Below are 56,432 nucleotides of genomic sequence, written 5' to 3'. Positions count from 1 at the left end.
GCGGCAGTCTTGCGGGTGCGGGGCGCGCGGGTGGTGGTGGCGGCCGACGTGGCGGCACGGCGGCGCGTGGCCTTGGCCGGAGCCTCCACGGCCTCGGACCCGCCGGCTTCGGTGGAAACCGGTGCGGCGGCAGCGGCCTCCACGGCGGCGGCCAGCTCGGCGGCCACGACGGGCCCCTCCCCCACAACCTCGGGGACATCTCCCCCGGCGGCGGATTCGGCGGCTGCCGCCTCGGCGGCCTTCTGCGCGGCAGTCTTGCGGGTACGGGTCGCCGTCGTGCGGGTCCCGGACGCGGCGGCGCGGCGGCGCGTGGCCTTGGCGGGAGGCTCCGGAGCCTCTTCGGTGCCCACAGCCTCGGTGTTGACCGCCTCGGTGCCCACAGCCTCGGTGTTGACTGCCTCGGTGCCCACAGCCTCGGTGTTGACTGCCTCAGCGGCCGCCTCCGTGGCGGACTGGTCTTCGGTAAGGCCCTGTTCTTCGTTAATGGGGTCCATGGATAGCCATACTCCTACCCGGGAGGGACCCTCCACAGCGGGCCCTGCCGGTGCGTCAGTCGGGAAACGGGGCCTTGCGGCCTCCCGGTCCCCGGAAGTCGTTGTGCTATTCCCCAGGGGTGCACCGTCGTCGTGCGGTGCGGAACTCCCGAGGGAACCAGCGGCGCTCTTCCCGGCATGCCGCTTTCTGTTGCGGCGGCCGACGGCGGTTTTCGGCGGGGGCCGTTCTCGTCTGTCCCCGACCAATGCATCGCCGACGGGCCCGGAAGCCTGTCACTGGACCGGAAGCGGACTGTGGATCCACTAGCGGCCATGACCATTGTCTCACACGGCGGCAATTCGCCCCGGGCGGTCCCCGCGTGTCCCACCCCCAAAACGGCGGCATGATCCGGCGGACGCGCCCGGCGGCGAAGGCCGGCGCCGACGGCTCGCCCCGGTCCCGGCGCGCGCGGACCCGGTTCCGCGCCACCTAGACTCGAAGGCAAAGATCCGTCCCCGATCCTTCCAAGCCCGATCCTTCCAAGCCCGTTCCTTTCAAGGAGGTCCCGTGACCGTGACAGAGCACTCCCCCAGCACCTCGGGGCAGGGCATGGAGCAGCGGGACCGGGCTTTCGCCTGGCTGGTCGTGGTGACGGGCGTGGTGTCCTGGCTTGCCTCCGCCATCCTGGTCCTTGAGCGCCTGGCCCTTTACCGGGATGCCGGGCACACCACCAGCTGCGACATCAATCCCTGGGTCTCCTGCGGAACCGTCATGAAGTCCTGGCAGGCCTCGCTCTTCGGCTTCCCGAACCCGCTTATCGGGATCGTCGGCTTCGGGATCGTCGTCACCGTGGGGATGGCGCTGCTGGCCGGGGCGCGCTTCGCCCGCTGGTACTGGATCGGCTTCCAGGCCGGCATCACGCTGGCGTTCGCCTTTTGCGTCTGGCTCTGGTCCCAGGCGCTGTACCAGATCGGTGCGCTGTGCATCTACTGCATGGTGGTGTGGGCGATGGTCATTCCCCTCTTCGTCTACACGACGGTGCGGAACCTGCGCGCCGGGGTGATTCCGGCCGGTCCACGCGTGCGCGCCTTCGCCGCCGAATGGGCGTGGGTGGCGGCGGCCCTGCTGCTGGTGCTGGCCGCCGGTTCCGTATTCCTGCGGTTCATGAACGCCTTCCTGGGCTGACGCCGCCCGCCACCGGTTCGGCGCGGGCCCCGGCGCGGGCCCCCGCCGGGAGGCGTTCCTGTTGCTGCCCCGTATCCGCCGTGCCACACTGGCCGGGTGCGGCCGGCGCCGGCGGCGGCGGGCGAACTCTCAGGGAACGTCGAGCGCAGGAGTAAGGACATGGCAGACAAGCCGAACCCCATTGAACTGCAGAAGCATCTGGGCGGACTGGACTTCCCGGCCAGCAGGGAAGACATCGTCAAGAAGGCGGAAGAATCCGGAGCCGACGACGTCTCCCTTGAGGCCCTGCGCGGGCTGCCGGACCGGGAGTTCCAAAAGCCGACGGACATCACCGAGGCCGTCTTCAACGACTAGCGCCCTTCCAGAGGCGGCACCTTTCAACAGGCGGCACCTCTCACCAGTCCGCGCTGCCGGCACGCCGCTTCCGGGTGCACCCGGCCGGGCCCGGGCCCAAAATCCGCCCAAAAGAATCCGGGCAAGAGAATTTGGCCAAGAGAATTTGGCCAAAAAGGCCGGCGGCGCGGCGGCGCCTTCCTTCGAAGGTGCCACCGCGCCGCTGGCCTCAGGGCAGGCTAGGCGAACCAAATGCCGATCTCGCGTTCGGCGGACTCGGCCGAGTCGGAGCCGTGGACCAGGTTCTGCTGGACCTTCACTCCCCAGTCGCGGCCGAAGTCCCCGCGGATGGTGCCCGGGGCGGCGATGGTCGGGTCGGTGGTGCCGGCCAGGGAGCGGAAGCCCTCGATGACCCGGTGGCCCTCGAATACGGCGGCCACGACGGGGCCGGAGAGCATGAACTCGACCAGGGGCTCGTAGAACGGCTTGCCGACGTGCTCCTCATAGTGCTTCTCCAGCAGCTCGCGGCTGGCCTCCACCTGCTTCAACTCGGCCAGCCGGTAGCCCTTGGCCTCGATGCGGGACAGGATGGTGCCGGTGAGTCCGCGCTGCACGCCGTCCGGCTTGACCAGGACAAGGGTCCGTTCGATGGACACGGGGATGCCTCCTTCATGGGGGTCGTTTTCTGGTTCCGAGTCTAGCCGCCACGGTCCCCGCCGCGAACGAAGCGAGCGGCGGGGACCGGCGGGGGCTGGAGGGCCGGCGCGGCCGGGGGCGTCAGGCGCCCTGCTCCGGGTGGGCTACTTCCCATTCGGCCTGCAGCCGGTCGCGTTCGGCGTTCTCCCGGTCCATCGCGCGGCCCTTGGTGACCGCGTACCACCAGGTGGCGGTGAACAGGGCCGCGATGAGGAACATGGTCGGCTCGATGAAGCCGATCAGGAACAGTGCCCCCTGGATGCCCCAGCCGATCCAGTAGCCCAGCGGCTTGGTCAGCAGGGCGCAGGCCAGGATGCACACCACGGCGAGCCCAATCCCGACGCCCAGGGTCAGCGGCCCCGGGATGTCCTTGCGCAGCCCGTAGACGGTCAGCGCCGCGAAGAACACCAGGAATGCCTCCAGCGTCAGCACCGTCGAGGCGAACATGGTGCGGATCGAGCGCCGCTTCTTCTTCATGCCCGGGCGCCATTCGCGCTGGGCCCTGGTCAGTCGTGCCATCGGTGTCCCTACTTTCCGAGCAGCGTGCGGGCCTCGGCCACCAAGGTGATGGAGCCGGTGACGAGGATGCCCCCGCCGAAGTCGTCGGTCGCGTCGGCCCGGCCGGCGGCCCAGTCCAGGGCGTCGTCGAGCTTTTCCGTCACATACATGTCCGCCTCCGGGAAGCCGGCCTCCAGCGCCAGTTCCGCCAGCTCGCCGGCCGGGATCGCCCGCGGCGAGGTGGACTGGGTCAGGCAGATGTCCTCGACCAGGTCCCTGTATTGGGTGCGCAGTTCGGCGAGCATCGCCGGGGCGTCCTTCTCCCCCAGGATGCCCACCACCAGGACCAGCTTGCTGAAACCGAACGTCTCCTTCAGCGCCTCGGCGCTGACGCGGATCCCGTCCGGGTTGTGCCCGGCGTCGACGACCACGGTCGGCGAGGTGCGCACCACCTCGAGGCGGCCGGGGCTGGAGGCGCTGGCGAAGCCCTCGCGCACCACGTCGGCGTCCAGCTGCTTCTCCCCGCCGCCGATGAACGCCTCGACCGCAGCCAGCGCGACGGCGGCGTTCTGGGCCTGGTGGGCCCCGTGCAACGGCAGCGCGATGTCCGTGTAGCGGCCGGCGAGGCCGTTGAGGACCAGCTGCTGGCCTCCCACGGCCAGCGTGCGGGCCTCGACGCCGAACTCCACGCCCTGGAAACGGAACGGGACCCCGACCTCGCGGGCCCTCTCCAGCAGCACATCCGCCGCCCCGGCCGGCTGCGCGGCGCTGACCAGGAAGCCGCCGGGCTTGATGATCCCGGCCTTCTCCCAGGCGATGTCCTCGACCGTGTCGCCCAGCAGGTCGGTGTGGTCCAGCGAAATCGGGGTGACCACGCTGACGGTGCCGTCGCCGACGTTGGTGGCATCGGTGATCCCGCCCAAACCCACCTCCATGATGGCCACGTCCACCGGCTCGTCGGCGAAGACCGCGAAGGCGAGGACGGTGACGGCCTCGAAGTAGGTCAGCCGGTTCTCCCCGCGGGCCTCCAGCTCGCCGTCCACGATCTGCAGGTACGGGCGGATCTCGTCCCAGATCCGCACGAACGTCTCGTCCGGGCAGGGCTCGCCGTCGATGCTGATGCGCTCGGTGACCCTGGCCAGGTGCGGGCTGGTGTAGCGGCCGGTCCGCAGCCCGTGGGCGCCCAGCAGCGACTCGATCATCCGCGCCGTGGAGGTCTTCCCGTTGGTTCCGGTGATGTGGATGATCGGGTACGCCTTGTTCGGCTCTCCGAGCACCTCCATCGCCCGGCGCATCGGCTCCATGCGGGGCTCGATCTTGTTTTCGGGAGCGCGGCCCAGCAGCTCGGCGTAAACGCTCTCCACGGAGAACTCGTCGAAGCCGCTCATGCCTGGGCCTCCGTCACGGCCGCGGCGGCCACGGTAACCACCGGTTCGGCGGCGTCCGGAACCACCTCGAGCACCAGGTCCACGGTGAGGGTTTCGCCCTTGAGCAGTTCGGCGTTGGCCCGCAGGGCCTCCACGGTGGCTTCGTCGGCCGCGATCACGGTGCGGATGCGGTCCCCCACGGTGAGGTTGGCGTCCTTGCGGGCCTGCTGCACGGCGCGGACCATGTCCCGGGCGGTACCCTCGGCCTCGAGCTCGGCGGTGACCTCGGTGTCCAGCACGACGAACCCGCCGCCGGGCAGGACGGCCGCAGCCATGGAGGCGCCTTCGCCGTGCTCCTCGACGACGGTTTCCAGCGTGTACTCGTGCGGCTCCAGCGGCAGCCCTCCGGAGACGACGGTCCCGTCGGCCTCCACCGACCAGTCCCCGGACTTGGAGCCCTTGATGGCCTGCTGCACGCCCTTGCCCAGGCGCGGGCCGGCGGCGCGGGCGTTGACCACCAGCTTCTGGCTGATGCCGAACTCGCCGGCGTCCGCCTCGGAAGCATCCAGCAGGGTCACCCCGCGCAGGTTCAGCTCCTCGGCGATGATCGCCGCGTAGGTGCCTTCCAGGTCCCGGGCGCCCCCGGCCACCACGGTCAGCCCGTTCAGCGGCAGGCGCACGCGCAGGTTGGCGCCCTTGCGCAGGGAGGAGCCGACCGAGCAGATGCGGCGGGTGGCCTCCATGCGGGCCACCAGGTCCGCGTCGCGCGGGAAGAGCCCGGCGTCCGGCCAGTCGGCCAGGTGCACGGAGCGCCCGCCGGTCAGTCCGCGCCAGATCTCCTCGGTGGCCAGTGGCAGCAGCGGGGCGGCCACGCGGCACAGGGCTTCGAGGCAGGTGTAGAGGACGTCGAAGGCCTCGGTGTTCTCGTCGAAGAAACGCTGGCGGGAACGGCGGACGTACCAGTTGGTCAGCGTGTCCATGTACTGGCGCACGGCCTCGCAGGCGTCGGAGATCTCATACGCGTCGAACGCGGCGGTGGCCTCGCGGACCAGGTCGCCGGTGGCGGCGAGCATGTAGCGGTCCAGCGGGTCGGCGGCGTCGTGGCACAGCTTCGCGTCGTAGCCGGCGCCGCCGTTGGCCGCGTTGGTGTAGAGGCTGAAGAAGTGCCACACGTTCCACATGGGCAGCAGCACCTGCCGCACGCCCTCGCGGATGCCCTGCTCGGTAACCACCAGGTTGCCGCCGCGCAGGATCGGGGAGGCCATCAGGAACCAGCGCATGGCGTCGGAGCCGTCGCGGTCCAGGACCTCGTTGACGTCCGGGTAGTTGCGCAGCGACTTGGACATCTTCTGCCCGTCGGAGCCGAGCACGATGCCGTGGCTGATGACGTTGCGGAATGCCGGCCGGTCGAAGAGCGCGGTGGCCAGGATGTGCATGGTGTAGAACCAGCCGCGGGTCTGGCCGATGTACTCGACGATGAAGTCCGCCGGGTTGTGCCCGTCGAACCAGTCCTTGTTCTCCATCGGGTAGTGCACCTGGGCGTAGGGCATCGACCCGGAGTCGAACCAGACGTCCAGCACGTCCTCGACGCGGCGCATCATGGACTGTCCGGTGGGGTCGTCCGGGTTGGGACGGACCAGTTCGTCGATGAACGGACGGTGCAGGTCCACCTCGCCGGCGTGGTTGCGCGGCAGCGTGCCGAAGGCGGCCTCGATCTCCGCCAGGGAGCCGTAGACCTCCCGGCGCGGATACTCCGGGTTATCCGATTCCCAGACCGGGATCGGGGAGCCCCAGAAGCGGTTGCGGCTGATGGACCAGTCGCGCGCGTTCTCCAGCCACTTGCCGAACTGGCCGTCCTTGACGTTGCCCGGGATCCAGTTGATCTCCTGGTTCAGCTCCAGCATGCGGTCCTTGATCCGGGTGACCTCGACGTACCAGGAGGAGACGGCGCGGTAGATCAGCGGGGTGCGGCAGCGCCAGCAGTGCGGGTAGGAGTGCTCGTAGCTGGCCGTGCGGACCAGCCGGGCGTCGGCCTTGAGGAGGTTGGTGATGGTCCTGTTCGCCTCGAAGACCTGCACGCCGGCGATCTCCGCCAGCGGCCCGTCGGCGAACAGCGGCAGGAACCTGGCGCCCTCGTCGACGGAGAGGATCACGGGGATGCCGTTGGCCTCGCAGACCTTCTGGTCGTCCTCGCCGTAGGCCGGGGCCTGGTGGACGATGCCGGTGCCGTCGGTGGTGGTGACGTAATCGGCCACCACGATCCGCCAGGCGTTCTGCATGCCCCACTTCTCGGCGTCGGCGAACGTGTCCCAGAGCGGCTCGTAGGAGATGCCCTCCAGCTCGGAGCCCCGGAAGGTGGCCTCGACCGCTGCGGCCGCCGCGGCGGCGTCGTCGTACCCGAGGTCCTTCGCGTAGGGGGCCAGCAGGTCCGAGGCGAGCAGGAAGCGCCCGGAGGCCGCGGAGGCCTTGACCCCGTGGGGGCCGGCCGGGACGACGACGTAGGCCACCTCGGGCCCGACGGCGAGGGCGGCGTTGGTCGGCAGGGTCCAGGGGGTGGTGGTCCAGGCCAGCGCCTGCACGCCGGCGAGCGCCCGGGAGATTTCGGTTTCCCCGGCCAGCAGCGGGAAGGTGACCGTGACGGTCTGGTCCTGGCGGTTCTTGTAGACGTCGTCGTCCATGCGCAGCTCGTGGTTGGACAGCGGGGTCTCGTCCTTCCAGCAGTACGGAAGCACGCGGAAGCCCTGGTAGGTCAGGCCCTTCTCGTGCAGCTGCTTGAAGGCCCAGATGACCGATTCCATGTACTCGACGTTGAGCGTCTTGTAGTCGTTCTCGAAGTCCACCCAGCGGGCCTGGCGGGTGACGTAGGCCTGCCATTCGTGGGTGTACTTGAGCACGGACTCGCGGCAGGCGTCGTTGAACTTGTCGATGCCCATGGCCATGATCTGGTTCTTGTCCGTCATGCCCAGCTGCTTCATGGCCTCAAGCTCGGCGGGCAGGCCGTGGGTGTCCCAGCCGAAGCGGCGTTCCACCTTGTGGCCGCGCTGGGTCTGGTAGCGGGCGACGAGGTCCTTGACGTAGCCGGTGAGCAGGTGTCCGTAGTGCGGCAGGCCGTTGGCGAAGGGCGGGCCGTCGTAGAAGACGAACTCGTTGGCACCGCCCTCGGCGTCGCGGCCGTCGATGGAGGCCTGGAAGGTGCCGTCGGCGTCCCAGTACTTCAGGACGCGTTCCTCGATCTCGGGGAAGCGGGGGGAGGCGGGCGTGGCGCCCTGCGGGTCGGTGGAGGCCTTGGGGTAGGTGGTCATCGGCGGCACAGTCCTGGCGTGGTCGGCGTCCGCGGGGAACGCCTGGTCCTGGCACGGGGACGGAGATCCCGGCTCTCTGTCGCCGGGCACCGCGGTACCACCCCGTTTGCATGGGCCCGTCCGGACCGCTGCGCCGTGTCGTGGACCCGGGCTGCGCCGGCCCCGCCGGTGTCCCGGCAGGTCCGTGGTCGGGCGGCCATGCCGCTCGTTGTCTGCTGTGACGGGCATACCCGTCCGGTTCTACTGGGCCCGCGGGACGGCGGTCCGTGCGGCAGTGCCGCGCGGTGGCGCGGGGTTTCCGCGCGCCGCCCCATGGGCTTTTCTTCCGGAGGCTCGCCGGTGATGGCCGGGTCGACGCCGTTGCCCCCAAGTCTAACCGACCCGGACGGGCATCGGGTGTCCCGGCCAGGGGCGGTCAGGCGTTCCGGATGACCTTGTGGGCGGCGGCCTGCGCCACCGGGCGCATCACGATCTCGTCCAGGTTCACGTGGTGCGGCAGGGTCACCGCATAGGCAACGACGTCGGCCACGTCCCCTGCGGTGAGCGGCTTGGCGACGCCGGCGTATACCTTCTCCGCCGCGTCGGGGTCCCCGAGCCGGTTCAGGGCGAACTCCTCGGTCTGCACCAGTCCGGGCAGGACCTCAATGACGCGCAGGTTGTGGCCCACCTCCTCCAGGCGCAGCGCCTGGGTCATGCCGCGCTCGGCGAACTTGGCCGCGTTGTAGCCGCCGCCGCCCTCGTAGCTGACGATCGCCGCGGTCGAGGTCAGGTTCAGCACCGTGCCCTCCCCGTGCGCGCGCAGCATCGGCAGGAAGGCGCGGGTGACCTTCATGGTCCCGATCACGTTGACCCGGTACATCCATTCCCAGTCCTCGGTCCTGGCCTCGCCCACGGGGTCCGCTCCGCGGGCCCCGCCGGCGATGTTCACCAGCGTGTCGATCCCCCCGCCCGCGGTGACGTGCGCGAGCAGGCGCTCGACGTCGCCGTCCTCGGTGATGTCGGCGGCGACCGCAACCGCCCCGGTCTCCGCGGCCAGCGCCTCCAGGCGGGCGGCGCGGCGGGCGACGGCGTAGACGGTCCAGCCGCGGGCCCGCAGGGCCCGGACGGTGGCCTCGCCGATGCCGGTGGAGGCCCCGGTGACGACGGCGGAATGGGCGGAGGCGGAGAGGGCGGAAGTCGCGGAAGTCATGGGTCAACCCTAGTCCGGCCGTCCGGGACCCGGCGGCACCCGCCACCGGGCATTCCGCGGGCGCGCCGGGGCCGTGTTGTCCCCAACGGCCCCTGGCGGGCCTGCCCCGTGGAAGAATGGAGCCCATGGCTGAACAGATCCCGGGCACAGACACGCCCGCAACCGTCAACGTTCCCGACAAGCCGGCGCTGGAGGGTCTGGAGGAGACCCTCAGCGCCCGCTGGCGCACCGAGGGGACCTACAAGTTCAACGCGGACACCACGCGCGAGCAGGTCTACTCCATCGACACTCCCCCGCCGACGGCGTCCGGCTCCCTGCACGTGGGACACATGTTCTCCTACACGCAGACCGACGTGCTGGCCCGCTACCAGCGGATGACGGGCAAGAACGTCTTCTACCCGATGGGGTGGGACGACAACGGCCTGCCGACCGAGCGCCGCGTGCAGAACTTCTACGGCGTGCGCTGCGATCCGAAGGTCGCCTACGATCCCGGCTACCGGCCCCCGGCCGCCCCGGCGAAGAACCAGCGGGACTGGGACGTGGTTTCCCGGCGCAACTTCATCGAGCTCTGCGAGCAGCTCGCCGTCGAGGACGAGAAGGTCTTCGAGCACCTGTTCAGCACCCTGGGCCTGTCCGTGGACTGGGACATGACCTACCGGACCATCGACGACACCTCCCGCGCGGTCTCCCAGCGCGCCTTCCTGGCCAACCTGGCCTCCGGCGACGCCTACATGGCCGAGGCCCCCACGCTGTGGGACGTCACGTTCCGCACCGCGGTGGCCCAGGCCGAGCTGGAGGACCGGGAAATGCCCGGCGCCTACTACCGCTACCCGTTCTTCGCCGAGGACGGCACGAAGGTCTTCATCGAGACCACCCGGCCGGAGCTGCTGCCCGCGTGCGCGGGCCTGGTGGCGAACCCGGACGACGAGCGCTACAAGCCGCTGTTCGGCAAGAAGGTGACCTCCCCGCTGTTCGGCGTCGAGGTCCAGGTGCACCCGCACCCGCTGGCCAAGCCGGACAAGGGCTCGGGCATCGCGATGGTCTGCACCTTCGGGGACCTGACCGACGTCACGTGGTGGCGCGAGCTGCAGCTGCCCACCCGCGCGATCATCGGCCGCGACGGCCGCCTGCTTGGGGAGACCCCGGAGTGGATCGACACCGCCGAGGGCGCCGCCGCATACGCCGAGGTGGCGGGCAAGACCGCGTTCTCCGCCAAGGAGGCCGTGGCGAAGATGCTCGCCGAGGCGGGCCTGCTCGATGGAGAGCCGAAGAAGATCACCCACCCGGTCAACTTCTTCGAGAAGGGCGACAAGCCCCTTGAAGTGGTCACCTCCCGCCAGTGGTACATCCGCAACGGCGGCCGCGACGAGGAGCGCCGCGCCCGCCTGATCCGCCGCGGCCAGGAGATCGACTTCCACCCGGCGTTCATGCGCAGCCGCTACGAGAACTGGATTTCCGGCCTCAACGGCGACTGGCTGGTGTCCCGCCAGCGCTTCTTCGGCGTGCCGGTCCCGGTCTGGTACCCGCTGGATGCCTCCGGGGAGCCGGACTACGACAACCCGCTGCTGCCCTCCGACGGGCAGCTGCCCGTGGACCCGGCCGCCGACGCTCCGGCCGGCTACGACGAGTCCCAGCGCGGCGTGCCCGGCGGCTTCATCGGCGACGCGGACGTGCTGGACACCTGGGCGACCTCCTCGCTGACCCCGCAGATCGTGGGCCGCTGGAGCCGCGACGAGGACTTCTACGCGAAGGTGTTCCCCTTCGACCTGCGCCCGCAGGGCCACGACATCATCCGCACCTGGCTCTTCTCCACCGCCGTGCGCGCCGATGCCCTGCACGGCACCGCCCCGTGGAAGCACGCGGCGATCTCCGGCTGGATCCTGGACCCGGACCGCAAGAAGATGTCCAAGTCCAAGGGCAACGTGGTGGTGCCCACCGACGTGCTCAACGAGTTCGGCGCGGACGCGGTGCGCTACTGGGCCGCCTCGGCCAAGCTGGGGGCGGACACCGCCTACGAGATCGCCCAGATGAAGATTGGCCGCCGCCTGGCGATCAAGCTGCTCAACGCCTCCAAGTTCGTGCTCAACCTCGGCGCCACCGAGGCCAACGTGCTGGCCGGGGACGCGTCCGTGGTCACCAACGGGCTGGACAAGTCGCTGCTGGCCCGCCTGGAGCAGGTGGTCGGGGAGGCGACGCGCGCCTTCGAGGCCTATGACTACGCCCGCGCCCTGTCCATCGCGGAATCGTTCTTCTGGTCCTTCACGGACGACTACGTGGAGCTGGTCAAGGACCGCGCCTACGGTGCCCGCGGCGAGGCCGAGCAGGCCTCCGTGCTCGCGGCCCTGGCCACCACGCTGGACTCGGTGCTGCGCCTGTTCGCCCCGTTCCTGCCTTTCGCCACCGAAGAGGTCTGGGGCTGGTGGCGTTCCGGGTCCGTGCACCGCGCCGCCTGGCCGACGGCGGAAAACCTGGCCGGCGCCGTCGAGGGTGCCGACACCGAGGTGCTTCCGACGGTCGGACTGGCCCTGGGCGGCATCCGCAAGGCAAAGTCCGAGGCGAAGGTGAAGCAGCGCACCGAGGTGCTCACCGGGGTGGTGACCGCGCCCGAGGCGCAGCTGGCCCGGCTCCGCGAGGGCCTCGGCGACCTGCTCGCCGCCGGCAACGCCCGCGACCTGGTCCTGGTGGCCGGGGAGGGCGAGCTGGCGGTGGCCGAGGTCGAGCTGGCCCCGGCCGAGGAGCCTGCGCCCCAGGCCTAGCGCTGCCGCGCGTCCCCTCGCAGGGAGGCGGGCACACTGCGAGGCCGCCCCACAGGAAGGCCGCCACACCCCGTCGGGTGTGGCGGCCTCCGCCGTCTGTCCCCGGAGGCGGGCCCTCGCGGGAAAGGCGTTAAAAGAAGGGTGCGTTAAAGAGGGGAAGCCCCTTCGGCGTTTTGCCGTCGGAGGGGCTTCGACTCATCTTGGCTAGTTGGCAACGATGACTACCAACCGAACGAAATCCATTTCAGTCAGGTCTTACCGCCTCGTTGCTGGCGGCCGGTCCGGGGAGGAAGTCCCGTTTCCGTCACTGAAGATTTGGCTTTCGTCCCCGCATCTTGTGGGGATGCGTACTGATAGTGTGCGCCTCCGCCACGGGCCGCACAAGCCCCTTGGCGAATGCTGTGCCCCAGGCCAGCGCAGGGGCGCTCCCCTTGTGGGAGGGCCCTCTTGACCGCCTGAGGCATGGCTTCCGGGCACGCGTTCCCGGAAGCCGGGGCAGGATCAGCCCAGGTCGAAGACCGGACGCTCCGTGCGGGTGCGCTTGATCTCGAAGAAGTGCGGGTACTGGGCCAGCGCGACGGCGCCGTCGAAGATCCTTCCGGCGTCCTCGCCGGTGGGGACCCGCGTGATGACCGGGCCGAAGAAGGCGGTGCCGTTGAGGGAGACGATCGGCGTGCCCACGTCCTCGCCCACCTGGGAGATGCCTTTTTCGTGGCTGGCGCGCAGTGCGCCGTCGTGGGCGTCCGTCTCCGCCGCGGCCGCCAGGCCGGCGGGCAGGCCAACGGCCTCAAGGGCGCGGGCGATGACCTCGCTGCGGTCGGCGACCCCGTCCTGGTGCAGGAGTGTGCCCATCGCCGTGTAGAGCTGCCCGATGACCCCGTCGCCGTGCTCCGCGGCGGCCGCGGTGACCACGCGCACCGGCCCCCAGCTCTGGTCCATCATCTCGCGGTACTCCTCCGGCAGGTCCCGGCCCTCGTTCAGCACGGACAGGCTCATCACATGCCACTTGATGTCGATGGGGCGGACTTTTTCCACCTCGAGGATCCAACGCGACGTCACCCAGGCAAACGGGCAGATGGGGTCGAACCAGAAATCGACGCGGGTGGATTCGGACACGGGGCCTCCTGGGCTGGTAGGGGTGGAACCGTGCAGGGCGCGGGGGACGCGGCTTCCCGCACGGGGCGTATCGGGAAAGACTGGAGGTGCCGGGCGGAAGGGGTTCTAGGCCGACTTGGTCCGGCGCTTGTCACGGACCTCGTGGGAAATCAGGGTGGGCGGAGCGCCGCCGGTGACCACCTCGGAGGTGATGACCACCTCGGCGACGTCGTCGCGGCCGGGGAGTTCGAACATCACCGGGCCCAGGACCTCTTCGAGAATGGCCCGCAGGCCGCGGGCCCCGGTGCCCCGGTCGAGCGCGAGGTCGGCGATGGCTTCCAGGGCGTCGGGCTCGAAGGCCAGGTCCACCCCGTCGATGCGGAACATCTTCTGGTACTGCTTCACCAGGGCGTTCCGGGGCTCGGTCAGGATCTGGATCAGGGCCGGGCGGTCAAGGTTCTCGACGGTGGTGATCACCGGCAGGCGGCCGATGAACTCGGGGATCAGGCCGAACTTGAGCAGGTCCTCCGGGCGCACGTCGCCGTAGGAGACCGCGTCGCTGCGCAGCGCGGTGAGGGGCGCGCCGAACCCGATGCCCTTGCGGCCCGCCCGGGATCCGATGATCTCTTCCAGGCCCGCAAACGCGCCGGCCACAATGAACAGCACGTTGGTGGTGTCGATCTGGATGAACTCCTGGTGCGGATGCTTGCGCCCGCCCTGCGGCGGAACGGAGGCGACCGTGCCCTCCAGGATCTTCAGCAGCGCCTGCTGGACGCCCTCGCCGGAAACATCGCGGGTGATCGAGGGGTTCTCGCTCTTGCGTGAGATCTTGTCGATCTCGTCAATGTAGATGATGCCCTGCTCGGCCTTCTTGACGTCGTAGTCGGCGGCCTGGATGAGCTTGAGGAGGATGTTCTCCACGTCCTCGCCGACGTATCCGGCCTCGGTCAGCGCGGTGGCGTCGGCCACGGCAAACGGGACGTTGAGGCGGCGGGCCAGGGTCTGGGCGAGGTAGGTCTTACCGCAGCCCGTGGGTCCGATCAGCAGGATGTTGGACTTGGCGACCTCGACCTCGTCCAGCGGGTGGGAGTCGCCGAGGCTGCCGGTCTTCGGCCCGTGGCCGGCCTGGATGCGCTTGTAGTGGTTGTACACGGCCACCGCGAGCGAACGCTTGGCGCCCTCCTGCCCGATCACGTACTCCTGCAGGAAATCGAAGATCTCGCGGGGCTTGGGCAGCTCGAACTCCGCGCCCTCCTCGACCTCGGCGAGCTCCTCGTCGATGATCTCGTTGCACAGTTCGATGCATTCCGTGCAGATGTAGACCCCGGGGCCGGCGATCAGCTTGCGAACCTGCTTCTGGCTCTTGCCGCAAAAGGAACACTTGAGCAGATCCGAGCTTTCACCCATGCGTGCCATCGTGTCCGACCCCTTTATCTGGTGCTTGGTGCGTGGCCCGGTACCGGCCCGGGCCACATGACTTTCTTCCCACTGTAGGCCAGATGGCTGACAGTTTCCCGAGACGGAGGGCCGGCGGCACGTTCGGTGCCGGCCGGCCACCCGTCGCGGGCCCGGTACGGGCCGGGCTAGCTGGAAATGGCCTGCGGCTTCATCTTGCGCGGCACGAGGACCTCGTCGATGAGCCCGTAGGACTTGGCGTCCTCGGCCGTCATGTACAGGTCCCGCTCAATGTCCTGGCCGACCTGCTCCGGGCTGCGGTTGCTGTGGCCCGCGAGCGTGGTCTCCAGCCAGGTGCGCATGCGCATGACTTCCTCGGCCTGGATCTGCAGGTCGGTGGCCGTGCCGCGCTCTCCGCCGCCCATGGCCGGCTGGTGGATCAGCACGCGCGCGTTCGGCAGCGCCAGGCGCTTGCCCGGCGCGCCGGCGGAGAGCAGCACCGCGGCGGCGCTGGCGGCCTGGCCCAGGCACACCGTCTGCACCTCCGGGCGGATGAACTGCATGGTGTCGTAGATGGCCGTCATGGCCGTGAAGGAGCCGCCCGGGGAGTTGATGTAGAGCGTGATGTCGCGCTCCGGGTCCATCGACTCCAGGACCAGCAGCTGCGCCATGACGTCGTCGGCGGAGGCGTCGTCCACCTGGGCGCCGAGGAAAACGATGCGGTCCTCGAAGAGCTTGGCGTACGGGTCCTGGCGCTTGAAGCCGTAGGGGGTGCGCTCCTCGAACTGCGGCAGCACGTAGCGGGAGCTGGGCATCTGGCCGGCGGTGCCGGAGGGGGTGAAGTTCATCGTGTCTCCTGGGAATCTGTGCTCTGGACCGTGGGCTACTTGGCGGCGACGCCGCCGCCGCCGGACACGGTGCCCGAGTTCTGGGCGATGTGGTCGAAGAAGCCGTACTCCAGGCCCTCGGTGGCGGTGAACCACTTGTCGCGCTCGTTATCGCGCAGGATGGTGTCCACGGTCTGGCCCGTCTGCTCGGCCGTCAACTCGGACATGACCTTCTTCATGTGCAGGATCAGTTCCGCCTGGATGCGGATGTCGGAGGCGGTGCCGCCGATGCCGCCGGAGGGCTGGTGCATCAGGATGCGGGCGTTGGGGGTCGCGTAGCGCTTGCCCTTGGTGCCCGAGGAGAGCAGGAACTGGCCCATCGAGGCGGCCAGGCCGGTGGCGACGGTCACGACGTCGTTCGGGATGTACTGCATCGTGTCGTAGATGGCCATGCCGGCGGTGATGGATCCGCCCGGGGAGTTGATGTAGAGGTAGATGTCCTTCTCCGGGTCCTCCGCGGAAAGCAGGAGCAACTGGGAGCAGATCGCGTTGGCGTTCGAATCGGCAACCTCGGAACCCAACCAAATGATGCGCTCCTTCAGGAGCCGGTTGTAGATGTAGTCCTCGCGGCTGGCCGGGTCGACCGACGCCATCGTGGGGGTGCGGGATTCATGGGACATGCTTCGAATACCTCTCCGTGGTGCCTTGTTCCGCGGACCGTCGGCCTGCGGCTTTCAAGCGCTCTTTCTGCAGATGAGACTACTGCCTGACACGCGCCGCCGGGGGCGCGACGTTCGGCTGTTCGCTGACGGCGCATACCCCGCGCCCCCTGTCACCGGGCGCTTAAACGGCTGCGGGGCCGCCCCGAAGGACGGCCCCGCAGCGGACGCGGCCTGTGCGGCGCCGCGCCGGGTGGCTACTCGGCCGACGCCGCCGAAGCGGAGGAGGCCGAAGAAGCGGAGGAGGCGGAGGACACCGAAGAGGCGGACTCGCCGGCCGGGCGCACGAAGGTGCTCAGGTCGACTTCCTTGCCCTCGGTGTCGGTGACCTTGGCCAGCTCCAGGACCTTGGCCAGCGCCTTGCGGCGGCGCACCTCGCCGACGATCATCGGAACCTGGCCGGCGCCGTCGAGCATCTGCGCGAACTGGTTGGGGTCCATGCCGTACTGGCCGGCGGTCTGGACGATGTAGTCGATGAGCTCGGACTGGGCGACGCCGATCTCCTCCTTCTCGGCAACGGCGTCGAGGATGACCTCGTTGCGGAAGGCGTTCTCGGTGTTTTCCTTGACCTCGGCGCGGTGCTCCTCGGTGTCGTGCTCGCCCTCGCCGTGGCCGCCCTGCTCGAAGTGCTGCTCGACCTGCTCGGTGACGATCGATTCCGGAACCGGAACCTCGACCAGTCCGACGAGCTTCTCCAGCACCTTGTCGCGGGCCTGGACGCCCTGCTCCGTCAGCTTGTCGGCGGCGGCCTGCCTGGCCAGGTCCTCGCGCAGCTCGGCGATGGTGTCGAACTCGGAAGCCAGCTGGGCGAAGTCGTCGTTGGCCTCGGGCAGCTCGCGCTCCTTGACGGCGGTGACGACGACCTTGACCTGGGCGTCCTGGCCGGCGTGCTCGCCGCCGGCCAGCTTGGTCTCGAACGTGGCGTCCTCGCCGGCGGACAGCCCGGCGACGGCCTCGTCCAGGCCCTCAAGCATGGTGCCGGAGCCGACCTGGTAGGACAGGCCCTGGGCGGCGTCGATCTCCTCGCCGTCGATGGAGGCCGTCAGGTCCAGGGTGATGAAGTCGCCCTCGGCAGCCGGGCGCTCGACGGACTTCAGCGTGCCGAAGCGGCCGCGCAGGTCCTCAAGGGCCTTCTCGACGTCCTCGTCGGAGGCTTCCACGGCGTCAACGGTAACCTCGAGGCCGGCGTAGTCCGGCAGCTCGATGGACGGACGGATGTCGACCTCGACCTGGAAGGCCAGCTGGCCCTCGCCCTCGGCGGCCTCGGCGGCGGGGACCTCGGTGATCTCCACCTCGGGGCGGGACAGCGGGATGATGTCCGCTTCGGCGACGGCCTTTTGGTAGAAGCCGTTCAGGCCCTCGTTGATGGCGGTCTCCAGAACGTAGCCGCGGCCAACGCGCTGGTCGATCAGGCGGTTGGGAACCTTGCCCTTGCGGAAGCCCGGGACCTGGATCTGGCCGGCGATGGTCTTGTAGGCCGCGTCGATACCCGGCTTCAGTTCCTCGAAGGGAACCTCGACAGTGAGCTTGACCCGGGTCGGGGTGAGGTTTTCGACGGCGCTCTTCACGGCGTAGTTCTCCTGAATTGTCTGAATCGTTGACAGTCTGGACGGCACCCCGCCAAAACCGAAACGACCTGTGGCAAGGGTTTTCATTCAGAGTCGGGGTGACAGGATTTGAACCTGCGACCTCACGCTCCCAAAGCGCGCGCTCTAGCCAAGCTGAGCTACACCCCGAATTAGTGCAGGTGCCAGTGTATGCAAAACCCGGCCCCAACGACTAATCATCCGCGCAATTTCCGCCCCGCGCGCCCTTCCGGCGCCGCTAAACCCTGCCGGACGTGCCGGAATTTGCCCGCGCTCCGGCGCGGCTGCTAGAGTCTTCAACGTCGCCGCGGGGGTTCCCCGAACGGCCGCGGGGATGTAGCTCAATGGTAGAGCCTCAGTCTTCCAAACTGATTACGCGGGTTCGATTCCCGTCATCCCCTCCGCAGCGAAGGGCCCCGATCCACCCGGATCGGGGCCCTTCGCGCGTTGCGGGCCGGGCACGACGGCGGCGCCCGCCCCGGGCGCCCCGCCCGGGCCTCAGCGCGGGCCGGCCCCCTGGCAGCGGGGGCACCAGTAGAGCTTGCGGGCGGCCAGGTCGGTGACGGCCACCGGGCCGGCGCAGATCCGGCAGGGACGGCCCTGGCGCTGGTAGACGTAGTGGGCGTTGTCCGGCCACAGCGGGGCCGCCGCATCGGTGCGATCCGCGGGCCGGGTGGTGACGATCCGCCCCTGGCGCACGCCGTCGGCCATGGTGGAGGCAATGTCCTCCCACAGCGCCAGGGCCTGCCCGGGCCCCACGTCCCGCCCGCGCCTCCACGGGTCCAGCCCCTGGCGGAACAGCGCCTCGGCGCGGTAGATGTTGCCAATCCCGGCCACCACCGACTGGTCCATCAGCAGGGTGCCGACGATGACCGACCGCTTCCGCAGGCGCCGGACAAACTCCTCCGGCCCGCCGTCCTCCCACCCCGAATCCGGGCGGCGCAGCGGGTCCGGCCCCAGCCTGGCGCGTACCGCGGCCGCCTCGGCGGGGGTGAGGACCTCGCAGGCGGCAGGCCCGCGCAGGTCGGCCCAGCCGTGTGGGGACACCAGCCGGGCCCGCACCTGGCCCGTGGGGGCCGGCGGGCCGGCGTACGGGGCCGGCGCGGCGCCGTCGTACGCCTCGCGTTCGCCGATCCGCCGCGGCGCGCCGATGCTGGAGGCCCCGCGGAACGTGTCGTCGCCGCCGAAGTCCCACGCGCCATACAGGCCCAGGTGGACCCGCAGCAGCAGCCCGTTGTCGAAGCCGAGGAAGAGCTGCTTGCCGTGGGCCTCGGCGGAGGCCAGGCGGGCGCCGTCGATCCGGGCCGCGCCGGCCGCGAAACGGCCCTGCGGGCTGGAGACGGCCAGCGCCTGGCCCCCGAAGACGTCGGCGAACTGCCGGGCCAGGCGGTGGACCGAGTGTCCTTCCGGCATCTAGTCGACAATCTCCCCGGTGGTTTCGTAGGTGGCGATCTTGCCGATCCGGCGCACGTGGCGCTCTGCGCCGCTGAACGGCTCGGCCAGGAAGGCGTCCACCAGCGCGGTGGCCTCCTCGAGGGTGTGCTGGCGCCCGCCCAGGGCGACGACGTTCGCGTCGTTGTGCCCGCGCGCCAGGCGTGCGGTGTCCAGGTTCCAGGCCAGCGCGGCGCGGACTCCCCTGACCTTGTTGGCGGCGATCTGCTCGCCGTTGCCCGAACCGCCCAGCACGATGCCGAGCGCCTGGACGCCCGCCTCCTGGTCGGCGACGACGGCGAGCGCGGCGCGGATGCAGAACGCCGGGTAGTCGTCTTCGGGGTCGTAGGCGGCGGGGCCGTGGTCGATGACCTCGTGTCCGTTGGCGGCCAGGTGCTCGGCAAGGTGGGCGCTGAGCTCGAGCCCGGCGTGGTCGGTGGCGATGTGGACGCGCATGGAGTGATCCTTGGGATGGGTGGCTGAATGTCGCTGACCAGCCTACTGGCATTCCCCGGCATGGCGGGGTGTTGCCGGAGCCGCCGGGGTGAGAGAATCCGTTCCATTGTTCAATAGCTGTTTCACATCATGTGCGGCCCCTTTCGGGGCGCCGCGCCCCGGAGGAGGCCCCGAAGTTGCCAGGCTTGAATCTCACCCGCGACGAGGCACGCGCCCGCGCAGCCCTGCTGGACGTCGAATCCTACGAGGTCGTCCTTGACCTGACCCGCGGCGACCGCGTCTTCGGCTCCACCACCACCGTCCGCTTCCGGGCGGAGGCCGGCGCCTCCACCTTCATCGACGCCGTCACCGACACCGTCCACTCGGTGGTCCTCAATGGCCGCAGCCTCGACCCGGCGGAGGTCTCCGACGGGGTGCGCATCCAGCTGCCGGACCTGGCCGCAGCCAATGAACTGACCGTCGTCGCCGATGCCCTCTACATGAACACCGGCGAGGGCCTGCACCGCTTCGTGGACCCGGTCGACAACGAGGTCTACCTCTACACCCAGTTCGAGGTCCCGGACTCCCGGCGCATGTTCGCCGTTTTTGAGCAGCCGGACCTGAAGGCGGCCTTCCGCTTCACCGTTACCGCCCCTGCGCACTGGGACGTCATCTCCAACTCCCCCACCCCGGCGCCGCAGCCGGGCGCGGACGGCTCCGCCACCTGGGCGTTCGAGCCGACCCTGCCGATGTCCTCCTACGTGACCGCGCTGGTTGCCGGTCCCTACCAGGCGGTGCACAGCGAGCTCACCAGCTCCGACGGGCGCACCATTCCGCTGGGGGTGTTTGCCCGCAGGTCCCTGATGGAGCACCTGGACGCGGAGAACATCTTCCGCCTCACCCGCCAGGGCTTCGAGTTCTTCGAGAAGCAGTTCGGCACCCCCTACCCGTTCCCGAAGTACGACCAGCTCTTCGTGCCCGAGTTCAACGCCGGCGCCATGGAGAACGCCGGGGCCGTGACGTTCCTGGAGACCTACATCTTCCGCTCCAAGGTTCCCGAGGCCACCATCGAGCGCCGCGCCATCACCGTGCTGCACGAGCTGGCCCACATGTGGTTTGGCGACCTGGTGACCATGCGCTGGTGGAACGACCTGTGGCTGAACGAGTCCTTCGCGGAGTTCATGTCCACCCTGGCCGCGGCGGAAAACACTGAGTTCGCCAACGCCTGGACCACCTTCTCCTCCATGGAAAAGTCCTGGGCCTACCGCCAGGACCAGCTGCCCTCCACGCACCCGATCATCGCCGAGATCAACGACCTCGAGGACGTCCAGGTCAACTTCGACGGCATCACCTACGCCAAGGGCGCCTCGGTGCTGCGCCAGCTGGTCGCCTGGGTGGGCCAGGAACAGTTCATGGCCGGGGTGCGCTCCTACTTCGGCAAGCACGCCTGGTCAAACACCGAACTGCCGGACCTGATGGCCGAACTGGAGGCCTCCAGCGGACGCGACCTCTCCGAATGGGGCCGGCTGTGGCTGGAGACTGCGGGGGTGAACAAGCTGGAGCCGGAGATCGGCGTGGACGGGGAGGGGACCATCACCTCCTTCGCGATCCTGCAGTCAGCGCCGCAGGAGCACCCGACCATCCGCCCGCACCGCCTCGCCGTCGGCTTCTATGACCTGGACGACGCCGGCCGGCTGGTCCGCACGCACCGCGAGGAACTGGACGTGGCCGGGGAGCGCACCGAGGTGCCCGCCCTTGCCGGGCGCCGGCGCCCGGCCCTGGTGCTGCTGAACGACGACGACCTGGCCTACGCGAAGATCCGGCTGGACCCGGCCTCCCTGAAGGCCGCCCGGACGCACCTGAAGGACTTTGCGCAGTCACTGCCGCGCACCCTGGTCTGGGGTGCGGCATGGGACGCGGCGCGCGACGGCGAGACGGCCGCGCGGGACTATGTGGAACTGGTGCTGCGCAACATCGCGTACGAGACCGACTCCTCGGTGGTCCAGGTGCTGCTGCGCCAGTTGGCCACCACGCTGGACTACTACGTGTCCGCCGGGGACCGCCGGGCGATCGCCGTCGCGGCCGCAGACAGCCTCTGGGAACTGGCCGCGGCCGCGGCGCCGGCTTCCGACGCACAGCTGCAGCTGGTCAAGGCGTTCGCCTCCCGCGCGCAGTCGCCGGAGCAGTTGGACATCGTCACCGGGCTTTACGACGGCTCGCGCGTGCTTGAGGGCCTGGCCGTGGACACGGACCTGCGCTGGGAGCTGCTCACCTCGCTGGTCACCGGCGCCCGCGCCGGCCAGCCGGAGATCGATGCCGAACTGCGCCGGGACAACACCGCCAACGGCCGCCTGGCAGCCGAGGCGGCCAAGGCCGCCATCCCCACGCTGGAGGCCAAGAAGGCCGCCTGGCACGCGATCGTGGTGGAGGGCACCCTGTCCAACCTGCAGCAGCGCAGCGCGATTGCCGGGTTCAACCGCGTGCACGACGCGGACCTGATCGCCCCCTTCGCGCAGGACTACTTCGCCGTGGCGCGCCGGGTGTGGGAGACGAAGAGCCATGAGATCGCCCAGCAGATCGTGGTGGGGCTCTACCCGTCCCGCCAGACCAGCCAGGCGACGCTGGAGCTGACGGACAGGTTCCTGGAAGAGCTCGGAACCGACATCCCGGCGCTGCAGCGGCTGGTGGTGGAAAGCCGGGACGGGATTGTCCGCGCCCTTCGGGCACAGGACGCGGACAAGTAGGACCCGGACGGCCGGCTTCCTCGGACGCCGGCCGTCCGCGGGTGCCGGCCGCGGCCTAGGCTGGAGCCATGAACCTGGATCTGCACCGCTACGCGGTGGCCCTGCGCTGGACGGGCAACCGCGGTTCCGGCACCTCCACCCACCGCTCCTACGGGCGCGACCACGTGGTCTCCGCTGCCGGCCTGCCCGACCTGCCCGGCACCGCCGACCCCACCTTCCACGGCGACCGCGACCGCTGGAACCCGGAGCAGCTGCTGCTGGCCGCGCTGTCCCAGTGCCACATGCTCTCCTACCTGCACGTGGCGGTGAAGCACGGGGTGGTGGTGGCCGGCTACTCGGACGCCGCCGAGGGCACGCTGCGGCTGAACCGGGACGGCAGCGGGGAGTTCACCGAGGCCATGCTGCGCCCGCGGGTGGAGCTCGCGGACGAGTCCCAGCGCGCCCTGGCCGACTCGCTGCACCAGGCGGCGCACGATGTCTGCTTCATCGCCCGCAGCGTCAACTTCCCGGTGCGCCACTCCCCCGCCGTTCCGGACTGAGGCACCGCCTCGGGACAGGAGCACCATCCCGGACAGGAGCACCGTCCCGGACAGGAGCACCATCCCGGGCCGGGGCGGCACCGCCCGGCGGTACGCTTTAACGCATGACTTCCCCGTCCGGACCCCTCTTTGATTCCGCCGCGGCCCCGCTTCCCCCGCGCACGAACCTGGGCATGCCGCAGGCCGGCGCGCCCGCGCACGGCGCCCCCTCGCCCGGGGGCACCTCGCCCGACGGCACCGGGCAGCCGCTGAGCCCGGTCCCGGGCTGGGTGGGCGACGGGTACGACGAGGACCAGTCCGCGTTCGAGGGAACCTTCTACCACCAGGTGGGCGGACGCGAGACGTTCCGCAGGCTGGCCGAAAAGTTCTACGAAGGCGTCGCCGCCGATCCCGGCTTCCGGGCGATGTACCCGGAAGAGGACCTCTATCCGGCCCAGATGCGCCTGCAGATGTTCCTGGAGCAGTACTGGGGAGGGCCGGGCACCTACAGCCAGCGGCGCGGCCATCCGCGCCTGCGCATGCGCCACATGCCCTTCCCCGTGGACTCGGCCGCCCGCGACGCCTGGCTGCGCCACATGCGCGCCGCCGTGGAGGCGCTGGACCTGCCGCCGCTGCAGGCCGAAACCCTGTGGGACTACTTCGACCGGGCCGCCCATTCCCTGCAAAACCGCCCCGGCTGAGGCCGGCTGCGGCCCGGCTACGCGGTCCCCGCCGGCATGACCGGATCGATGATGCCAAACAGTTCGCCCTCCGGCCCGGCCAGGACCGCCATGCGCCCGTAGTCGCTGTCCGCGGGCGGCATCAGGGCCCGCGCGCCCAGCTCCGCCGCGGTGTCCGAGACCCCGTCCACGTCCCCGACGGCGAACCACGGCAGCCAGTAGTTCGGGGCCCCGGACAGGGAGCGGGCGTCCTCGAAGACCGCCCCGAAGGCCTCCTTGGCGCCCACCGGGCGGAACTGCGCGTACCGGAATTCTTCGGTGTCCGACACCGTGTCATAGGTGTAGCCGAAGACCCGCGCGTAGAAGTCCTTGGACCCGTCAAAGTCGCGGGTGTGCAGCTCGTTCCAGCACAGGGCGCCGCGTTCGCCATGGACCTCCGCCCCAAAGGAATCCCGCGCCTGCCAGACCCCGAAGACCGCGCCGGCGCTGTCCGCGGCAACCAGCATCCGCCCGGCCTCCATGACGTCGAAGGCGGGCACCATGATGATGCCCCCGGCGGCCGCGATCCACGCCGCCACCTGGTCCGCGTTGTCCGCGGCCAGGTGGGTAATCCAGGCCGGCGGCCCCTCCGGATCCTCCGGCCGGGGCCCGATGCCGGCGGCCTTGCGCCCGTCCAGCAGCGCGAACGTGTAGCCGCCGGCCCCCTCCGGGGCCTGCTCGAAGGTCCAGCCGAACAGCCTCGCATAGAAGGCGCATGCGGCCGGGACGTCGTCGGACTGGAGGTCCACCCAGCAGGGGGTTCCCGTAGGCCAGGGTTCGTTACGGATGGGCATGGCGTGCTCCTTCGTCACCGCGGGATTCCCGGACGGCGGAGCGCGCCACGGGAGGATCCGGCCCGGGACCGGGCCCGCGCCTAGCTGAAAGCTAGCACCGGCTCCCGCTACTTTGAACCCGTGGAGGAGGCCAGCCGGACCAGCACATGGCCGTGCGCCGAACTCAGCCGCAGCCAGCGCCCTGCCGAGAAGAGGGCGGAGGCGCCCCCCGGCGCCAGGAAGCCGAGGGCATGCGCCGCGAACGCGGCCCCGGCGGGCAGTTCCGCGGCGGGGGCGGGGCCGGCGGGATCCCCCGGCACGGATGCCCGGGCCGCCGGGGTGGACCAGATGCGCGAGCGCACGGTGGCCAGCACCGGCTTGCCCGCGTTTTCCGGCAGCGCGCCGGCGACGGCACGCATGCCCTCCTCCGCCACGGACCTCAGCAGGGCATCGTCATATTCGGCGATCCGTTCCCAGCCGCGCCTCGGCGGAGCCACCCCGGCCCAGGGGGCAAAGGCCTCCACCGGCGGCAGGGACAGTTCGGTGGAGGCCCCACCCATCCGGGCCAGCCGGTCGGTGAGCGCGCCCAGCCCATAGACGGCGGCCAGGTCCGCCGGCTCCGCCAGCCGCGCCACCCGCAGACCCAGGATGGTGGGCACCGTGGCGCCGAGCGCCTCGGGGTAAAGGACCGGCACGTACACCCCCAGCGCGGTGCCGGCGGCCTCCAGCCGTGCGGAACCGTCCTCGATCGCCCGCGCGCGGGTCAGGAAGGTGTGCAGGTCGGCTACGGATTCGGCATCGGCGAGGGCCAAGTGGTCGGAGTGCATCCCTCCATGCTTTCATCCGCGGGCACGCCCGCGCCACGCGGCGCGCTGCGCGTGCGTTCCGGCGCGCTTGATGGCCAAGGCGCGCGGCGGATAACCTCGAGCGGACGGCCCTTACCGAGGAGTAATAATTGAGCGAGCGCGACACGACGGAGATGCTGCTGGACCTGCTGGACCTGGACGGGGAGCCGGAGGCGCGCACCGAAGAGGACATCTTCACGGGCCGCTCCCCCATCCAGCCCCGCCAGCGGGTGTTTGGCGGCCAGGTGCTGGGGCAGTCGGTGGTGGCCGCCAGCCGCACCGTCTCCGGGGACCGCCCCATCCACTCGCTGCACGGATACTTCCTGCGCCCGGGCGATGCGCTCAAGCCCATCACCTTCGGCGTGCAGCGGCTCCGCGACGGCCGGTCCTTCTCCGCGCGCCGCGTCCACGCCTACCAAAACGGGGAGCCGATCATGTCCCTCATCGCCTCCTTCCAGGCCCCGGCGGAGGGGATCGAGCACCAGGAGCCCATGCCCCCGGGCATCCCGGACCCCGAGACCCTGCCCAGTTCGGCCGACATCCTGGGACGGGTGGACGACCCGCTGGCGCAGGACTGGGCGTACAACCGGCCCTTCGACGTGCGCTACGTGGAGCCGCCCATCTACTTCCCGACCCCCGAGCTGGCCAGGCAGCACACCGCCCGAAACACGGTGTGGCTCAAGACCACCGGGCCGATGCCCGACGACCAGGCCCTGCACCGGGCGGCCCTGGCCTACGCGAGCGACTACACGATCCTTGAGTCCACCCTGCGCCGCCATGGCCTGCCGTGGACCACGCCGGGGCTGAGCGTGGCCAGCCTGGACCACGCCATGTGGTGGCACCGCCCGGTGCGCGTCGACGAGTGGCTGCTCTACGTGCAGACCAGCCCCAGCGCCTCCGGCGCGCGCGGCCTGGGAACGGGCCGCATCTACAACCGCGCCGGGGACCTGGTGGCCTCCGTGGCCCAGGAGGGCATGGTGCGGCTTCCGCACCCCCCTGCCTAGGCGGGTCGGCCGGGGGGTGCGGAAGCGCCACGACGCCGGGGCGCCACCGGTTGGTGGCGCCCCGGCGTCGTGGCGGGGTGGAGTCTCAGGGGCCGGCGTTTCAGGGGCCCGGCGTCCCCGGGCCCCTGCCGCTAGTCCCGCGTGAGCTTGCGGTGGGTGACACGGTGCGGCTTCGCCGCGTCCGGGCCCAGCCGCTGGACCTTGTTCTCCTCGTAGGACTCGAAGTTGCCTTCGAACCAGTACCAGTTCGCCGGGTCCTCCTCGGTGCCCTCGTAGGAGAGGATGTGCGTGGCGACCCGGTCCAGGAACCAGCGGTCGTGGGAGATCACCACGGCGCAGCCGGGGAACTCGAGCAGGGCGTTCTCCAGCGAGGACAGCGTCTCGACGTCGAGGTCGTTGGTGGGCTCGTCAAGGAGCAGCAGGTTGCCTCCCTGCTTGAGGGTCAGCGCCAGGTTCAGGCGGTTGCGCTCGCCGCCGGAGAGCACCCCGGCCTTCTTCTGCTGGTCCGGGCCCTTGAACCCGAACGCGGAAACGTAGGCGCGGGAGGGCATCTCCACGTTACCCACCTGGATGTAGTCAAGCCCGTCGGAGACGACCTCCCACAGCGACTTGTTGGGGTCGATGCCGGCACGGTTCTGGTCGACGTAGGAGATCTTGACGGTTTCGCCGACCTTCAGTTCGCCCCCGTCGAGCGGCTCCATGCCGACGATGGTCTTGAACAGGGTCGACTTGCCGACGCCGTTGGGGCCGATCACCCCGACGATGCCGTTGCGTGGCAGCGAGAAGGACAGGCCCTCGATCAGGGTGCGGTCATCGAAGCCCTTGACCAGGTCCTTGGCCTCGATGACCACGCTGCCCAGGCGCGGCCCCGGCGGGATCTGGATCTCCTCGAAGTCCAGCTTGCGCGTGCGCTCGGCCTCGGCCGCCATCTCCTCGTAGCGGGCCAGGCGGGCCTTGGACTTGGTCTGGCGGCCCTTGGCGTTGGAGCGGACCCAGTCCAGTTCCTCGGACAGGCGCTTGGCCAGCTTGGCGTCCTTCTTGCCCTGGACTTCGAGGCGCTCGCGCTTCTTTTCCAGGTAGGTGGAGTAGTTGCCCTCGTACGGGTGCAGCTTGCCGCGGTCGACCTCGGCGATCCACTGGGCCACGTGGTCCAGGAAGTAGCGGTCGTGGGTCACGGCCAGCACGGCGCCGGGGTAGGCCTGCAGGTGCTGCTCGAGCCACAGCACCGACTCGGCGTCGAGGTGGTTGGTGGGCTCGTCGAGGAGCAGCAGGTCCGGCTTCTGCAGCAGCAGCTTGCAGAGCGCGACGCGGCGGCGCTCGCCCCCGGAGAGCACGGAGACGTCAGAGTCTCCCGGCGGGCAGCGCAGCGCGTCCATGGCCTGCTCCAGCTGGGAGTCGATATCCCAGGCGTCGGCGGCGTCGATGGCCTCCTGGAGCTTGCCCATCTCCTCCAGCAGCGCGTCGAAGTCGGCGTCGGGCTGGGACATCTCCTCGGAGATCTGGTTGTAGCGCGTGATCTTTTCGTAGATCTCGCCGACGCCCTCCTGGACGTTGCCCAGGACCGTCTTCTCTTCGTTCAGCGGCGGCTCCTGGAGCAGGATGCCGACCGAGTAGCCGGGGCTGAGGCGCGCCTCGCCATTGGACGGGGTGTCCAAACCGGCCATGATCTTCAGGATCGTGGATTTGCCCGCACCATTCGGGCCGACGACGCCGATCTTGGCGCCGGGGAAGAAGGACATGCTGACATCGTCGAGGATGACCTTGTCGCCAACGGCCTTGCGGGCCTTGGTCATGGTGTAAATGAATTCCGCCATGCCTTCAAGGCTAGTGGGTGCGCCCCCATTCCTCACATTCGGTCCTGTCTTGGGCCCGTTCGGCCACAGCCGCCCCGATCGGCCGCCGCTCCGGGGCTGGATCCGGGGCCGGATCCAGGACCGGATGCAGGACCGGATGCAGGACCGGATGCAGAGCCGGATCCGGCCCTGCGCCCCGCCTGCAGGAAACCCCCGGGGCGGGGCTGCGGGAAGCACGCATCCGGCAGGGGTCAGGCGGCACCCGCATCCATCCCGCGTCCGCCTCCTTCCGCTTCCGCTTCCGCTTCCCCTCCTTCCCCTTCTCCTTCCCCGCTGCCCCCGCCGCCGTCCAGTTCCCCTCCCGCATACTCGCCCTCGAAGCCGGGTCCCCCGTACGCGCCGGAGAGCACTTCCCCGGTGTCCGCATCCACCTCGGAAGGCACGGACCCGGCATCGGCCGGAACGGAGTGCGATGCCTCGGTGGCTTCCTGGCGCTGGGAGGGGGTGCGCAGGTACCGGCTGACGCCAAAAAGCAGGTCGTGGCCCACGGTGTCCGCCAGGATTTCCGCGCTGGTCCCGTAGGTTCCGTCGCTGCGGCGGTACTGGCTGATTTTCAGCCGCCCCGTGGCCACCACGCGCTCGCCCTTGCGGAGTGAGGCCATCACATTGCGGGCCAGTTCACGGAACACCTTGACCGTGAACCAGTTCATGTCCGCATCTCCCCACTCCCCGGTGGCGCGGTCGAGGCGCCTGTCCGGCGCCCCCAAGCGGAAGCTGACAATGTGGAGCTTGTCGGCGGTCTCGAAAAAGGTCAGCTCGCTCGCGACGAAGCCGCGAACGGTGAGGTGTTCGGCCATGGTGTCCTCCATTGGTTGGGCGGAAGCTCCCTGCTCCCGGTCCCAGTCTGAAAAAACCGGGAGCACCCCGGGTGTGCGCCCGGCCCGGAAGTGGACAAGCGGCGGCCCCGGCCTCCGCAAAGCGCCATGTGGGGGAAGGACGCCCGGTCCGGCCTGCGCGCCGGGCGGCGGGGCACCCTATAGACTGGGCAGGACGCCCATGGGGCGCCAGCCTCCGTAGCTCAATGGATAGAGCAACGGCCTTCTAATCCGTTGGTTGTGGGTTCGAGTCCCGCCGGGGGCACTGCTTGGCTTCGCCGCTCGGGGCGGCGTGGCCCCATGGATGTTCCCATCCCGCGCCTCCTCCCGTTTGAGGGGCAAGTCCGGTAATCTTCGACAAGCAAAAGCTTTCAACAGTGCCGCCGGGGGAATTTACATTGTGGGATAAGTGCATTACAGGCCGTGCAAAATCGAACCGTCCGGCCGGTCCCCCACCCCGCCAGTCCAGCCCCCGAAGGGCGGCCCCCTCCCGGAGGATTTCCCTGCTGCGCCGTGCCGCGGGCGCGGGCGTGGCCGCGGCGTTGGGCCTTGCCGCCACGCTGCCGGCCCTCCCCGCCGTCGCCGGCACCGCGACGGCCCAGTCCAGCGCGCTCGCGGCGCCCACCGTTACCGCGGTGACCACCGCCGGCGTGGGGCTGGCCTGGCCGGACCACGCAGGGGCGCACCACTACGAGGTACGGCACTCGACTTCCCCGGCGTTCACCGACGCCGTCGTCGAGGAGAAATACAACAGCCGGTATGTCGACGGCCTGGCCAACGCCACCACGTACCACATCCAGTACCGGGCCCTGACGCGGCCTCCGGGCGCCCCGTACGGCACGTACGTGCCCACCGGCTGGTCCGATACCCTGACGGTCACCACCGAGGCCCGGTTCCCGGGAGCCTTCACCACCCTGGAGGCCACCGGCGGGCTGGATTCGATTACGGTCCGGTGGAATGAGACGGCCTACACCACGCACTACACGGTCGTGGTGGCCGATGACCATAAGATGACCCGCAACAAGCGGACCTTCGAAAACGTTACGGGCACCTCCCTGACCGTCCGGGACCTCTCCCAGGGCTCGCGAACGGGCATGCCGACATTCGTGAAGGTTTCGGCACACAATAAGACCTATCTGACGCGCACCTCCCGGCGGCTCACCGCCTATGCCGCCGCACCGGAGGTCGCCGGCACCGAAACGCTGCGGTTCGCCGCGCAGAACCTGCTGTGCTCCACCTGCAAGGTGCCGGGCAAGACGTTCGCGCCGTGGGCTACCCGGGTGAAAACCCACCTGGCGACCATCAAAGCCCAGAACCCCGACGTGCTGATCCTCAACGAGGCCGCGAACCAGCCCCTCCCCGGCACCAAAAAGGTCCGCTCCATGGACGGGTTTGTGGCAGGCCTGAAAAAGCAGGGCTACGCGCTGGACAGCAGGCTGGAGAAGGCCGGCCAAAGGGACGTGCCCAATCGGGTGGCGTACAAAAGCGCCAAGTACGCGCTGGTGGATAAGGGGTGGTTCAAGCTCCCCACCGCGCGGGGAGAGAACCAGCGCACCGCCGCCTGGGTGCTGCTGAAATCGCGCAGGACCGGCAAGGAGTTCTACGCGGTCTCCACCCACGTCTCGGTGAACCTGCCGCAGACCGGGGCAACGTCCAAAGAGTCTTCGGCCGAGCTGGTGGTGAGGCGGATGGCCGGCATCAACGGGCAGGACCTGCCGATGGTGCTGGGCGGTGACATGAACTCCAGCTTCTACCAGCAGCCCAACGCCCCGCACTCCGCATTCATCGCCGACGGGTGGACCGACACCGCCTCCAGCGCGAACCGGACCAACTACCTGTACCCGACCACCCACTACGGCACCGGCAGGAAGCTGGAGCAGACCTATGGACGCATCGACTACCTGTTCACCAAGAACATTGCCGGCACCGTCTCCTACAGGAACGTGATCACGGTCAAGGACGGCACGGTGGTCTCGAAGCACGGCTCCGACCACACCATGGTCACGGCCACGGCCAAGCTGCCGTAAGGCACCGGCACCGGGAGGAAAGCATGACCAAGGCGTCCAACACGCAGGCCATCGAACGGGCCACCGGCCTCCGGTGGGAGGAATGGGTGGCCTACCTCGACGGCTCCGGGGGGCGCGCCGCGCCCCACCGCGACCTGGCGGCCCGGGCCGCCGAGCGGCTGGCTGCCCTGGACGCCAACATCGGCTGGTGGGCCCAGGGCGTCGCGGTGGCCTACGAACAGCACATTGGCCGCCGACGGCCCGGGCAGGCCTGCGACGGCAGCTTCCAGGTCGGGGTCTCCAGGACCCTGCCCGGAACCATGGACGAGGCGATGGACGCGTGGTGCGCGCTGGTCGCCGGCGCCGGCTCCTTCGGCGGAATTCCCCCCGAGCGCGAGCCGGAGCGCAGCGCCACGGAAAACTGGCGGTATTGGCGGGTGCCGCTGGCAGACGGGAGCCGGGTCGGCCTCAGCGTGCATGCCAAGCCTGCGGGAAAGAGCGGCCTGGGCCTCCACCACAGGCAGCTCGGATCCCCGGAAGCGGTCATCCACTGGCGGGCGGTCTGGAAGGACCTGCTCGGCCGCCTCTAGCCGGCCCTCTCGGCGCCCCCGGGCGCGGAGGACACGGATAAAGGGAACGCAACGGGGCACGGAAGGCAACACGGCACGAACGCACCGGACCCGGCGAACCGGAACCCGATCGAGGAGGACCCACCATGCAGGCAGCATCCCCCCAGTCGGTCCCGGCTCCGCCCGGTTCCGCCGCCGGGCGCAACGCCGTGTTCGGCGTGTTTGCCCTGTCCGGCTTCATCTTCGCCACCTGGGTCTCGCGGATCCCGGCCGTCCGCGACGACTTGGGCCTGTCCACCTCGACGGTGGGGATCCTGCTGTTCGGGCTGGCCTCCGGGTCCATCGCCGGCCTGGCAGGGGCCCCCGCCCTGCTCTCGCGACTGGGTTCGCGGCGCGCCCTGCTGGGTGCCCTGCTGGGCACCGGCGCCGGCGCTGCCGCGCTGGGCGCCGCCGCCGGCGTCGTCGCCTCGATCCCCCTCACCCTTGCCGTCCTGGTCCTCTTCGGGTTCGTCTTCAGCGCCCTGGATGTGCTGATGAACGTGGCCGGGGCGGAGGTGGAAAAGCGGGCGGACCGGACGCTGCTGCCGCTGATGCATGCGTTCTTCAGCGCCGGAACCATCGTCGGTGCGGTGCTCGGCTCAGCGGCCGCCTACGGCGGAGCGCCGGTGGGCTGGCACTTCTTACTCGCGGGGCTGCTGGTCGCCGGGATCGGGGCCTGCACCGTCCGCTTCCTGCCCGCCGCGGCCTCCCGGCCGGTCCGGCGGCGGGCCCGGGGCAGTGCGGGACCGCGCCTGTACGAGTGGCTGGTTCAGACACTGCGGCCCGCACGCGATCTCCGCCTGGTCCTCCTGGGTGTGCTGGTGGCCGCGATGGCCTTCGCGGAAGGGTCCGCCAACGACTGGATCACGCTGGCGGCCGTGGACGGGCACGGATTCAAGGAGGCGGCGGGCGCGCTGGTCTACGGCGCCTTCGTCACGGCCATGACCGCGGGGCGGGTGGCCGGCGGTCCGCTGCTGGACCGCTACGGCCGGCAACCGGTGCTGATCTCCATGATGGGGCTGGGGCTGGCCGGCCTGCTCCTGTTCATCATCACCGACACCCCGTGGGTCGCCTACGCGGCCGCGGCGCTTTGGGGGTTGGGTGGGTCGCTGGGCTTCCCGGTGGGCATCTCCGCGGCAGCCGAGCACCCCGATCCGCAGTTCGCCGCCCGCCGGGTCAGCATGGTTTCCATCTTCGGGTACTCGGCCTTCCTGGTCGGCCCTCCGCTGCTGGGCATGCTCGGGGACTGGTGGGGGCTGTTGAGCGCGCTGTACATTGTGGTCGCCGTCCTGGCCGTGGCGCTGGCCGTCACCCCGGCCGCCATCCGCGGCCAGGCCGCCGATGGCGGCCGCCGCGGTGCCGGCAACAGTCCCACGCCGCAGGGGCGGGCCTGACCTGTGGGACCCCGGCAGGGGCGCGGTGAACTGCGCCGGCGGCGGAACCGCCGGCGCAGCCCCTAGTGTCCGAACTCCAACGGCGACACCAGTTCCGGCCCGGTGCCGTCCAGCGTGTCGATTGCCCGGACCTCCTCCGGGGTCAGCTCGAAGCCGAACACGTCCAGGTTCTGCGCCATCCGTTCCGGGTCCACCGATTTGGGGATGGGCACGGTTCCGCGCTGGACGTGCCACCGCAGCACCGCCTGTGCCGGAGTGACTCCGTGCGCCCGGGCCGCGTCCACCACCGGGGCGGCACCCAGCATCCCGCGTCCGCTGCCCAGCGGCGCCCAGGATTCGGTGACGATCCCGTGCTCGGCGTGGAAGGCCAGCAGGTCCCCGCGGAGCCAGAAGGGGCTGTGCTGGATCTGGTTCACGTCCGGCACCACCCCGGTCGCCTCGATGATGCGCTGGAGCTGCTCCGCGGTGAAGTTGGAAGTGCCAATGGCGCGCACCTTGCCGGCCTCCAGCAGCTTCACCAGTCCCCGCCAGGCCTCCACATAGCGGTCCTGCCCGGGGTTGGGCCAGTGGATGAGCATCATGTCAATGTATTCCAGGCCCAACCGGGTGGCGCTGTGCTCCCACGTGGTGCGCACCCCTTCGACCGAATGCCATTCCTTATTGAACTTGGTGGTCACGAACACCTCGGCCCGGGGAATGCCCGCGCGGCGGATCCCTTCCCCCACGCCCTCCTCGTTCTGGTAACTCTCCGCGGTGTCGATCAGTCGGTAGCCGGCCTGGAGGGCGTGGACGACGGCGGCGCCGGCCTCCGCGTCATCCATCGGCCAGGTGCCGAGTCCGACCGCGGGAAGGGTGGCGCCGTTGGCGAGCTGCTTGACAGGAACCTGCACTGTTTTGGCTGACATGCGGTCATGCTACGCGGTGGCGCCCCGCTGCACACCTGGTCCTTCAGAACCCGTGGAGACGGCGCCGCCTCCGGCCACGCGCTGTCCGCTGACGCTGTCCGCCGGCAGGGGCCCCGCGATTCACCCGGGGTGCACCCTTCCGCTCACACCGGCAACTGGCCCCCGTCCTTGACGTTTTTCATGACGATGGTGGAGGTCAGCTTCTCCACCCCGGGCAGGCCCACCAGCACCTCGTCGTAGAAACGCTGGTATGCGGCCAGGTCCACGGCCCGCACACGCAGCAGGAAGTCCGGTTCGCCGAACAGGCGCAACGCCTCCACCACTTGGGGGATCCCGGCGACCTCCGCCTCGAACCGCAGCATGTGCTGGCGGTCCCGCAGCGTCACGAACACCAGGGCCTCGAACGCCAGTCCCACCTTCGCGGCGTCCAACACCGCGCGGTAACCCTGGATCACGCCGGAGGATTCCAGCTCCTTGAGCCGGCGGTGGCAGGGAGCAACGGTCAGCCCCACCTCAGCGGCCAGGGCGGTGGCAGTAGTTCGCCCATCCATCTGGAGGCGGCGCAATATTTCCCGATCAATCGCATCAATCACGCAAAAAACATACGCTAAGCCCCCATTTATGAACCATATTGGGTCAGCACTTCTCAAGCGCGTTTCCGTACGCTGGCTGCATCATCCGCGCAGCACCGGGCATCACCAGGAGAACCCATGGATCCGCAGGACGTCGCCGGCTTCGCCGCCGTCTCAATCGCCCTCGCCTTCACGCCCGGCGCGGACTGGGCCTACTGCATCGCCGCCGGATTGGGCCGCGCTCGGATCCTTCCCGCAGTCGCGGGCCTGATCGCCGGCTACGGGATCCATACGCTGCTGCTCGTGGCCGGCATGGCCGCCCTGGTGGCCAGCCTGCCCGGGCTGTTGGCCTGGATGACCGTCTGTGGCGCCGGGTACCTGCTCTGGCTCGGCCTGTCCACCGCGCGCGGCTGGCGGCAGGCCGGCTTCACGGCCGGCCCCTCCGCGGCCCCCTCCGCAGGGCCCTCCGCAGAGGGGCCGGCCGCGGGGGCCCCCGCCCTCCCGGCGGCGACCGCGGGCGCCGGGGACGCCGGGGACGCCGTCGTGCCCCTGGGCGGCGCCACCATGCTGCTGGCCCCCGCCCCGCTGGCGCCGGCGGCGGCGGCGGCGGACGCGCCGTCCACGGTCCGGGACAAGGACACAGACGGGGACAGGGGTGTGGACCGGCGCGCCTTCCTGCGCGGACTGGGCACCAGCGGCACCAACCCGAAGGCGCTGCTGCTGTACCTGGCCCTGATTCCGCAGTTCGTCTCCCCCGTGGCGGCGGTCCCGCCGGTGGCGCAAACCGCGGCCTACGGCCTGGGCCACCTGGCCCTGTCCGCCGTGGTGTATTCGGGCGTTGCCGCGGGCGCGCGGCGGCTGCTGCGCTCGCGGCCGGCGGCAGCACGGGCCATCACCCTGGCCAGCGGGATCATCATGGTCTGCCTGGGCGCGGTACTGCTGTCCGAACAGCTGCCGTGGCTCGGCAGCCTCCTGGAAGGGCTGGTGCGCGGCCCCGCCTAGGGTTCCCGGGCCCGGGGTTCCCGGGCCGGCCCTGGGTCCAGGCTTCCGGGCCGGACCCCGCCGGCGCCGCGGCCGGGCGTGCCTTCCAGGACGACGGCGCGGCGGATGAGGTCGGCGAACCAGCACTGCTCCTCGGTGGCCATGTGGTCGGGGCGGCAGTACAGCGCCACCTCCACCGGCGGCACCTCGAACGGCAGGGCCGCGGTGCCCAAACCGAAGTCCGCCCCGAAAATCCGCGCTATGTCCTCGGCCAGCACGGCCACCAGGTCCGACCCGCGCACCAGCGCCGGCAGCACGGCCAGGTGCCCGACGCGCACCAGGACCCGGCGCCGGATGCCGAGACGTTCGATGACCGCCTCCGGCACCGCGTGCCCCGGGGTTCCCTCGACCACCACGTGCCGGGCGGCCTCGAACGCGGCCACGCTGGGCCCGCGGAGGATCGGGTTCGCCGCATCAGCCAGCAGCGCGTACCCGATGCGGAACAGCGGCGTGCGGGACACGCCCGCCGGCGGCAGCTCGACCGATCCGAAGGCGGCGTCAACGCTGCCGGAGAGCAGTTGCTCCGGCGCCGTTTCCCGGTCAAGGCCCACGGATTTCACGCGCACGCCGGGCGCCTCGACGGCCAACAGCTCAAGGATGCTGGGCAGGAAGCGGATCTCGCCGAGGGGGGACATCGCGACCGTGAAGTTCGCGTCGGAGGTTTCGGGATCGAAGTGGCGGGTGCGGGACAGGGCCTGGTCCACGTTTTGGAGCGCGTCGCGCAGGGGCGCGTAGAGGCGCCGCGCGGCACGGGTGGGGACCAGGGTGCGGCCCTCGCGGATGAAAAGCGGATCGTCGAACAGGCGCCGGAGCCGGGCCAGCGAGTGGCTCACCGTCGGCTGCCTGACCCCCAGATACTCCGCGGTGCGGGTGACGCTGAGGGTTTCGTGGAGCAGCACAAAAGCGCGGACCAGGTTGAGGTCGAATCCCGGATCCAGGGACCCCCCAGCAGGGCCGCTCCCGGCGGGCCGGTCCCCCGCTGCCCCGTCTTCACCGGTCCATCCTTCACCGGTCCATCGTTGACTTTCCGCCCCATACATAGATCCAGTCTATGGTCCGGCACCCTTCCATCTATTGGACGCGCCGGGTGATCCGCCGCACACTATCGGGTAATACCCGCCACGCCGGTGATGCGTGACACTTCCCCACGTCGCACCTGCCACACGCTAGGACCGCTTTACCCATGCAACCCAACCGCGCTTGGATCGTCGCCCTGTGCTGGCTCACGGTCGTCTTCGAGGGCTTCGATATCGTCGCCCTCGGCGCCTCCATCCCCACCCTGCTCAACACCTCCCACGCGGGGATGACCGCCCTCGACGCGACGTTCATTGCCACCCTCTCGCTGGTCGGCGTGGGCCTCGGAGCTGCCGTGATCGGTCCGATCTCCGACCGTTTCGGCCGGCGCGTGCCGCTGATGGCCTGCGTGCTGGTCTTCTCCGTCTTCACGTTCCTGTTCCCGCTCATGCCCACCGTCGCGCTGCTGGCGCTGGTGCGCTTCGTGGCCGGCCTGGGCCTGGGCGCGTGCATGCCCGTCTCGCTGACGATGATGCAGGAGGCCGCCCCCTCCGGCGGCAAGGCCCACTCCAGCACGATGACCATGACCGGCTACCACACCGGTGCGGTCGCCGCCGCCCTGGTGGCGCTGCTGGCCGGCGCCCACTGGGAATGGCTCTTCTACGGCGGCGGCATCCTGGGCCTGGCCATGATTCCGGTCATGTGGGCCAAACTGCCGGAGACGCACCGCACCCTCTCCGCCCAGCCCGCCGGCGCCACCCCGTCCGCCGCTCCGGCGGTCCGCGGCCGCGACCTGCTGCGCGCGCCCTACCTCCCCATCACCCTGGGGCTGTGGACGGCCGCATTCATGGGCCTGCTGCTGGTCTACGGCCTGAACACGTGGCTGCCCAAGCTCATGGGCGAAGCCGGCTACAACGTCTCCGACTCGCTGGTCATGCTGCTGGTCCTGAACGTGGGCGCCATTGCGGGCCTGCTGGTGGGGGGCCGCATCGCCGACCGCGTGGGCGTGAAGAAGATCGCCACCATCTGGTTCCTGGTCGCTGCCGTTATGCTCGCGACGCTGAGCATCCGCATGGAGAGCCAACTGGTCCTGAACCTGGCCGTCCTGTTCACGGGCATCTTCGTATTCAGCGCCCAGGTGCTGGTCTACGGCTTCGTCGGCTACCTCTACCCGAGCAACGTGGTGGGCACCGGCATGGGCCTGGTTGCCGGCGTCGGCCGGCTGGGAGCCATCGTGGGCCCGATGGCCACGGGCGCGCTGGTCAGCGCCGGTATTGCCTACCCCTGGGGCTTCTACTTCTTCTCCGCCGTCGCCGTGCTCGGCGCCCTCGCAGTGGTGATGATCCCGCAGGCGCGCTCGCGCACGCAGGCCCTCGCGCACGCCCGGGCTGCCGGCAGCGGAGCCTGACCCCGGCAGCCTCCCCCCGGCCGGCGCACCCGATCAGCCGGCTCCGCCGGCAAGGGCTGTCCAACCATCCCCGGCAGGTCCCACAACACCGGCGCCCGCGGGCCCCGCAGCGGTCGATTCCGTCCGCAGCGGGGCCCGCGGCGCAATCCCGGCGCCAACAAACCTGTTGCGGACAGCACTCCAGGGTGTACATTCCCAACAATTGTTTGGGGACAATTACTGGGGGAATTCTGATGGACCACTATGCCCTGCTCGGGGTGCAGCCTCATGTCGGGGTGCAACCTGATGCCCGCACCGAGAACATCGACCAGGCGGCCCGTCATGCCTTGTGGCGGCCGTCGCTGACGCGCGAGGAGGCGGCCGTGCCCGGCGGGCTCGTGGAAAGCCTGGGCCCGGACCCGCGGTGGCTGCGGTTCGTGGCCGGGGCCTCCGCAGCCCTGCTGGCGCTTGCCGGATTCGCCCTGGCAGGCCTGATGCCCGCCCCGTGGGACGGGGCCCAGCCAGGCCCGCCGGCGTGGCTGGATTTCCGCTCGGAACAGGGCCTGCCGGGGCGGGCGCAGCCCTGGCTGGCACCCTTGGGGGTGGCGCTGGCCACCGGACTGCTCGCAGCGGGTGCGGCCCTGGCCCTTCCCGTCCGCTCCGTCTCGCGACGGATGGCGTTGTGCCCCGTCCACGGACACCGCCACGATCCCCGGTCCGGGGCACCGGCAGCGGATGGCCCCGGGGCGGCGGACACGGCCGCCGCGCTGGAATCGCTGGTGTCCCTCCCGGGAACCCGGATCTTCCACGGGCTGCGCATCCCCGGCGCGCCGGCCATCCACGTGGACCACGCGGTGCTTAACGGCGCGCGGCTGGTCCTGGTCGGGACGGCGGCCAGGCCGCAGGAGGACGGCCGCGGCGCCCCCGGGGGGACGGGACGGGAACCGGCCAACCATCCGCCGGCCCGGCCGGCCCGCAGTGCCGACCTTTCCGGGAACCGGGTCCTGGCCAGGCTGGGCCAGGACCTGCGACTGGAGGTTGCGGTGTGGCCGGAGGCCTCAGGAACCGTGGAGTTTACGCCCGGCAGGGAGGTCCTTTCCGGGACGCGCACGGGCTTGGCGGACGGGCCGGTGGCAGAGATCCGGGCCTGGCTGGCCGCGGGCGAACTGGCCGGGCACGTGGACCGCGGCATCGTCGCCCGGCTGCGCCGAATGCTCCGGTAGCCGGGGCCAGAGCTGGGGCCGGAGCCGAGCCGGGTCATCGGGCCAGCCCGGAGACCGCCAGAACCATGCGCCCGGTCCGGCACCACGGCCCCGTGGGGGATCACTCCTCCACCCGCGCGCCTCTCTCCTGCAGGACTGCACCGCCCGCCGGGCCGGGCCAGGAGCACCGCCCCGGGCGCAGTGTTTTCTTGGGCGTTCCCGCGGCAAGGGCGCCCAGAGGACAAATACGGCGATGTACAGGGCTAGTCACATTGCCATCAAAATTGTATGTTTCCTGTGGATCGCGTCACAAAGGGGTGCACGCGGCCCTGCTGGACTATCAGGCTCAGCAAGCACTACCGGCTCCGCAGGCACTACAGGCTCTGGAAGCACCACAGGCTCCACAGCGGTTCGCTCACCAGCTCACTCAACAGTTCTCTCACGCACGAGGAGAATGAATTGGCACTTGACCAGGCAACCCTCGCTTTCCTTCAGGCCGGCGCCGAAGCCGCCGGCCCCGATGCCCTTCCGATGTGGCGGATGTCCCCCGCCGAGGCGCGCACCGCGGCCGCCGCTATGAACACCGCCTTTGGCAGCGGACCGGCGATGGGCTCCACCGAGGAGCACACCCTCACCGGGTGGGACGGCGGGACGTTCCGCATCCGCGTCCACGTTCCCCTCCCCGCGCCGCATTCGGTCTTCATCTACCTGCACGGCGGCGGCTGGGTGCTCGGGGACCTGGAGGGCTACGACACCCTCGCACGCCAACTGGCGGACAAGTCGGGAGCCGCCGTCGTGCTGGTCGAATACCGCAAGGCGCCGGAGCACCCCTTCCCGGCCGCAGTGGAGGATGCCTGGACCGCGCTCCAGTGGGCGGCCGCCCACGCCACGCGCCTGGCGGGTGCCGATGCCCCGCTGTTCGTCGGCGGGGACAGCGCGGGCGGGAACCTGGCCGCCGTCATGGCGCTGCGGAGCAGGGAACGCGGCGGCCCCGCACTGGCCCGCCAGTTCCTGATCTACCCGGTCACCGACGCGGATTTCAGCCGCGCCAGCTATGCGGAACCGCAGAACCAGACGCTCCTGACCGCCGAGTTGATGCAGTGGTTCTGGGACCACTATCTTCCGGACGCGCAGCACCGCACTGCCCCGGAGGCCTCGCCGCTGCGCGCCGCGGACCTGGCGGGCCTGGCGCCGGCGTTCGTGGTCACTGCCGAACACGACGTGCTGCGCGACGAGGGCGAGGACTACGCCGAACGCCTGCGCCGGGCCGGAAACGAGGTCGAGTTCCACCGCTGGCCAGGGCAGATGCACGGGTTCTTCTCGAGGGTCAACCTGCTGCCGGCGAGCGCGGAGGTGATGGACCTGGTCGCGGGGGCCGTGCACGACGACGTCGCGGACGCCCTGGATGCGCGGTTTGCGGTCCTGCGCGTGGACGCCTGAGCCGTCCCCAGGGGCGGGAACGGGGCGAAGCATGGCCTAGTGTTAATCGGATGATGAACAGACGCGACGCGGCCATCGCCTTGGATATCCCGCTGGAGATGGCCAAGCGCCACGGCCTCCCCGCCCGTATGAGCGAGGCGGAGCTGGCGGCGCTGCAGGCCGATCCCCCGGCGTGGCTGATTCAGTCCCGGGCCAACCGCGAGGGCAGGCGCCCGGTGTGGGTCCACCTGACCTGCACCGTCTGCGGCTTCTCCGAGGCGGCCCGGCCGAAGAAGTGGTGGCCGGAGTTCGACTTCGTCCATTGCGCCCACCACCCCGCCGCCGACCTGCCACCGGTGGCCCAGGGCCGGGTGCGGTGCGAATACGAGCAGATCGGCACCCGTCTGGTGGGCGTGGTCGACGAGGTGGTCCAGGCCGGCTGACGGGGGCGCCTGGCAGGGCCCGCCCAGGCCGCGTCAGGAACGGGCGGCGGCCCAGGCGTCGATCCCGGCCAGCAGCTGCGCCTTCCGCCCGGCCGGGGCGAAGGAGGCGTTGATCGAGTTCCGCGCCACCAGCTCCAACTGTTCCTCGTCCAGGCCCAGCGCGCCGGCGACGGCGGCGAAGTTGTCCGCGACGTAGCCGCCGAAGTAGGCCGGGTCGTCGGAGTTGATGGTGACCAGCAGGTCCTCGCCCAGCATGGCCGGAAGCGGGTGGTCGGCGAGGTCGGACACGACGCCCAGGCGCAGGTTGGAAAGCGGGCAGACGGTGAGGGGGATCCGCTCGGCGCGCAGCCGCGCCACCATGGCGGGGCTTTCCATGCACCGCACCCCGTGGTCGATCCGTTCGACATGCAGCAGGTCAAGGGCCTGCTCGATGTACTTGACGGGGCCTTCCTCCCCGGCATGCGCCACCACGTGCAACCCCAGGGCGCGGGCCGCGGCGAAAACGCCCTCGAAAAGCGAGGGCGGGAAGCCCACTTCCGCCGAATCCAGCCCCACCCCGATGAGGTCGCTGGCGCGGTGCCGCACCGACTCCAGCGTCTCGGCCGCCTCCGCGACCGGGCGGTCGCGCAGGAAACAGAGGATCAGTCCGCCGGTCAGGTCCTCCCGGGCGGCCACGCGGGCGAACCCGGCGAGCAACCCGTCGATCACGGTGTCCACGGGCACCCCGCGGGAGGTGTGGGCCTGCGGGTCGAAGAACATCTCCACGTGCCGCACGCCCTGCCCGACGGCGGTGCGCAGGTAGGTCTCGCACAGCTCCGCGAAATCCTCTTCGGTGCGCAGCGCGGCCATGCACTCGTAGTAGACGTCCAAAAAGGACACCAGGTCCGTGAACGCGTAGCGGGCGCGCAGCTCCTCCACGTCCGCGTACGGCAGCCGGACCCCGTTGCGGGCGGCCATCCGGAAAGCCGCCTCCGGCTCGAGCGTGCCCTCGATGTGCAGGTGGAGCTCGGCCTTGGGCAAGGTGGCGTAGCGCCCGGCGGGTGCGGGGATCGTGGGCATGGGGGTCCTTCCGGGAGGGCCGGGGTCCGGCGCGGGTGGGTCCCGCCGGCTGGATCGCGCCGGGGAACGGCCCTCCAGCCTACTGGAGCGCGGCGGCAGGCGCGTCCCCGGCGGGCCGTTTTCCGGGCGGGGTTTCCGGGCGGGGACGGTTCCGGACCGCGTGCCCCCTTATGCTCCGCCGGCGCGGAAGGGGCCGCCTCCCCACCGGCGCAATGCCGGGTGGCAGCAGGCCGCCGCGGCTTGCCGGGTGGCGCAACGCACGATTTACATGTGGACCCCCACAGGCGTAATCGCGGCGCAACGTGGCGGCGGCAGGATGGCGCCATGGCCGCCGCGGACAGGCCACCGCAGGACCGGCCCGCATCCGGCCCAGCCGCCGCCAGAAAGGACCTTCCATGACGACCCTCACCACCTACGAGCCCAACCCGCAACTGCTGCGCGAGACCTTCGGGCACTTCCCCTGCGGCGTGGCCGCACTCTCCGCCGAGGTGGACGGCATAAAGGAGGTCCTGGTGGCCTCCTCCTTCACCGTCGGCGTCTCCATGGAGCCGCCCCTGGTCATGTTCGCCGTCCAGAACTCCTCCACCACGTGGCCCGCCCTGCGCCGGGCCGGCAGCATCGGCATCTCCGTCCTGGCCGAGGAGCACGGGGGCCTGTGCCGCCAGCTCGCCTCCAAGGACAAGGCCAACCGCTTTACGGATGTTGCCACCCACACCACCGGGGCCGGAGCCGTGCTGATCGCCGACTCCTCCGTCTCCCTCGAATGCAGGATCCACGCCGAGTACCCTGCCGGGGACCACACCGTGGTCCTGTTCGAGGTCACCGCCCTGCACGCCGACCGGGCCATCGAACCCCTGGTGTTCCACGGTTCCCGATTCCGCACCCTGGAGGCGGACGCCGCCTAGCTGCATCCGCCTAGCTGCATCCGCCTCGCTGCATCTACCCGGCCGCATCCGCCCGGCGCATTACGCCACGGGCCCGCGCGGCCGCCGGGAAAGCACTGGCGTGCCGCCCCGCATCCCCGCACCGCGCGTGGCGTAACCGGACCGCAACACCGCTGCGGCACCATGGGGGCATGTCCGGGCCGGTGCTCCCAAGTTCCGCTCCGGACTCCATCCCGGGCAGGCCTTCCCGGCCCGCGCCACCGCAGCCAGCAACAGGACCATCCCACCGAGGAGCATCATGAAGACCGTAGTTGTCGCCGGAAACCCGAAGCCGAACTCGCGCACCCTGGACGCAGGCCTGCGGCTGGCAGGGCTGCTCGCCGCGGATCCCGGCGCCGAAGCGCCCCGGGTCGTGGACGTGGCCACCTTGGGCCCGGGCCTGCTCGGCTGGGGCGACGAGGCCGTGAAGGCGGCCGTCGGCCTGGTCGCCGGCGCGGACCTGGCGGTCTTCGCTTCCCCGACCTTCAAGGCCACTTACACCGGGCTGCTCAAGCTGTTCCTGGACCAGTTTGCCGGCGGCGAGGGCCTGCGCGGGGTGACCGCGGTGCCGCTGATGCTCGGGGCCGGGCCGGCCCACGCCCTGGCTCCGGACACCTTCCTCAAGCCGGTGCTCGTCGAACTCGGCGCCACCACCCCGGCGCCGGGCCTTTACCAGCTGGATTCCACCTACACCGGGGACGGCACGGCCGAGGCCTACGCCCAGCGCTGGGGAGGAGCCCTCCGGGCCACCGCCGCGGCGTCCTCCACCGTCCGGTAGCCGCGCTCCCCGCGGGAGCGGCCCCTCCTACGCTTGCTGCCCCCGGTAGGCGTCCATCTGCCGTAACCGGCGCTGGAGGCTCTCGCGGCGTTGGCGGTCCCCTCCCGCGGTCAGTTCGATGTGCCGGGGACCAAAGCGCCACAGCAGCACGTCATCGAGCAGCCGGTCCGGGCCCGGGGAGTACCGGTGGGCCAGGGCCTGGCGCACCTGCGTGATCACGCCCGCCTCCAGCAGCCCGGCCAGGTCGGTGGTGGTGGACAGCCCGTGGGCGGCCAGCAGTTCGGAGGCCCAACCCCAGTCGTCATCGGACTTCCGGTCCACGTGCGGCAGGAGCATCTGCCAGACCTCGCTGATCCGCTCCGGTGTCAGGGGGACCTTTCCCCCACCCTCCGGGTCCCAGTAGCCGGTGACGGCCCGGTACCGGTCGAAGAGGTCGGAGAAGGTCGATTCGACGGCCTCGAGCATGGCTGCCGTGGCGGTGAACTGGCGGTCGATGTACGGGCTCCAGGCGCGCGGATCGACGTTCTTGAAACGGATGTCGTGCTCGATCTCGCTCCAGGCGTGCGCCAGGATGGTGCGGATCTGCACTTCGAAGAGGTAGTTGCCGGTGGCCTTCACGCCGGAGCCCAGGTGCGCCTGGTAGCCGCGCACCACCTCGTTGCCGCGGGTGCGCAGGATCAGGTGGCGGCTGGAGTAGCCGTAGGTTCCCGATTCGACCGAGCCGATGTCCTTCTCGCGGTCCTCGCGGCAGTCGAACTCGCCGCGGCGGCGCTTGATCAGGTTCGCGGCCTCGCGGATCTCGTGCGGCAGGGCCACGATTACGCGGACGCCCACCAGGTCGTGCAGGTCGCGCAGCGGGTGGGGGAACTCGAGTGCCGGCTCCGCGTCCGGCCCGTCCGTGCGGAGCAGGCGGGAGGCCTTCTCGCGGAAGGAGTCCACGGTCTTGGTGCGGGAGACCACGAACAGCGGAGACACCTCGGTGCCGGAGAACACCTCGGCGATCCGCTCCTGCAGCTCGGCCGTAACCGTTTCGAGGGCAGGGCGGACACGCGCGTACTCGGCGACGCTGGCATCCACCCCGGCGCGGAGGCTTTCGTCCAGCCTGTCCCAGTGTGTGCCCACGGCGGAACTCCTCATGCGTACGACGGCGGGTGGTGCGGACCCTGCCACATTACCAATCCCGGAACAGCGACCCGGTCCGGCCGGTCCGCTTCCGCGCGCCGCCGGCTTCGGCCCCGGCCTCAGCCCGGCGGCGGCTCCTCCCGGGCTTTTCCCGGGGGGACGGCCCGCAGCTAGCGGCCGGCCGCCGCGCGGCCGGAGGACCGGGACGCCGCGCGGTTCCCCGCGCGCGCCGTCCGGCCCAGCAGCAGCGCCGCGCCGGCAGCCACCACGTAGGCGGCGGCGACGGCGATCCAGCCGGCGGCAAAGGTCCCGGTCGCCCCCACCAGCAGGCCCATGGCCAACGGACCGCCGGCGTAGCCCGCGTACATCCCCATGGACACGGTGCCGGTGGCGGCCCCCATGCGCCCGTGCGGCACCAGCGCCATCACCGCCGCGTAGGACACCACGCTGGCACCCAAAGTGGTGGCCCCGTGCAGTGCGACGCCGGCCCACAACAGCCCGGCGGCTGCAAATTCTCCGGCGGTGAACAGGCAGGCCACGGCCAACAGGGAGCCGAGCGTGATGGCCACCAGCAGTGCGGAGGCCGTGGCTCCGGCCGCCATCCGGCGGCCCCAGGCGATGCGGCTGGCCACGCCGATGACGCCGGCCAGGCCTGCCGCCACGCCGCCGAGCAGCAGCGGGAACCCGAGCTCGCGCACCGCGTAGAGCGGCAGGTACACGTTGGTCGCCTGGGTGCCCAGGCCCACCAGGAACATGACGGCCGTCAGGAGCCACACCGCCTGGCGTCCCCGTGCGGGGGCGGCATCGGCCGCGGGCTCCGGCGCATCCTCTGCCCCCGCAGGGGCCGGGTGGGGGCCGGCGTCGGGGCTGGCTGCGGGGCCGGGTGGAACACGCAGTTCTGGCGGGAGCTGCTGGAGGCTGAACGCGAGCAGGACCAGCGCCAGGGCGGCGGCTCCGAGCGCGGCCCCGCGCCAGCCCAGCCACAGCGACACCGCCGGGAAGTACAGGCCCGCGAACAGTTGGCTCGCCTGCACGCCGGACTGTTTCACTCCCACCCAGCCGGCCCGCCTCGCGGACGGAACGACTTGGGTGATCACCTTGTTGGTGGTCGGGTTGGAGACCGCCTGGGCCAGGCCAGCAAGCGCCGCAGCCAGCAGGAGCACCCAGAACGCGTCGGCGAAGGAGGCCACGGCCAGCGCCACCGCCGTCCCGCCGAAAATCAGCACCAGTTGCGCCCGCACCGACACCCGGTCGCTGAGCCGTCCCAGCGCCCGGGAGGACACGGCCGCGGCGGCGAACACGACGGCCGCCGCCAGGCCCAGTTGCGCGTCGGCAATGCCGAGATGGGATACCAGCAGGGCCCCGGCGGCGGATATGCCGTAGTTGAGCAGGGGGCCGACACCCATGGCGCAGGCCAGGACGGCGAGCAGGGCGGCGGGCGGGCCCTCCGGCCGGCGGGCGGAGGATGCGGGGGCGGAACGGGTCATCCACCGAGCCTATGGCCTGCCCCGTTCCGGCGGGGAATTCGGCGGGGGCGCCCCGGGCCCCGAGGGGCCTTGAAGCGGGACACGCCGCAGGACACGCCGGGTAGAAGAAACGGTGAACATAATCACCGCCGGAAAAGTGAACTTCGTGTGAAACTTGAGGGAAACGGACCGGTAATATCAATGAGCATCGTGCGGATCAGGAACGGTCCACGGTGCTCCCCAGATCCGCCAGGCCGCCGCCGCGCGCCCACAGCAGCACCAGGAGACCCACGCCTTCATGACCGCGCTTGCCCCGGAACACGACGTCCACGAAGAAACCGCCGACAACACCGGAGCCGCGCAGGCCGAGGATCTGCGCTACGCCGACCGAATCGCCCCCGTGAACCGCCTTCTGGACGAGACCGCAATGCTCCGCCCCGGCAAGCGCGTCTCCTACGTGGATCCGATCCACAATGTCGACGAGGCCCGCATCATCTGCCTGTTCTCCAACATCGGCACCGCTGACGAGTCCGGGTTCATCACTCCCGGCAACGCCGAGGCCGCAACCCGCATGCTGGGCATGCAGTGGCAGCTGGGGCTGCGCCCGGAGTACATCATGCCGTGGAACGTACACCCCTGGCACACCCCCGGGGAGGCCAACGGCAAGTTTGAGCCGTCGGCGATCACCGCCGGGCTGAAGCCGCTGCTGCGCATGCTCAAGGTGGTCCCGCGTGCCTCCGTGCTGATTGCGCACGGTACCGAGGCGCACCGCCTGTCCGAGCAGATGCTCAAGACCGAGAACCCCCTGTTGTGGCGCCGCGGCTTCAAGACCTACAAGGTCAAGTCCCTGGACGGCCGCGCCTTCGCCGGAGCTCCCGAGCGCCAGCAGGCGAACCTGGAGGAGATGTACCGCGCCTACGCCGACGCCATGGCGCGCACCGGGCTCACCGCCGTCAAGTAGGACCCTGCGCGGGGAGCGGCCGGTGAGGGATCCCTGTCCCCGCATCCCCCGGCAGACAGTTCCCCCGGCAGACAGGCCCGCCGGCAAACAGTCCCACCGGCACGCGGCGCCGGCACCCGTCCCCCAGATTCGGGCGGCGGGTGCCGGCGCCGCGTGATTTCCGGCCCCGTGCCGGGGCGGTGCCCGCCCCGGCAGCCGCGCCGCGATCCCACTAAGCTGGTCACCATGCCCCGCCCCACCACCGACGCCCCGATGCCCCGCGCCCACACGCCGCGGCGCGCCCACAGGCTGCAGCTGGCCGCAGTGATGGCCGCCGCCGCCGTGCTGTACCTGGCCCATTCGCTGCTGCGGTTCCGCAACTTCGAGGCCAAGGGCTATGACCTGGGCATCTTCGACCAGGCGGTGCGGCAGTACGCGCTGTTCAAGGCCCCGATCGTGCCGGTCAAGGGGGTGGACTTCCACCTGCTCGGGGACCACTTCCACCCGATCCTGGCGGTCCTGGCGCCGCTGTACTGGATCTGGCCGGACCCGCGCATGCTCAACGTCGCGCTGATCGCGCTGCTGGTGTCTTCGGCCATCCCGATGTACCTGTTCACCCTCCGGCGCCTCGGCCACCGTCCGGCCCTGCTCTTCAGCGCGGCACTGCTGTTCTGGTGGCCGTTCCAGAACTTCGTCAACTGGGACTTCCACGAGATCGCCTTCGGGGTTCCGGTCATCGCGTGGGTGATCTGGGCCATGGACCGCGGCCGCTACTGGCTTGCCTCGGGGCTGTCCCTGGTCCTGCTGCTGGTGCGCGAGGACATGGGCATCACGATCGTGGCGATCGCCATCGTGATGGCCATCCACCGGCAGTGGGCCAAGGCGGGGGGGCTCGCCGCCGCCGGCCTGGCCGGATACGTGGTGGTGACCTCCTTTGTTGTCCCATACTTCGCTCCCGCCGAGGCGATGTCCTACTGGCAGTTCACGGCGCTGGGCCCGGACGCCCCCTCGGCCATCAAGTACATGCTGGCCCACCCGCTGCGGACCGTAAGCCTGCTGTTCAACCACGAGTTGAAGCTGCTGCTGTGGCTGATGAGCTTCGTGCCGCTGGCCCTGCTGCCCCTGGGCTCGCCGTACGTCATTATGGCCGCCCCGATCCTGCTCAGCCGCCTGTTCAACGACCGCCTCAACGTGTGGGCGCCGGTCTACCAGTACGACGGCATCCTGGCGCCGATCCTGATGATGTCCGCCGTGGCGGTGCTCGCCCGGATCATCCGGCGCACGGGTCGGACGCGGCTGGCCGCCGGGTTCCCGGTTTACCTGCTGGCGCTGACCCTGGTGTGCACCCTGTCCATCCATGCGGTCTTCCCGCTGGGACGGACCCTGACCGGGCAGAACTGGGCCATGCCGGAGGTCGCGGCGGCGCAGCAGCGGGCCGTGGCCCTGGTCCCGAACGGGGTCTGCGTGGAGGCGGCCGACACCGCCGTGCCGCACCTGGTGTCGCGGACCTACGTGGGCCTGCACGGGGACATCGGCGACGAACTCTCCTCCTGGATGGTCATCGACTTCAATGCCGCCGAACTGGGCGGCTGGGATCCGCTGACCCCGCAGCAGGCCCTGGACCGTGCCCGGGCGCTGGGCTTCCGGGTGGTCACCGAGGACGACCACGGCATCTGGGTCCTGCGCCGCGACATCCCCGTCAGCCCGGTGTGCGCGGACTACCTGCCCTACGACTGAGCGTTCCGGGGCCGCCCTCCGGGAGCAGGCGCCTGGGGGCGGCGGGGCCAGGCCGGTCCGCGGGACGGACCCTGGAGGGCCCGCCCCGGGCGCCGGCCGGGGATAGCTAGCGCGCGCCGGCCTTGAGCACGAACCGGTCCGGCAGGTCCTCCAGCGGGCCGGCCAGCGGATCGTCGGTTCCGTCGGCGCGCACGACGTCGCGCCCGGGGTGGCGGATGTCCCCGATGATCCGCACGCAAATCCATACGACCATCGCCATGTGGGCGGCAATGCCGGTGCCGTAGAGGACCTCGACCAGCACCGAGCCGCCACCGAAGCCGCCGCCGCTGACGATCTTCGCGCTCATCAGCCACACCGCGGCCCAGTGGTAGGCCTCCACCGCCTGCCACAGCAGGAATTCGCGCCAGCGCGGCCTGGCCAGCACGTACAGCGGGATCAGCCACATCACGAACTGCGGGGAGTACACCTTGTTGGTCAAAATGAAGGCGGCCACAACCAGGAATGCCAGCTGCCCCAGGCGCGGGCGCCGCTCGGCGCTCAGCCCCAGGTAGGCGATGCCCAGGCACAGCAGCCCGAACAGCCCGTTGGCGAGCATCGAGAAGTCCTTGCCGTCCAGGCCCGTCCAGGTGAAGGCCAGCCACATCGAGGAGAAGCTGACCTCCCGCTCAGAGGAGAAGGTGTAGAAGCGGGACCACTCCTCGAACGCGGTGAGCATGAACGGGACGTTCACCACCAGCCACGCCGCCGCCGCGGCAGCCAGCGCCTTCCAGAACTCGCGCATGCGGCCGGCGCGCCAGCACAGCACCAGCAGGGCGCCGAAGAGGAAGAACGGGTACAGCTTGGCCGCGGCCCCCAGGCCCAGCAGCACCCCGGCGGGCACCACCTGCTTCCGGGAGAAGGCCAGCAGGCCCAGCGTGGCGAACATGACCGCCCAAAGGTCCCAGTTCAGCGTGCTGGTAAGGATGATGCCCGGGGCCACGGCCACCATGAGCGCGTCGCGGCTGCGGCGCCGCGCCGCGCAGGCCACGGCCACCACGACCACCGCCCAGCAGAGGAAGGACCCCAGGGAATTCAGGTCGAAGTAGAGGAGCTGGCGTTCGGGGCTGAACCCGATCCCGGGGACCAGGAAGGCGGTAACGCCGGCGACGACGGCCAGCAGCGCGGGGTATTCGAGGGCCTGCTCGGCCGGCAGCCCGGTATAGAACGGGAAGAGCCGGTCCGCCAGGCCCCGGGTGCCGAACAGCTGGGAGAAGTCGGAATAGCACATGTGGGTGTGCACCCCGGTGGCGTCCGCCCAGCCGTTGATGCGGCACCACTGCTTGGTCAGCACGGCGGCCACGGCCGCGGCGGCGGTGGCGGCCAGGAGCAGCAGCACCACCTTCCGGTTCGGTTCCCGGGCGGTCAGCAGGGTCTTCAAGGGTCCGGTCACGCAGGGGTCCTGTTTCTCTTGTTTCTGGGGGGTGGGGTCTGGGGAGGGGGGCCCTCGGGGCCCGGGTCCTGTCCGTCGGTTAGCCCGGCAAAACGCCGGGCGAAGCGGCCGGAGCCGAACATGGTTGCCGTCTCGGGGTCAACGAACACGATGTACGCAAGGTAGGCCAGGCCGGCGGCGGCGGCGATCAGGCGCACCACGGTCAGGTCGATCCACTGGGCGACGCTGAGCTGGTCCACCACGCCCACCAGGACCAGCCCCAGGGTGAGGAGGTACCAGAAACGCGCCCAGGCGCCGTCGTACACGCGGCTGGCCGCATACAGCGGCGCCAGCCACAGCAGGTACCACGGCTGGATGATCGGGGCCAGCACAACGGCGGCGGTCAGCGCGTAGGCACAGGCCAGTACCGGAGGACCCGGCCGGCGGCGCAGCGCCAGCCAGGCGGTCAGCCCCAGCGCCGCAGCCTTGAACAGGGCATACACGACCTCGGCGATGTCGAACAGGTCTCCCCCGCCCAGCGATCCGACCCAGCCGATACCCAGGCCGAGCAGCCCTACCGGGGCGTAGGGGAAGGCCGCGGATCCGGCGGTGGCCATCGCCTTGATCCAGCCGAACCACAGTCCGGAGGCCCAGCCGAAGAGCCCCAGCGCCCCGCCCGCGACCACCGCGGTGAACGTCCAGGCCTTGAGGCGCCGGCCCAGCCCCGCCTCGCGCGGGAGCATCGCCAGCGCCAGGAACGGCAGCGCCAGCACCACGATCGGCTTGACGGCGATCGCCACCGAGGCGGCCAGCACGCCGGCCAGCCGGCGGCCGCGGAACACCAGCAGGAACGCCCAGAGCAGGACCCCGAGCATCACGGCGTCGTTGTGGACTCCGGCCACCATGCTCAGCAGGAACAGCGGGTTCGCCACCGAGATCCACAGCGCCCAGGCGGGCTCCGATCCGAGCCGGGCGGCCAGCTGCGGCACCACCCGCAGGCACAGCAGCACCCCGGCGGCGGCGAACAGCCGGAACAGCAGCACCCCGGCCTCCGGCACTCCGCCGGTGACGAAGTACACGGCCCGGGCGCCGAGCAGGAACAGCGGCCCGTACGGGGACGGGGACTCGGCCCACAGGCTGTCCGAGCCTTCCGCGAACCATCCCGGCAGCTGCGAGATCCAGTTCTCGTACGGGCTCAGACCGGCATGGAGCAGCCGGCCCTGGCCGATGTAGGAGTAGACGTCGCGGCTGAAGATCGGGAAGCCGAACAGCAGCGGCGCACCCCACAGCAGCACCGCCCGCCGCACGGTGGGCAGGGCGCCCGGCCCCCAGCTGCCGCGCCGGCCCAGCCTGAGCCAGGAGCGGCAGAGCAGCATGGACCCGAAGGCCAGCAGCAGCGTGCAGGCGATGACGCCCGCCGGCTCCACCCGCAGCGGGTTCAGGAACACGGTCCGGGCGAAGATGGACTGCTGGGAGGAAGCCAGCCAGCCCACCCCCCAGGAGCCGACGAGGATCATCACGGAGGCGGCCAGCCCCTGCGCCAGGACGAGGCCGGTTTGGGGTTCGTCCCCGCCGGCCAGGCGCCGCAGCGCCGGCAGCGACTCGAGCCGCTGGCCCAGGGAAGCGAAGGTCCGGCGGAGGGTGGCCGCCATCTAGCGGCCCGCCTCCACCGCGCGGCGCCGGGCCGGGAGGAACCCCCGGAAAAGGTGCTTTGTTTTGGGGTCCAGGAAGGCCAGATAGGCCATGGCCGTCCAGGAGATGCCGGTGGAGAGGTGCTTTACCCAGGGGTCCAGGGCGTCGAGGAACTGCCAGATGAAGATCTGGTCCGCGGCGCCGAAGGCAATGAAGAACGCGACCGTGAAGTACACCCAGACAATCTGCCAGTCGTCGCGGATGCCCGTGGCGGCGAAGAAGGGCAGCATCCACAGGATGTACCAGGGCTGGATGATGGGCGAGAGCACCACCAGGGCGGAGAACGCCAGCGCCATGCGCTGGACCAGGTGGCTGTGGCCGCCCTTGAAGATCAGGATGGCGGCCACGGCCACCGAGGCGAGCCGCCCGACAGTCTTCAGCGTCGGGAGGATCCAGTCGGTGGACAGCCCCAGCGCCCCCAGGGCGCCCTGGAAGAAGGTGGTGAGCATGCCGAGCGGGGCGAAGAACACGGTGCCCGAACCGGTGCCGAGCATCACGGACAGCCAGCCGAACCCGTAGCCGTTCATCCACCCGATCAGCGCCATTATGCCCAGGCACAGGCCGGCCGTGTAGGCCCAGTACAGGACCTTGCGCCCCCAGGCCGCTCCGGGCCCGGCCCAGAGCAGACCGATGAACGGCAGCAGCACCAGGGTGATCGGTTTCACGCCCACCGAGGCCGTGACCAGCACGACGCCCAGGATGCCGCGGCGGGTGGCCGCGTAGTAGGTGCCGGCCAGGGCCAGGCCGACCATCACGGCGTCGTTGTGCGCGCTGGCGATGAAGCTGATCAGGAACAGCGGGTTGGCGACGGTGATCCAGGTGGCCTTGGCCCCGGAGATCCCGTGCAGCCCGGCGAGCTTGGGGATGTAGACGGCGCAGAGCACGACGCCGCCCGCGGAGACCAGCCGGAACGCGAAGATCGCCAAATCCGCCGAGGTGCCCACCAGGTGGCTGACCAGGAATTCGATGCTCAGGTAGAGCGGGCCGTAGGGGGTTTCTGATTCGGCCCAGGTCACGTCGGTCCCCAGCTGGAACCAGTTGGACAGCGTGGAGATCCCGGAGACGTACGGGTCCTGCCCGGCCGCGACCAGCCGGCCCTGGCCGATATAGGCGAACACGTCGCGGCTGAAGATCGGCAGGGACACCAGCAGCGGGGCCCCCCACAGCCAGCAGGCCCGGCGGACCACGGCCAGCGAGCCCTCCGGCCAGCCGGAAAGCAGCTGCCCCAGGCGCAGCCAGGCGCGGAACATCACCCAGCAGCCGACCGTGAGCACCACGGTCGAGGCGACGACGCCCCAGGTCTCGGTGCGCAGCAGGATCAGCGGGTCGGCGCGGTTGAGCGGTGACACCAGCGCCAGCCAGCCCACGCCGAAGGAACCCAGCAGGACCAGAACGGATCCGATGAACCCCTGCACCAGCGCCGGCGTTCCCGCCACCCGTGCGCGCACGGCACCCGTTCCCGCCTCCGCCACCTTCATCCTGTCCGGCCCTGTTCCTTGCGTTTGCTGTGATTGGGGCGCGCCCGTGCCGCCGCTTCCGGCCGCGGCGGGGCGCAAAAAACCTCACCCGATCGTAGCATCCGGCATTTTTGCGGCCCACACCGCACAGCCCCCCTAGGGTGGAGGGCGAAAGTGCCGCGCCGGGCGGCACGGATGGGAAAGGGGAACACCGCAGTGGGACGACGGGCAGCACGCCGCCGCAGGGCCGTCCAGCGCCAGGGAGGCATGCTCGGCTGGGGTTTGTTCATCGCGCTGCTGGTGGGACTGTCCGCCCCGCGGCTGGGGGTACGCCCGGTTGCCGCCGTCGCGGTGGCCGCCACCGCCGTCGTCGTCTTCGGCCTGCTCTGGGCACTCAGCGGCAGGGACCCCGGTCCGGCACGGCCGGTCCCGGACGAGCCGCTCCGGCGCAGCCGCGTCCGGTAGATTGGGCCGGTGCCTAATTCTGCTGACAACATCGTCTGGATCGACTGCGAAATGACCGGGTTGAGCCTCACGGCCGATGCCCTGATCGAAGTCGCCGTGCTGGTCACCGACCAGGAACTGAACATCCTCGGCGACGGAGTCGACGTCGTCATCAAGCCCGACCCTGCCGCGCTGGAGCAAATGGACGACTTCGTCCGCCAGATGCACACCGATTCGGGGCTGCTGGCCGAGCTCGACGCCGGCGTCGACCTGGACACCGCCACCGAGAAAGTCCTCGAATACATCCGCACCTGGGTCCCGGAGCCGGGCAGGGCGCCGCTGGCGGGCAATTCCGTGGGCACCGACCGCAACTTCCTGGCCCGCGACATGCCCGGGGTGATTGACCACCTGCACTACCGGATCATCGACGTCTCCACCATCAAGGAACTCTCCCGCCGGTGGTACCAGAAGGCGTACTACCAGGCTCCGGCAAAGACCGGCGGCCACCGCGCGCTCGGCGACATCCGCGACTCCATCGATGAGCTGCGCTACTACCGCAGCGCCGTGATGGTGCCGGCCCCCGGTCCGGACAGCAAGCAGGCGCAGGCGATCTCCCGGACCATCACCGCGGCCCGCCAGGCCTAGCACCCGGCGTCCCGGGGGCGAAAGGCCGCACCGGCGGGCACGCCTCCCCCGCACGCGGCACCGCTCAATTCCCGGCGCCCGCAACCCGGAACCAGTGATTCAGGACACACTTTGGACAAAAGGGGCCAAAGTGGCGCGGGCGCCGGAAAATGCGTGTAAGCTTGTATCCGTTGCCCGGACGGGGCGGTTGGAAAACCGGCCCAGGGGACACCGCACCGCAAGGTGCAATGGTGGGTATAGCTCAGTCGGCAGAGCGTCTGGTTGTGGTCCAGAAGGTCGCGGGTTCAATCCCCGTTACTCACCCCGAAGCAAGCCGCCCCGGACTCGTCCGGGGCGGCTTTTCAGTTTCCGGCCCCGCGCGGGCCGAAGCGCCTGTCCCGTCCGCCACGGCACCCAGGAGGAACCCATGGCCGTCCGTCCCATCGTGATCTACGGCGAGGAGGCGCTGCACCGCCGCGCCCTGGAGGTCACCGAGTTCAATGACGAACTGCGCGACCTCGTCAAGGACATGTACGAGACCATGGACAGGGCCAACGGCGTGGGCCTGGCCGCCCCGCAGATCGGGGTTGGGCTGCGGATCTTCACCTACGAGTTCGCCAACGAGGACGGCGCTCCCCCGCGCGGGGTCCTGGTGAACCCGAAGCTGACCCTGTCCAAGGTCTCCCAGGCCAACCCGGATCCGGACGACGAGGTGGAGGGCTGCCTCTCCGCCCCGGGCCTGTCCTTCCCGCTCAAGCGCGCCGAGTACGCGCGCGTGCAGGGCTTCGACGCGGACGGGAACCCGGTGGACTTCGAGGCCACCGGCTGGTTTGCCCGCGTCATGCAGCACGAGTACGACCACCTGGACGGACTCCTCTACGTCGACAAGCTCAATGACAAGTGGGCCCGGCGCTGGAAGAAGGCCAAGAAGTCGCTGGAATGGGGCGTTCCGGGGAACAGCTGGATGCCGGGCGTGGATCCGGACCCCTTCGGCCACTAGCGCCCGCCCCGGGGACAGCACGCGCTCCGGGGACAGCACGACGGCGGCGCCGGACCTTCGCTGCGGAAGGTCCGGCGCCGCCGTCGTGCTGCTGCGGGGTGCCTCAGGCGTTCGCGGTGGCCTTTTCGGCCGCGGCGACCGCGGGGAAGGCCTTCGCGTGGGTGCCGGCCATGGTCTCGATGACCCGGACCACCTGGCAGGAGTAGCCGAACTCGTTGTCGTACCAGACGTAGACGACGGCGTGCTTGCCGCTGGCGATGGTCGCCAGGCCGTCGACGATGCCCGCGCGGCGGGAACCGACGAAGTCCGTGGAGACGACCTCCGGGGAGGCGGTGTAGTCGATCTGCTTGTGCAGGTCCGACGTCAGGGACGCCTCGCGCAGGTACTCGTTGATCTCGTCCTTGGTGGCTTCCGTGGACAGGTTCAGGTTCAGGATGGCCATGGAGACGTCCGGGGTGGGGACGCGGATGGCGTTGCCCGTGAGCTTGCCCGCGAACTCCGGCAGGGCCTTGGCGACGGCCTTGGCGGCGCCGGTCTCGGTGATGACCATGTTCAGCACGGCGGAGCGGCCGCGGCGGTCGCCCTTGTGGAAGTTGTCGATCAGGTTCTGGTCGTTGGTGAACGAGTGGACCGTCTCGACGTGCCCGTGCTCGACGCCGAACTTGTCGTTCAGCGCCTTCAGCACCGGGGTAATGGCGTTGGTGGTGCAGGAGGCGGCGGAGACAATGGCGTCCTCGGCCGTGATGTCCTTGTCGTTGACGCCGTGGACAATGTTCTTCAGGTCGCCCTTGCCCGGTGCGGTCAGCAGGACGCGGGAGACGCCCTTGGACTGCAGGTGCTGGGACAGGCCCTCGCGGTCGCGCCAGCGGCCGGTGTTATCCACGACGATCGCCTTGTCGATGCCGTAGGCGGTGTAGTCGATGCTGGCCGGGTCGTTCGAGTAGATGACCTGGATCAGGGTGCCGTTGGCGAGGATGGTGTTGTTCTCCTCGTCGACCGTGATGGTGCCCTCGAACGGGCCGTGCACGGAGTCGCGGCGCAGCAGCGAAGCACGCTTGACCAGGTCGTTCTCGGCACCCTTGCGGACGACGATGGCGCGCAGGCGCAGGCCGTAGCCGCCGCGCTCGATGAGGATGCGGGCCAGCAGGCGGCCGATGCGGCCGAAGCCGTAGAGGACGACGTCGGCAGGCTCGGCGTCGGCGGCGCCGGCGGCGCCCACCTTGTCGCCGAAC

The 56,432-nt window shown here is 70.5% G+C and carries 49 protein-coding genes and 4 tRNA genes (2 of these 53 cut by a window edge); 25 read left to right on the top strand and 28 right to left on the bottom strand.

The window, feature by feature from the left end; all coding sequences use genetic code 11:
* On the bottom strand, positions 1-494 hold part of the coding region annotated (locus NCCP_RS02640; protein ID WP_149955504.1) for an Rne/Rng family ribonuclease (this coding region is incomplete at its 3' end). The annotated region extends 3,238 nt beyond the left edge of the window; 494 of 3,732 annotated nt are visible.
* Positions 495-1,083: 589 nt separating this feature from the next.
* On the opposite strand from NCCP_RS02640, the gene NCCP_RS02635 reads away from it, so the two are divergent.
* Both NCCP_RS02635 and NCCP_RS02630 read left to right on the top strand, forming a co-directional pair.
* Positions 1,084-1,659, top strand: a complete 576-nt coding sequence (locus NCCP_RS02635) for a vitamin K epoxide reductase family protein (RefSeq protein ID WP_149955554.1) — start codon at positions 1,084-1,086, stop codon at positions 1,657-1,659.
* Between the two features lie 159 nt (positions 1,660-1,818).
* The gene (locus NCCP_RS02630; protein WP_149955503.1) at positions 1,819-2,013 is read left to right on the top strand and encodes a DUF2795 domain-containing protein; all 195 of its coding nucleotides are present in this window, start codon (positions 1,819-1,821) and stop codon (positions 2,011-2,013) included.
* A 218-nt stretch (positions 2,014-2,231) separates the two neighbouring features.
* On the opposite strand, the gene ndk is transcribed toward NCCP_RS02630, so the two are convergent.
* From ndk to NCCP_RS02605, 5 genes are all read right to left on the bottom strand, one after another.
* A complete protein-coding gene (ndk, locus tag NCCP_RS02625; protein WP_149955502.1) occupies positions 2,232-2,648 on the bottom strand; it encodes a nucleoside-diphosphate kinase in 417 nt (138 codons plus the stop codon).
* Between the two features lie 121 nt (positions 2,649-2,769).
* A complete protein-coding gene (locus NCCP_RS02620) occupies positions 2,770-3,207 on the bottom strand; it encodes a DUF4233 domain-containing protein (protein WP_149955501.1) in 438 nt (145 codons plus the stop codon).
* An 8-nt stretch (positions 3,208-3,215) separates the two neighbouring features.
* The gene (locus NCCP_RS02615; RefSeq protein ID WP_149955500.1) at positions 3,216-4,574 is read right to left on the bottom strand and encodes a bifunctional folylpolyglutamate synthase/dihydrofolate synthase; all 1,359 of its coding nucleotides are present in this window, start codon (positions 4,572-4,574) and stop codon (positions 3,216-3,218) included.
* The gene (gene ileS, locus NCCP_RS02610; protein WP_149955499.1) at positions 4,571-7,855 is read right to left on the bottom strand and encodes an isoleucine--tRNA ligase; all 3,285 of its coding nucleotides are present in this window, start codon (positions 7,853-7,855) and stop codon (positions 4,571-4,573) included. The genes NCCP_RS02615 and ileS overlap by 4 nt, the downstream gene beginning before the upstream one ends.
* Before the next feature lie 415 nt (positions 7,856-8,270).
* Positions 8,271-9,044, bottom strand: coding sequence for an SDR family oxidoreductase (locus NCCP_RS02605; RefSeq protein ID WP_149955498.1), 774 nt, complete (start codon positions 9,042-9,044; stop codon positions 8,271-8,273).
* Positions 9,045-9,169: 125 nt separating this feature from the next.
* Between NCCP_RS02605 and valS the strand changes: the two genes are divergently transcribed.
* On the top strand, positions 9,170-11,800 hold the full coding sequence (gene valS / locus NCCP_RS02600; protein WP_149955497.1) for a valine--tRNA ligase: 2,631 nt from the start codon (positions 9,170-9,172) through the stop codon (positions 11,798-11,800).
* A gap of 501 nt (positions 11,801-12,301) precedes the next feature.
* Here the strand turns inward: valS and NCCP_RS02595 are convergent.
* The 6 genes from NCCP_RS02595 to NCCP_RS02570 form a co-directional block, all read right to left on the bottom strand.
* The gene (locus NCCP_RS02595) at positions 12,302-12,916 is read right to left on the bottom strand and encodes a mycothiol-dependent nitroreductase Rv2466c family protein (RefSeq protein WP_149955496.1); all 615 of its coding nucleotides are present in this window, start codon (positions 12,914-12,916) and stop codon (positions 12,302-12,304) included.
* A 105-nt stretch (positions 12,917-13,021) separates the two neighbouring features.
* Positions 13,022-14,311, bottom strand: a complete 1,290-nt coding sequence (gene clpX / locus NCCP_RS02590) for an ATP-dependent Clp protease ATP-binding subunit ClpX (protein WP_149955495.1) — start codon at positions 14,309-14,311, stop codon at positions 13,022-13,024.
* 167 nt (positions 14,312-14,478) lie between these two features.
* Positions 14,479-15,138, bottom strand: coding sequence for an ATP-dependent Clp protease proteolytic subunit (locus NCCP_RS02585; RefSeq protein WP_149955494.1), 660 nt, complete (start codon positions 15,136-15,138; stop codon positions 14,479-14,481).
* A 35-nt stretch (positions 15,139-15,173) separates the two neighbouring features.
* Positions 15,174-15,770, bottom strand: a complete 597-nt coding sequence (locus NCCP_RS02580; RefSeq protein ID WP_149955553.1) for an ATP-dependent Clp protease proteolytic subunit — start codon at positions 15,768-15,770, stop codon at positions 15,174-15,176.
* Between the two features lie 263 nt (positions 15,771-16,033).
* Positions 16,034-17,404, bottom strand: coding sequence for a trigger factor (tig, locus tag NCCP_RS02575; RefSeq protein WP_149955493.1), 1,371 nt, complete (start codon positions 17,402-17,404; stop codon positions 16,034-16,036).
* 93 nt (positions 17,405-17,497) lie between these two features.
* Positions 17,498-17,572, bottom strand: a tRNA-Pro gene (locus NCCP_RS02570).
* Positions 17,573-17,752: 180 nt separating this feature from the next.
* Between NCCP_RS02570 and NCCP_RS02565 the strand changes: the two genes are divergently transcribed.
* Positions 17,753-17,823 (top strand) — tRNA-Gly (locus tag NCCP_RS02565).
* Between the two features lie 97 nt (positions 17,824-17,920).
* Here the strand turns inward: NCCP_RS02565 and NCCP_RS02560 are convergent.
* Positions 17,921-18,835, bottom strand: coding sequence for an Fpg/Nei family DNA glycosylase (locus tag NCCP_RS02560; protein ID WP_149955492.1), 915 nt, complete (start codon positions 18,833-18,835; stop codon positions 17,921-17,923).
* Positions 18,836-19,309, bottom strand: a complete 474-nt coding sequence (locus NCCP_RS02555) for a ribose-5-phosphate isomerase (RefSeq protein ID WP_149955491.1) — start codon at positions 19,307-19,309, stop codon at positions 18,836-18,838. It abuts the gene before it with no gap.
* A gap of 176 nt (positions 19,310-19,485) precedes the next feature.
* On the opposite strand from NCCP_RS02555, the gene pepN reads away from it, so the two are divergent.
* The 3 genes from pepN (at position 19,486) to NCCP_RS02540 (ending at position 23,251) form a co-directional block, all read left to right on the top strand.
* On the top strand, positions 19,486-22,032 hold the full coding sequence (gene pepN / locus NCCP_RS02550) for an aminopeptidase N (RefSeq protein WP_149955490.1): 2,547 nt from the start codon (positions 19,486-19,488) through the stop codon (positions 22,030-22,032).
* Between the two features lie 68 nt (positions 22,033-22,100).
* On the top strand, positions 22,101-22,571 hold the full coding sequence (locus NCCP_RS02545) for an OsmC family protein (protein ID WP_149955489.1): 471 nt from the start codon (positions 22,101-22,103) through the stop codon (positions 22,569-22,571).
* Between the two features lie 173 nt (positions 22,572-22,744).
* The gene (locus NCCP_RS02540; RefSeq protein WP_149955552.1) at positions 22,745-23,251 is read left to right on the top strand and encodes a globin; all 507 of its coding nucleotides are present in this window, start codon (positions 22,745-22,747) and stop codon (positions 23,249-23,251) included.
* 17 nt (positions 23,252-23,268) lie between these two features.
* On the opposite strand, the gene NCCP_RS02535 is transcribed toward NCCP_RS02540, so the two are convergent.
* Together NCCP_RS02535 and NCCP_RS02530 are read right to left on the bottom strand one after the other, a co-directional pair.
* On the bottom strand, positions 23,269-24,063 hold the full coding sequence (locus tag NCCP_RS02535) for a VOC family protein (RefSeq protein WP_149955488.1): 795 nt from the start codon (positions 24,061-24,063) through the stop codon (positions 23,269-23,271).
* Between the two features lie 107 nt (positions 24,064-24,170).
* On the bottom strand, positions 24,171-24,869 hold the full coding sequence (locus NCCP_RS02530) for a DUF8185 domain-containing protein (RefSeq protein WP_149955487.1): 699 nt from the start codon (positions 24,867-24,869) through the stop codon (positions 24,171-24,173).
* Positions 24,870-25,021: 152 nt separating this feature from the next.
* Between NCCP_RS02530 and NCCP_RS02525 the strand changes: the two genes are divergently transcribed.
* Positions 25,022-25,891 (top strand): acyl-CoA thioesterase, encoded by an 870-nt coding sequence (locus NCCP_RS02525; RefSeq protein WP_149955551.1) that lies wholly within the window; start codon positions 25,022-25,024, stop codon positions 25,889-25,891.
* 131 nt (positions 25,892-26,022) lie between these two features.
* Here the strand turns inward: NCCP_RS02525 and ettA are convergent, their stop codons facing one another.
* Entirely contained in the window at positions 26,023-27,705 is a 1,683-nt protein-coding gene (gene ettA / locus NCCP_RS02520; RefSeq protein ID WP_149955486.1) for an energy-dependent translational throttle protein EttA, read from the bottom strand.
* A 230-nt stretch (positions 27,706-27,935) separates the two neighbouring features.
* Entirely contained in the window at positions 27,936-28,541 is a 606-nt protein-coding gene (locus tag NCCP_RS02515; RefSeq protein ID WP_172627262.1) for a single-stranded DNA-binding protein, read from the bottom strand.
* 210 nt (positions 28,542-28,751) lie between these two features.
* Between NCCP_RS02515 and NCCP_RS02510 the strand changes: the two genes are divergently transcribed.
* The 4 genes from NCCP_RS02510 to NCCP_RS02495 all read left to right on the top strand — a co-directional run bounded on the left by NCCP_RS02510 (position 28,752) and on the right by NCCP_RS02495 (position 32,567).
* Positions 28,752-28,824: transfer RNA gene (locus tag NCCP_RS02510), tRNA-Arg, on the top strand.
* Positions 28,825-29,089: 265 nt separating this feature from the next.
* Positions 29,090-30,586 carry an exonuclease/endonuclease/phosphatase family protein gene (locus NCCP_RS02505; RefSeq protein WP_149955484.1) on the top strand — a complete coding sequence of 499 codons (1,497 nt, stop codon included), beginning with the start codon at positions 29,090-29,092 and terminating at the stop codon, positions 30,584-30,586.
* 23 nt (positions 30,587-30,609) lie between these two features.
* Positions 30,610-31,155: a hypothetical protein gene (locus NCCP_RS02500; RefSeq protein WP_149955483.1), complete on the top strand. Its 546-nt coding sequence runs from the start codon at positions 30,610-30,612 to the stop codon at positions 31,153-31,155.
* A gap of 125 nt (positions 31,156-31,280) precedes the next feature.
* A complete protein-coding gene (locus tag NCCP_RS02495) occupies positions 31,281-32,567 on the top strand; it encodes an MFS transporter (RefSeq protein ID WP_149955482.1) in 1,287 nt (428 codons plus the stop codon).
* A gap of 62 nt (positions 32,568-32,629) precedes the next feature.
* Here the strand turns inward: NCCP_RS02495 and NCCP_RS02490 are convergent, their stop codons facing one another.
* Both NCCP_RS02490 and NCCP_RS02485 read right to left on the bottom strand, forming a co-directional pair.
* Entirely contained in the window at positions 32,630-33,472 is an 843-nt protein-coding gene (locus NCCP_RS02490; RefSeq protein ID WP_149955481.1) for an aldo/keto reductase, read from the bottom strand.
* Between the two features lie 143 nt (positions 33,473-33,615).
* Entirely contained in the window at positions 33,616-34,065 is a 450-nt protein-coding gene (locus NCCP_RS02485) for an Lrp/AsnC family transcriptional regulator (RefSeq protein ID WP_149955480.1), read from the bottom strand.
* A gap of 117 nt (positions 34,066-34,182) precedes the next feature.
* Here NCCP_RS02485 and NCCP_RS02480 point away from each other — a divergent pair, with 117 nt between their 5' ends.
* Positions 34,183-35,046 (top strand): LysE family translocator, encoded by an 864-nt coding sequence (locus NCCP_RS02480; RefSeq protein WP_149955479.1) that lies wholly within the window; start codon positions 34,183-34,185, stop codon positions 35,044-35,046.
* Here NCCP_RS02480 and NCCP_RS02475 read toward each other — a convergent pair.
* A complete protein-coding gene (locus NCCP_RS02475; protein WP_149955478.1) occupies positions 35,043-36,125 on the bottom strand; it encodes a LysR family transcriptional regulator in 1,083 nt (360 codons plus the stop codon). The genes NCCP_RS02480 and NCCP_RS02475 overlap by 4 nt on opposite strands.
* A 143-nt stretch (positions 36,126-36,268) precedes the next feature.
* Between NCCP_RS02475 and NCCP_RS02470 the strand changes: the two genes are divergently transcribed.
* The 4 genes from NCCP_RS02470 (at position 36,269) to NCCP_RS02455 (ending at position 40,550) form a co-directional block, all read left to right on the top strand.
* The gene (locus tag NCCP_RS02470) at positions 36,269-37,507 is read left to right on the top strand and encodes an MFS transporter (protein WP_149955477.1); all 1,239 of its coding nucleotides are present in this window, start codon (positions 36,269-36,271) and stop codon (positions 37,505-37,507) included.
* 233 nt (positions 37,508-37,740) lie between these two features.
* Entirely contained in the window at positions 37,741-38,709 is a 969-nt protein-coding gene (locus tag NCCP_RS02465) for a hypothetical protein (protein ID WP_149955476.1), read from the top strand.
* 438 nt (positions 38,710-39,147) lie between these two features.
* Positions 39,148-40,128, top strand: a complete 981-nt coding sequence (locus NCCP_RS02460; RefSeq protein WP_149955475.1) for an alpha/beta hydrolase — start codon at positions 39,148-39,150, stop codon at positions 40,126-40,128.
* Positions 40,129-40,178: 50 nt separating this feature from the next.
* Entirely contained in the window at positions 40,179-40,550 is a 372-nt protein-coding gene (locus tag NCCP_RS02455) for a hypothetical protein (protein ID WP_149955474.1), read from the top strand.
* A 33-nt stretch (positions 40,551-40,583) separates the two neighbouring features.
* Here the strand turns inward: NCCP_RS02455 and NCCP_RS02450 are convergent, their stop codons facing one another.
* On the bottom strand, positions 40,584-41,609 hold the full coding sequence (locus NCCP_RS02450; protein WP_149955473.1) for an adenosine deaminase: 1,026 nt from the start codon (positions 41,607-41,609) through the stop codon (positions 40,584-40,586).
* Positions 41,610-42,004: 395 nt separating this feature from the next.
* On the opposite strand from NCCP_RS02450, the gene NCCP_RS02445 reads away from it, so the two are divergent.
* Positions 42,005-42,514 carry a flavin reductase family protein gene (locus NCCP_RS02445; protein WP_149955472.1) on the top strand — a complete coding sequence of 170 codons (510 nt, stop codon included), beginning with the start codon at positions 42,005-42,007 and terminating at the stop codon, positions 42,512-42,514.
* A gap of 277 nt (positions 42,515-42,791) precedes the next feature.
* The gene (locus NCCP_RS02440; protein ID WP_149955471.1) at positions 42,792-43,310 is read left to right on the top strand and encodes an NADPH-dependent FMN reductase; all 519 of its coding nucleotides are present in this window, start codon (positions 42,792-42,794) and stop codon (positions 43,308-43,310) included.
* Positions 43,311-43,337: 27 nt separating this feature from the next.
* Here NCCP_RS02440 and NCCP_RS02435 read toward each other — a convergent pair whose 3' ends face one another.
* Positions 43,338-44,432 carry a GTP pyrophosphokinase gene (locus NCCP_RS02435; RefSeq protein WP_149955470.1) on the bottom strand — a complete coding sequence of 365 codons (1,095 nt, stop codon included), beginning with the start codon at positions 44,430-44,432 and terminating at the stop codon, positions 43,338-43,340.
* A gap of 170 nt (positions 44,433-44,602) precedes the next feature.
* On the bottom strand, positions 44,603-45,919 hold the full coding sequence (locus NCCP_RS02430; protein ID WP_149955469.1) for an MFS transporter: 1,317 nt from the start codon (positions 45,917-45,919) through the stop codon (positions 44,603-44,605).
* Between the two features lie 277 nt (positions 45,920-46,196).
* Between NCCP_RS02430 and NCCP_RS02425 the strand changes: the two genes are divergently transcribed.
* Positions 46,197-46,859 (top strand): uracil-DNA glycosylase family protein, encoded by a 663-nt coding sequence (locus NCCP_RS02425; protein WP_149955468.1) that lies wholly within the window; start codon positions 46,197-46,199, stop codon positions 46,857-46,859.
* Positions 46,860-47,084: 225 nt separating this feature from the next.
* The gene (locus tag NCCP_RS02420) at positions 47,085-48,575 is read left to right on the top strand and encodes a DUF2079 domain-containing protein (protein WP_225873625.1); all 1,491 of its coding nucleotides are present in this window, start codon (positions 47,085-47,087) and stop codon (positions 48,573-48,575) included.
* 106 nt (positions 48,576-48,681) lie between these two features.
* Here NCCP_RS02420 and NCCP_RS02415 read toward each other — a convergent pair whose 3' ends face one another.
* Genes NCCP_RS02415 through mptB (NCCP_RS02405) form a run of 3 tightly spaced genes read right to left on the bottom strand, consistent with a single transcriptional unit; the run spans position 48,682 to position 53,153 of the window.
* The gene (locus NCCP_RS02415; RefSeq protein WP_149955467.1) at positions 48,682-50,004 is read right to left on the bottom strand and encodes a glycosyltransferase family 87 protein; all 1,323 of its coding nucleotides are present in this window, start codon (positions 50,002-50,004) and stop codon (positions 48,682-48,684) included.
* Positions 50,001-51,635 carry a polyprenol phosphomannose-dependent alpha 1,6 mannosyltransferase MptB gene (gene mptB / locus NCCP_RS02410; protein WP_149955466.1) on the bottom strand — a complete coding sequence of 545 codons (1,635 nt, stop codon included), beginning with the start codon at positions 51,633-51,635 and terminating at the stop codon, positions 50,001-50,003. Before mptB (NCCP_RS02410) ends, NCCP_RS02415 begins: the two co-directional genes overlap by 4 nt.
* Positions 51,636-53,153, bottom strand: coding sequence for a polyprenol phosphomannose-dependent alpha 1,6 mannosyltransferase MptB (mptB, locus tag NCCP_RS02405; RefSeq protein WP_149955465.1), 1,518 nt, complete (start codon positions 53,151-53,153; stop codon positions 51,636-51,638).
* Between the two features lie 195 nt (positions 53,154-53,348).
* On the opposite strand from mptB (NCCP_RS02405), the gene NCCP_RS02400 reads away from it, so the two are divergent.
* The 4 genes from NCCP_RS02400 (at position 53,349) to def (ending at position 55,200) form a co-directional block, all read left to right on the top strand.
* The gene (locus NCCP_RS02400) at positions 53,349-53,597 is read left to right on the top strand and encodes a hypothetical protein (RefSeq protein ID WP_149955464.1); all 249 of its coding nucleotides are present in this window, start codon (positions 53,349-53,351) and stop codon (positions 53,595-53,597) included.
* A 9-nt stretch (positions 53,598-53,606) separates the two neighbouring features.
* Positions 53,607-54,221: an oligoribonuclease gene (orn, locus tag NCCP_RS02395; RefSeq protein WP_149955463.1), complete on the top strand. Its 615-nt coding sequence runs from the start codon at positions 53,607-53,609 to the stop codon at positions 54,219-54,221.
* Between the two features lie 230 nt (positions 54,222-54,451).
* Positions 54,452-54,524 (top strand) — tRNA-His (locus tag NCCP_RS02390).
* A 103-nt stretch (positions 54,525-54,627) separates the two neighbouring features.
* Positions 54,628-55,200, top strand: a complete 573-nt coding sequence (gene def, locus NCCP_RS02385; RefSeq protein WP_149955462.1) for a peptide deformylase — start codon at positions 54,628-54,630, stop codon at positions 55,198-55,200.
* 103 nt (positions 55,201-55,303) lie between these two features.
* On the opposite strand, the gene NCCP_RS02380 is transcribed toward def, so the two are convergent.
* Positions 55,304-56,432 carry the 3' portion of a glyceraldehyde-3-phosphate dehydrogenase gene (locus tag NCCP_RS02380; RefSeq protein WP_149955461.1) on the bottom strand. Its footprint extends 338 nt past the window's final position, so the window shows 1,129 of its 1,467 coding nt (coding positions 339-1,467); its start codon lies beyond the right edge, outside the window — the gene reads right to left on this strand; it ends in the stop codon at positions 55,304-55,306.

Origin of the sequence: Zafaria cholistanensis, from assembly GCF_008580665.1 — a bacterium.
GTDB classification, from domain to species: Bacteria; Actinomycetota; Actinomycetes; order Actinomycetales; family Micrococcaceae; genus Zafaria; species Zafaria cholistanensis.
This window is presented reverse-complemented; position numbering and strand designations above follow the sequence as displayed.

Excerpts from the sequence above, each read along its gene's own strand:
- NCCP_RS02635 (WP_149955554.1), top strand. The coding sequence starts at position 1,084 with ATGGAGCAGCGGGACCGGGCTTTCGCCTGGCTGGTCGTGGTGACGGGC.
- NCCP_RS02630 (WP_149955503.1), top strand. The coding sequence starts at position 1,819 with ATGGCAGACAAGCCGAACCCCATTGAACTGCAGAAGCATCTGGGCGGA.
- NCCP_RS02620 (WP_149955501.1), bottom strand. The coding sequence starts at position 3,207 with ATGGCACGACTGACCAGGGCCCAGCGCGAATGGCGCCCGGGCATGAAG.
- NCCP_RS02615 (WP_149955500.1), bottom strand. The coding sequence starts at position 4,574 with ATGAGCGGCTTCGACGAGTTCTCCGTGGAGAGCGTTTACGCCGAGCTG.
- ileS (WP_149955499.1), bottom strand. The coding sequence starts at position 7,855 with ATGACCACCTACCCCAAGGCCTCCACCGACCCGCAGGGCGCCACGCCC.
- NCCP_RS02605 (WP_149955498.1), bottom strand. The coding sequence starts at position 9,044 with ATGACTTCCGCGACTTCCGCCCTCTCCGCCTCCGCCCATTCCGCCGTC.
- valS (WP_149955497.1), top strand. The coding sequence starts at position 9,170 with ATGGCTGAACAGATCCCGGGCACAGACACGCCCGCAACCGTCAACGTT.
- clpX (WP_149955495.1), bottom strand. The coding sequence starts at position 14,311 with ATGGCACGCATGGGTGAAAGCTCGGATCTGCTCAAGTGTTCCTTTTGC.
- NCCP_RS02585 (WP_149955494.1), bottom strand. The coding sequence starts at position 15,138 with ATGAACTTCACCCCCTCCGGCACCGCCGGCCAGATGCCCAGCTCCCGC.
- NCCP_RS02580 (WP_149955553.1), bottom strand. The coding sequence starts at position 15,770 with ATGGCGTCGGTCGACCCGGCCAGCCGCGAGGACTACATCTACAACCGG.
- NCCP_RS02560 (WP_149955492.1), bottom strand. The coding sequence starts at position 18,835 with ATGCCGGAAGGACACTCGGTCCACCGCCTGGCCCGGCAGTTCGCCGAC.
- NCCP_RS02555 (WP_149955491.1), bottom strand. The coding sequence starts at position 19,309 with ATGCGCGTCCACATCGCCACCGACCACGCCGGGCTCGAGCTCAGCGCC.
- NCCP_RS02545 (WP_149955489.1), top strand. The coding sequence starts at position 22,101 with ATGAACCTGGATCTGCACCGCTACGCGGTGGCCCTGCGCTGGACGGGC.
- NCCP_RS02540 (WP_149955552.1), top strand. The coding sequence starts at position 22,745 with ATGCCGCAGGCCGGCGCGCCCGCGCACGGCGCCCCCTCGCCCGGGGGC.
- NCCP_RS02535 (WP_149955488.1), bottom strand. The coding sequence starts at position 24,063 with ATGCCCATCCGTAACGAACCCTGGCCTACGGGAACCCCCTGCTGGGTG.
- NCCP_RS02530 (WP_149955487.1), bottom strand. The coding sequence starts at position 24,869 with ATGCACTCCGACCACTTGGCCCTCGCCGATGCCGAATCCGTAGCCGAC.
- NCCP_RS02525 (WP_149955551.1), top strand. The coding sequence starts at position 25,022 with ATGCTGCTGGACCTGCTGGACCTGGACGGGGAGCCGGAGGCGCGCACC.
- ettA (WP_149955486.1), bottom strand. The coding sequence starts at position 27,705 with ATGGCGGAATTCATTTACACCATGACCAAGGCCCGCAAGGCCGTTGGC.
- NCCP_RS02515 (WP_172627262.1), bottom strand. The coding sequence starts at position 28,541 with ATGGCCGAACACCTCACCGTTCGCGGCTTCGTCGCGAGCGAGCTGACC.
- NCCP_RS02500 (WP_149955483.1), top strand. The coding sequence starts at position 30,610 with ATGACCAAGGCGTCCAACACGCAGGCCATCGAACGGGCCACCGGCCTC.
- NCCP_RS02495 (WP_149955482.1), top strand. The coding sequence starts at position 31,281 with ATGCAGGCAGCATCCCCCCAGTCGGTCCCGGCTCCGCCCGGTTCCGCC.
- NCCP_RS02490 (WP_149955481.1), bottom strand. The coding sequence starts at position 33,472 with ATGTCAGCCAAAACAGTGCAGGTTCCTGTCAAGCAGCTCGCCAACGGC.
- NCCP_RS02480 (WP_149955479.1), top strand. The coding sequence starts at position 34,183 with ATGGATCCGCAGGACGTCGCCGGCTTCGCCGCCGTCTCAATCGCCCTC.
- NCCP_RS02475 (WP_149955478.1), bottom strand. The coding sequence starts at position 36,125 with ATGTATGGGGCGGAAAGTCAACGATGGACCGGTGAAGGATGGACCGGT.
- NCCP_RS02470 (WP_149955477.1), top strand. The coding sequence starts at position 36,269 with ATGCAACCCAACCGCGCTTGGATCGTCGCCCTGTGCTGGCTCACGGTC.
- NCCP_RS02465 (WP_149955476.1), top strand. The coding sequence starts at position 37,741 with ATGGACCACTATGCCCTGCTCGGGGTGCAGCCTCATGTCGGGGTGCAA.
- NCCP_RS02455 (WP_149955474.1), top strand. The coding sequence starts at position 40,179 with ATGATGAACAGACGCGACGCGGCCATCGCCTTGGATATCCCGCTGGAG.
- NCCP_RS02450 (WP_149955473.1), bottom strand. The coding sequence starts at position 41,609 with ATGCCCACGATCCCCGCACCCGCCGGGCGCTACGCCACCTTGCCCAAG.
- NCCP_RS02445 (WP_149955472.1), top strand. The coding sequence starts at position 42,005 with ATGACGACCCTCACCACCTACGAGCCCAACCCGCAACTGCTGCGCGAG.
- NCCP_RS02440 (WP_149955471.1), top strand. The coding sequence starts at position 42,792 with ATGAAGACCGTAGTTGTCGCCGGAAACCCGAAGCCGAACTCGCGCACC.
- NCCP_RS02430 (WP_149955469.1), bottom strand. The coding sequence starts at position 45,919 with ATGACCCGTTCCGCCCCCGCATCCTCCGCCCGCCGGCCGGAGGGCCCG.
- NCCP_RS02425 (WP_149955468.1), top strand. The coding sequence starts at position 46,197 with ATGACCGCGCTTGCCCCGGAACACGACGTCCACGAAGAAACCGCCGAC.
- NCCP_RS02420 (WP_225873625.1), top strand. The coding sequence starts at position 47,085 with ATGCCCCGCCCCACCACCGACGCCCCGATGCCCCGCGCCCACACGCCG.
- mptB (WP_149955466.1), bottom strand. The coding sequence starts at position 51,635 with ATGGCGGCCACCCTCCGCCGGACCTTCGCTTCCCTGGGCCAGCGGCTC.
- mptB (WP_149955465.1), bottom strand. The coding sequence starts at position 53,153 with ATGAAGGTGGCGGAGGCGGGAACGGGTGCCGTGCGCGCACGGGTGGCG.
- def (WP_149955462.1), top strand. The coding sequence starts at position 54,628 with ATGGCCGTCCGTCCCATCGTGATCTACGGCGAGGAGGCGCTGCACCGC.